At 70.8% G+C, this 57,671-nt stretch carries 44 protein-coding genes and 1 tRNA gene (2 of these 45 cut by a window edge); 21 read left to right on the top strand and 24 right to left on the bottom strand.

The features are described from left to right. Together IEZ19_RS14980 and IEZ19_RS14975 are read left to right on the top strand one after the other, a co-directional pair. Nucleotides 1–1,136, top strand: the 3' portion of a protein-coding gene (locus IEZ19_RS14980) for a GH1 family beta-glucosidase (RefSeq protein ID WP_189311676.1). It extends 322 nt beyond the left edge of the window; the window shows 1,136 of its 1,458 coding nt (coding positions 323–1,458); its start codon lies off the left edge, out of view; the stop codon is at nucleotides 1,134–1,136. Nucleotides 1,137–1,287: 151 nt separating this feature from the next. Beyond that, entirely contained in the window at nucleotides 1,288–2,337 is a 1,050-nt protein-coding gene (locus IEZ19_RS14975; protein ID WP_189311675.1) for a LacI family DNA-binding transcriptional regulator, read from the top strand. Between the two features lie 398 nt (nucleotides 2,338–2,735). Here IEZ19_RS14975 and IEZ19_RS14970 read toward each other — a convergent pair. The 4 genes from IEZ19_RS14970 to IEZ19_RS14955 all read right to left on the bottom strand — a co-directional run bounded on the left by IEZ19_RS14970 (nucleotide 2,736) and on the right by IEZ19_RS14955 (nucleotide 5,537). Next, nucleotides 2,736–2,808 (bottom strand) — tRNA-His (locus IEZ19_RS14970). A 96-nt stretch (nucleotides 2,809–2,904) separates the two neighbouring features. Then, nucleotides 2,905–3,525, bottom strand: a complete 621-nt coding sequence (gene orn, locus IEZ19_RS14965) for an oligoribonuclease (protein ID WP_189311674.1) — start codon at nucleotides 3,523–3,525, stop codon at nucleotides 2,905–2,907. Nucleotides 3,526–3,666: 141 nt separating this feature from the next. After that, nucleotides 3,667–4,893: a helix-turn-helix domain-containing protein gene (locus IEZ19_RS14960; protein WP_189311673.1), complete on the bottom strand. Its 1,227-nt coding sequence runs from the start codon at nucleotides 4,891–4,893 to the stop codon at nucleotides 3,667–3,669. Between the two features lie 374 nt (nucleotides 4,894–5,267). Next, entirely contained in the window at nucleotides 5,268–5,537 is a 270-nt protein-coding gene (locus tag IEZ19_RS14955) for a hypothetical protein (RefSeq protein ID WP_189311672.1), read from the bottom strand. Between the two features lie 344 nt (nucleotides 5,538–5,881). Between IEZ19_RS14955 and IEZ19_RS14950 the strand changes: the two genes are divergently transcribed. Both IEZ19_RS14950 and IEZ19_RS14945 read left to right on the top strand, forming a co-directional pair. Next, complete coding sequence (locus IEZ19_RS14950; RefSeq protein ID WP_189311671.1) at nucleotides 5,882–6,409, top strand: universal stress protein; 528 nt, start codon at nucleotides 5,882–5,884, stop codon at nucleotides 6,407–6,409. A gap of 152 nt (nucleotides 6,410–6,561) precedes the next feature. Continuing rightward, nucleotides 6,562–7,125, top strand: a complete 564-nt coding sequence (locus IEZ19_RS14945) for a GPR1/FUN34/YaaH family transporter (RefSeq protein ID WP_189311670.1) — start codon at nucleotides 6,562–6,564, stop codon at nucleotides 7,123–7,125. A gap of 180 nt (nucleotides 7,126–7,305) precedes the next feature. Here IEZ19_RS14945 and glmS read toward each other — a convergent pair whose 3' ends face one another. Together glmS and IEZ19_RS14935 are read right to left on the bottom strand one after the other, a co-directional pair. Beyond that, complete coding sequence (gene glmS / locus IEZ19_RS14940) at nucleotides 7,306–9,123, bottom strand: glutamine--fructose-6-phosphate transaminase (isomerizing) (RefSeq protein WP_189311669.1); 1,818 nt, start codon at nucleotides 9,121–9,123, stop codon at nucleotides 7,306–7,308. Nucleotides 9,124–9,136: 13 nt separating this feature from the next. Next, on the bottom strand, nucleotides 9,137–9,394 hold the full coding sequence (locus IEZ19_RS14935) for a hypothetical protein (RefSeq protein ID WP_189311668.1): 258 nt from the start codon (nucleotides 9,392–9,394) through the stop codon (nucleotides 9,137–9,139). A gap of 165 nt (nucleotides 9,395–9,559) precedes the next feature. Here IEZ19_RS14935 and IEZ19_RS14930 point away from each other — a divergent pair, with 165 nt between their 5' ends. Beyond that, entirely contained in the window at nucleotides 9,560–11,125 is a 1,566-nt protein-coding gene (locus IEZ19_RS14930) for a purple acid phosphatase family protein (protein ID WP_189311667.1), read from the top strand. A gap of 19 nt (nucleotides 11,126–11,144) precedes the next feature. Here IEZ19_RS14930 and IEZ19_RS14925 read toward each other — a convergent pair whose 3' ends face one another. The 11 genes from IEZ19_RS14925 to IEZ19_RS14875 form a co-directional block, all read right to left on the bottom strand. Then, complete coding sequence (locus IEZ19_RS14925) at nucleotides 11,145–12,026, bottom strand: DUF4429 domain-containing protein (protein ID WP_189311666.1); 882 nt, start codon at nucleotides 12,024–12,026, stop codon at nucleotides 11,145–11,147. 92 nt (nucleotides 12,027–12,118) lie between these two features. Next, complete coding sequence (locus tag IEZ19_RS14920; RefSeq protein ID WP_189311665.1) at nucleotides 12,119–13,888, bottom strand: IucA/IucC family protein; 1,770 nt, start codon at nucleotides 13,886–13,888, stop codon at nucleotides 12,119–12,121. After that, entirely contained in the window at nucleotides 13,885–14,409 is a 525-nt protein-coding gene (locus IEZ19_RS14915) for a GNAT family N-acetyltransferase (protein ID WP_189311664.1), read from the bottom strand. The genes IEZ19_RS14920 and IEZ19_RS14915 overlap by 4 nt, the downstream gene beginning before the upstream one ends. Then, the gene (locus IEZ19_RS14910) at nucleotides 14,406–15,683 is read right to left on the bottom strand and encodes a lysine N(6)-hydroxylase/L-ornithine N(5)-oxygenase family protein (protein WP_189311663.1); all 1,278 of its coding nucleotides are present in this window, start codon (nucleotides 15,681–15,683) and stop codon (nucleotides 14,406–14,408) included. Before IEZ19_RS14910 ends, IEZ19_RS14915 begins: the two co-directional genes overlap by 4 nt. Next, nucleotides 15,667–17,109 carry a lysine decarboxylase DesA gene (gene desA, locus IEZ19_RS14905; protein ID WP_189311662.1) on the bottom strand — a complete coding sequence of 481 codons (1,443 nt, stop codon included), beginning with the start codon at nucleotides 17,107–17,109 and terminating at the stop codon, nucleotides 15,667–15,669. The genes IEZ19_RS14910 and desA overlap by 17 nt, the downstream gene beginning before the upstream one ends. Before the next feature lie 88 nt (nucleotides 17,110–17,197). Next, nucleotides 17,198–18,019, bottom strand: a complete 822-nt coding sequence (locus IEZ19_RS14900) for a siderophore-interacting protein (protein ID WP_189311661.1) — start codon at nucleotides 18,017–18,019, stop codon at nucleotides 17,198–17,200. Nucleotides 18,020–18,033: 14 nt separating this feature from the next. Beyond that, nucleotides 18,034–19,083 (bottom strand): ABC transporter substrate-binding protein, encoded by a 1,050-nt coding sequence (locus IEZ19_RS14895; RefSeq protein WP_189311660.1) that lies wholly within the window; start codon nucleotides 19,081–19,083, stop codon nucleotides 18,034–18,036. Nucleotides 19,084–19,898: 815 nt separating this feature from the next. Then, the gene (locus IEZ19_RS14890) at nucleotides 19,899–21,059 is read right to left on the bottom strand and encodes an acyl-CoA dehydrogenase family protein (RefSeq protein ID WP_189311659.1); all 1,161 of its coding nucleotides are present in this window, start codon (nucleotides 21,057–21,059) and stop codon (nucleotides 19,899–19,901) included. A 5-nt stretch (nucleotides 21,060–21,064) separates the two neighbouring features. Continuing rightward, nucleotides 21,065–22,009: a hydroxymethylglutaryl-CoA lyase gene (locus IEZ19_RS14885; RefSeq protein WP_189311658.1), complete on the bottom strand. Its 945-nt coding sequence runs from the start codon at nucleotides 22,007–22,009 to the stop codon at nucleotides 21,065–21,067. Next, complete coding sequence (locus IEZ19_RS14880; RefSeq protein WP_189311657.1) at nucleotides 22,006–23,937, bottom strand: acetyl/propionyl/methylcrotonyl-CoA carboxylase subunit alpha; 1,932 nt, start codon at nucleotides 23,935–23,937, stop codon at nucleotides 22,006–22,008. The genes IEZ19_RS14885 and IEZ19_RS14880 overlap by 4 nt, the downstream gene beginning before the upstream one ends. Before the next feature lie 11 nt (nucleotides 23,938–23,948). Continuing rightward, the gene (locus tag IEZ19_RS14875) at nucleotides 23,949–25,580 is read right to left on the bottom strand and encodes a carboxyl transferase domain-containing protein (protein ID WP_189311656.1); all 1,632 of its coding nucleotides are present in this window, start codon (nucleotides 25,578–25,580) and stop codon (nucleotides 23,949–23,951) included. A 96-nt stretch (nucleotides 25,581–25,676) separates the two neighbouring features. Here IEZ19_RS14875 and IEZ19_RS14870 point away from each other — a divergent pair, with 96 nt between their 5' ends. The 4 genes from IEZ19_RS14870 (at nucleotide 25,677) to IEZ19_RS14855 (ending at nucleotide 29,157) form a co-directional block, all read left to right on the top strand. Continuing rightward, the gene (locus IEZ19_RS14870) at nucleotides 25,677–26,276 is read left to right on the top strand and encodes an SACE_7040 family transcriptional regulator (RefSeq protein ID WP_189311655.1); all 600 of its coding nucleotides are present in this window, start codon (nucleotides 25,677–25,679) and stop codon (nucleotides 26,274–26,276) included. A 152-nt stretch (nucleotides 26,277–26,428) separates the two neighbouring features. Further along, nucleotides 26,429–27,586: an acyl-CoA dehydrogenase family protein gene (locus IEZ19_RS14865; protein ID WP_189311654.1), complete on the top strand. Its 1,158-nt coding sequence runs from the start codon at nucleotides 26,429–26,431 to the stop codon at nucleotides 27,584–27,586. 36 nt (nucleotides 27,587–27,622) lie between these two features. Then, a complete protein-coding gene (locus tag IEZ19_RS14860; RefSeq protein ID WP_189311653.1) occupies nucleotides 27,623–28,489 on the top strand; it encodes an acyl-CoA thioesterase in 867 nt (288 codons plus the stop codon). 404 nt (nucleotides 28,490–28,893) lie between these two features. Beyond that, complete coding sequence (locus IEZ19_RS14855) at nucleotides 28,894–29,157, top strand: hypothetical protein (protein ID WP_189311652.1); 264 nt, start codon at nucleotides 28,894–28,896, stop codon at nucleotides 29,155–29,157. 70 nt (nucleotides 29,158–29,227) lie between these two features. On the opposite strand, the gene IEZ19_RS14850 is transcribed toward IEZ19_RS14855, so the two are convergent. Both IEZ19_RS14850 and IEZ19_RS14845 read right to left on the bottom strand, forming a co-directional pair. Further along, on the bottom strand, nucleotides 29,228–30,016 hold the full coding sequence (locus IEZ19_RS14850) for a phosphatase (RefSeq protein WP_189311651.1): 789 nt from the start codon (nucleotides 30,014–30,016) through the stop codon (nucleotides 29,228–29,230). A 66-nt stretch (nucleotides 30,017–30,082) separates the two neighbouring features. Next, a complete protein-coding gene (locus tag IEZ19_RS14845; RefSeq protein ID WP_189311650.1) occupies nucleotides 30,083–31,684 on the bottom strand; it encodes a PucR family transcriptional regulator in 1,602 nt (533 codons plus the stop codon). A 248-nt stretch (nucleotides 31,685–31,932) separates the two neighbouring features. Here IEZ19_RS14845 and speB point away from each other — a divergent pair, with 248 nt between their 5' ends. The 9 genes from speB to IEZ19_RS14800 all read left to right on the top strand — a co-directional run bounded on the left by speB (nucleotide 31,933) and on the right by IEZ19_RS14800 (nucleotide 45,968). Beyond that, nucleotides 31,933–32,901: an agmatinase gene (speB, locus tag IEZ19_RS14840; protein ID WP_189311649.1), complete on the top strand. Its 969-nt coding sequence runs from the start codon at nucleotides 31,933–31,935 to the stop codon at nucleotides 32,899–32,901. Further along, nucleotides 32,898–34,583 carry a thiamine pyrophosphate-binding protein gene (locus IEZ19_RS14835; RefSeq protein ID WP_189311647.1) on the top strand — a complete coding sequence of 562 codons (1,686 nt, stop codon included), beginning with the start codon at nucleotides 32,898–32,900 and terminating at the stop codon, nucleotides 34,581–34,583. Before speB ends, IEZ19_RS14835 begins: the two co-directional genes overlap by 4 nt. 123 nt (nucleotides 34,584–34,706) lie before the next feature. Then, entirely contained in the window at nucleotides 34,707–35,069 is a 363-nt protein-coding gene (locus IEZ19_RS14830) for an effector-associated constant component EACC1 (protein ID WP_229840345.1), read from the top strand. A gap of 4 nt (nucleotides 35,070–35,073) precedes the next feature. Continuing rightward, nucleotides 35,074–37,635, top strand: coding sequence for a caspase family protein (locus tag IEZ19_RS14825; RefSeq protein WP_189311645.1), 2,562 nt, complete (start codon nucleotides 35,074–35,076; stop codon nucleotides 37,633–37,635). Nucleotides 37,636–37,733: 98 nt separating this feature from the next. Next, on the top strand, nucleotides 37,734–39,101 hold the full coding sequence (locus IEZ19_RS14820) for an extracellular solute-binding protein (RefSeq protein WP_189311864.1): 1,368 nt from the start codon (nucleotides 37,734–37,736) through the stop codon (nucleotides 39,099–39,101). 88 nt (nucleotides 39,102–39,189) lie between these two features. Continuing rightward, complete coding sequence (locus tag IEZ19_RS14815) at nucleotides 39,190–40,047, top strand: serine hydrolase (protein ID WP_189311644.1); 858 nt, start codon at nucleotides 39,190–39,192, stop codon at nucleotides 40,045–40,047. 189 nt (nucleotides 40,048–40,236) lie between these two features. Next, entirely contained in the window at nucleotides 40,237–43,956 is a 3,720-nt protein-coding gene (locus tag IEZ19_RS14810) for an ABC transporter ATP-binding protein (protein ID WP_189311643.1), read from the top strand. Nucleotides 43,957–44,044: 88 nt separating this feature from the next. Then, nucleotides 44,045–44,437, top strand: a complete 393-nt coding sequence (locus IEZ19_RS14805) for a hypothetical protein (RefSeq protein ID WP_189311642.1) — start codon at nucleotides 44,045–44,047, stop codon at nucleotides 44,435–44,437. Nucleotides 44,438–44,531: 94 nt separating this feature from the next. Further along, nucleotides 44,532–45,968 (top strand): S28 family serine protease, encoded by a 1,437-nt coding sequence (locus IEZ19_RS14800; protein ID WP_189311641.1) that lies wholly within the window; start codon nucleotides 44,532–44,534, stop codon nucleotides 45,966–45,968. A 507-nt stretch (nucleotides 45,969–46,475) separates the two neighbouring features. Here the strand turns inward: IEZ19_RS14800 and IEZ19_RS14795 are convergent. The 4 genes from IEZ19_RS14795 to IEZ19_RS14780 all read right to left on the bottom strand — a co-directional run bounded on the left by IEZ19_RS14795 (nucleotide 46,476) and on the right by IEZ19_RS14780 (nucleotide 51,697). Further along, nucleotides 46,476–48,341, bottom strand: a complete 1,866-nt coding sequence (locus IEZ19_RS14795; protein WP_189311640.1) for a glycoside hydrolase family 3 protein — start codon at nucleotides 48,339–48,341, stop codon at nucleotides 46,476–46,478. 324 nt (nucleotides 48,342–48,665) lie between these two features. Continuing rightward, nucleotides 48,666–49,466, bottom strand: coding sequence for a sugar phosphate isomerase/epimerase family protein (locus IEZ19_RS14790; RefSeq protein WP_189311639.1), 801 nt, complete (start codon nucleotides 49,464–49,466; stop codon nucleotides 48,666–48,668). Nucleotides 49,467–49,484: 18 nt separating this feature from the next. Then, nucleotides 49,485–50,417, bottom strand: a complete 933-nt coding sequence (locus IEZ19_RS14785; RefSeq protein WP_189311638.1) for a bifunctional helix-turn-helix transcriptional regulator/GNAT family N-acetyltransferase — start codon at nucleotides 50,415–50,417, stop codon at nucleotides 49,485–49,487. Between the two features lie 233 nt (nucleotides 50,418–50,650). Beyond that, on the bottom strand, nucleotides 50,651–51,697 hold the full coding sequence (locus IEZ19_RS14780; protein ID WP_189311637.1) for a LacI family DNA-binding transcriptional regulator: 1,047 nt from the start codon (nucleotides 51,695–51,697) through the stop codon (nucleotides 50,651–50,653). A 247-nt stretch (nucleotides 51,698–51,944) separates the two neighbouring features. On the opposite strand from IEZ19_RS14780, the gene IEZ19_RS14775 reads away from it, so the two are divergent. The 3 genes from IEZ19_RS14775 to IEZ19_RS14765 are packed head-to-tail and all read left to right on the top strand — an operon-like array spanning nucleotide 51,945 to nucleotide 55,092. Further along, on the top strand, nucleotides 51,945–53,096 hold the full coding sequence (locus tag IEZ19_RS14775; protein WP_189311636.1) for a Gfo/Idh/MocA family protein: 1,152 nt from the start codon (nucleotides 51,945–51,947) through the stop codon (nucleotides 53,094–53,096). Then, a complete protein-coding gene (locus tag IEZ19_RS14770; protein ID WP_189311635.1) occupies nucleotides 53,093–54,262 on the top strand; it encodes a dihydrodipicolinate synthase family protein in 1,170 nt (389 codons plus the stop codon). The genes IEZ19_RS14775 and IEZ19_RS14770 overlap by 4 nt, the downstream gene beginning before the upstream one ends. Beyond that, on the top strand, nucleotides 54,259–55,092 hold the full coding sequence (locus IEZ19_RS14765) for a sugar phosphate isomerase/epimerase family protein (RefSeq protein WP_189311634.1): 834 nt from the start codon (nucleotides 54,259–54,261) through the stop codon (nucleotides 55,090–55,092). The genes IEZ19_RS14770 and IEZ19_RS14765 overlap by 4 nt, the downstream gene beginning before the upstream one ends. Before the next feature lie 34 nt (nucleotides 55,093–55,126). Here the strand turns inward: IEZ19_RS14765 and IEZ19_RS14760 are convergent, their stop codons facing one another. Continuing rightward, a protein-coding gene (locus tag IEZ19_RS14760; protein WP_189311633.1) for an SAV_2336 N-terminal domain-related protein crosses the window boundary here: on the bottom strand, nucleotides 55,127–57,671 show its 3' portion. 749 nt of this gene lie beyond the right edge of the window; the window shows 2,545 of its 3,294 coding nt (coding positions 750–3,294); the start codon falls outside the window, past its right edge; the stop codon is at nucleotides 55,127–55,129.

Raw genomic sequence — 57,671 nt, 5'->3', positions numbered from 1 at the left:
GGGGGCTGGACTTCTACCGCCGGCTCACCGATGAACTGCTGGAGGCGGGCATCACTCCCGTCGCCACCCTCTACCACTGGGACCTGCCCCAGGAGCTGGAGGACGCCGGCGGCTGGCCGCACCGCGACACCGCGCACCGCTTCGCCGAGTACGCCGAGCTCACGGCCCGGGCCCTCGGTGACCGGGTCGGCATGTGGACCACCCTCAACGAGCCGTGGTGCTCGGCCTTCCTCGGCTACGGTTCCGGCGTGCACGCGCCGGGCCGCACCGACCCGGCTGCCACCCTGCGCGCCGCCCACCACCTCAACCTGGCCCACGGGCAGGCGATCGGGGCGCTGCGTTCGGTCGTCCCGGCGTCCGCCCAGACCTCCATCACCCTCAACCTGCACCAGGTGCGCCCGCTCACGGACAGCGCCGACGACGTCGATGCCGCCCGTCGCATCGACGCAGTCGGCAACCGGGTCTTCACCGGCCCCATCCTGGACGGCGCCTACCCGGAGGACCTGCTCGCGGACACCGCTCACCTCGTCGACTGGGAAGAGCTGGTCCACGACGGCGACCTGGCGGAGATCTCCCGTCCCATCGATGTGCTCGGCGTGAACTACTACTCGCCGACCGTCGTCTCCCAGTCACGCGGCGGAAGCGACGCCACCAAGAACGACGGCCACGGTGCGAGCGACCACTCCCCGTGGACCGGAGCCGACAAGGTTGCCTTCCACCTCGCGAACGACCAGCTCACCGCGATGAACTGGGCCATCGACCCCAGTGGGCTGCACACCCTGCTGACCGGTCTGGCGGCCTCGCACCCCGAGTTGCCCCTGATGGTCACCGAGAACGGCGCTGCCTTCGACGACTACGTCTCGCCCGAGGGCAAGGTGAACGACCCGCAGCGGATCGCCTACCTCCACGCTCACCTGGATGCCGTCCGGCAGGCCATCGCCGACGGAGCCGACGTGCGCGGCTACTTCCTGTGGTCTCTGCTGGACAACTTCGAGTGGTCCTATGGCTACTCGAAGCGTTTCGGCACCGTCTACGTCGACTACGCGACCCAGCGCCGCATCCCGAAGGAGAGCGCGCACTGGTACGCCGGAGTGATCCGGGCAAACGGCCTGCCGACGGCCGACCAGCAGGACTGAGGGCCGGCCTTCCGGTCCGGGAGGGGCGCTGCCGACAATGGCGGCGCCCCTCCCCGTTCCCTGACGCCGGGACAGCTGTACAAGCGGCTCACCATCCGAAGCCTCCGGTGTTACATTCCTGCCGCAGCGGCTGCGAACGGAGGCGGCGACCATGGTGGTCAGCGGGGGGCGGAGCGGCCGGCGGCCGACGCTGGAAGAGGTCGCCGCCCGGGCCGGTGTGGGCCGCGGCACGGTCTCACGCGTGATCAACGGCTCGCCCCGGGTCAGCGACGCGACCCGCGCGGCCGTCGAGGCGGCGGTCGCGGAACTCGGCTACGTCCCCAACACCGCGGCCCGCGCCCTGGCGGCCAACCGCACGGACGCCATCGCCGTCGTCGTCCCCGAGCCGGAGACCCGATTCTTCGCGGAACCGTACTTCTCGGACATCCTGCGCGGCGTCGGCGCGGAGCTCTCCGACACCGAGATGCAGTTGCTGCTGATCTTCGCGGGCAGCGACCGCGAGCGGCAGCGGCTGGCCCAGTACCTGGCGGCCCACCGGGTCGACGGGGTGCTCCTCGTCTCGGTGCACGCGGACGACCCACTGCCCGATCTGCTGGCCCAGCTCGAGATTCCGGCGGTGATCAGCGGCCCGCGCTCGGCGGCGGAGACGCTGACCTCGGTCGACTCGGACAACTACGGCGGGGGCCGCTCGGCCGTCGAGCACCTGCTCGCCCACGGCCGCCGCACGATCGCGCACATCACCGGCCGCCTCGACGTGTACGGCGCCCAGCAGCGCGTCGCCGGCTATCGCGACGCCCTGAGCGAGGCGGGCCGGCCGGTGGACGAACAGCTCATCGAGGCGGGCGACTTCACCGAGGAGGGGGGCCGCCGCGCGATGACACGCCTGCTGGAGCGCAGTCCGGACCTGGACGCGGTCTTCGCCGGCTCGGACGTCACCGCGGCCGGCGCCCGCCAGGTGCTGCGCGAGGCGGGCCGCCGTATCCCGGACGACGTGGCCTTGGTCGGGTACGACGACTCGGTGATAGCCCGGCACATGGACCCGCCGCTGACCAGTGTGCGCCAGCCGATCGAGGGGATGGGCCGCGCGATGCTCGGCCTGCTCCTGGAGGAGATCGCCGACCGCCGCCCGACCGCGTCCCGGAGGTTGGAGCGACGGCATGTGGTGCTGCCTACGGAGCTGGTCGGGCGGGAGTCTTCGTGACGCGTCGCACCCTTCTGCCGGACGTGCGACCGAATCGGCCGCGGTGAGCGGGGCTCGGACATCCCCGGCGCGCTGTGGGGCGTGAGCGCCCGCGATCAACATGCCTTCACATACCGAGGAAGCGGCGCCGGAGCGTTCGCCTGCCGAAGAGGCCGCAGCCGGCCGCAGCACACCGAAGGCGACGCGCACTGTGCCGGCGGACCACTCCTCGGCGGGCGGTTCCGGCGCTCCGTCCGTCGTGGTGCCGTCACGGGGCCCGTGCACTGCCCACCGAGGCGGCCAACGGCCGGTCCCGCCTCTCACCGACGGGTGCGTGCGTTGAAGCCCGAGCTGTTCCGGTGATGACGGGAAACACCAAGGGCTGACCCGCTTCCACAGGTCAGCCCTTGATCATTCAGGGTGAGTGACGGGACTCGAACCCGCGACATCCTGGACCACAACCAGGTGCTCTACCAGCTGAGCTACACCCACCACGACCGGTGGTTGACTTTGTGGTGTCCCCACCGGCCGAGAAAAAGTGTACAGGGTCCGAAGGGGTGCTCGCGCACGGCTTTTACGCCGCCCTGATCAGGCCCTCGCCGGCGGCTGCTGCGCAGGCAGGACGTGCTTGGCGGCGATCGTCCTCGCGGTCTCCGAGTCGGGGCCGGGCTGGGGGACGAAGATGGCCTCGCGGTAGTAGCGCAGCTCCGCGATCGACTCGCGGATGTCGGCGAGGGCGCGGTGGTTGCCGTTCTTCTCCGGGCTGTTGAAGTAGGCGCGCGGGTACCAGCGGCGGGCCAGCTCCTTGATCGAGGACACGTCGACGATCCGGTAGTGGAGGTAGTCCTCCAGGGTCGGCATGTCGCGCAGCAGGAAGCCGCGGTCGGTGCTGACGGAGTTGCCGCACAGTGGCGCCTTGCCGGGCTCCTTCACGTGCTCCCGCACGTACGCCAGGACCTGCGCCTCCGCGTCGGCCAGCGTCGTGCCGCCGGGCAGCTCCTCGAGCAGCCCGGACACGGTGTGCATCTGGCGCACCACCTCCGGCATCGTCTCCAGGGCCGAGTCGGGCGGACGGATGACGATGTCCACCCCCTCGCCGAGTACGTTCAGCTCGGAGTCGGTGACCAGCGCTGCCACCTCGATGAGCGCGTCGTCGGACAGCGAGAGGCCAGTCATCTCGCAGTCGATCCACACCATGCGATCGTTCATATGCCTAACCTTACGGCGCGTTGCCGTGGGCTGAGCCGACCGTGCGGTGACCTTGTCACCGGGGTCGCTTCCGCTCCTGCGTCGCCGTGGCGTACCGGCCGGGGTCCGCAGCGTCTGTCTCGGACCCCGGTCCGGTTCTCGTCACGTGCCCGTTCGCGGGCCCGGCAGCGTCGCTCTCGACGTCACGTACTGGTCCGGTGACAGGCTCATCGCCGCTGCCGTGCGGCGGGTCTGCATCGGCACCGCCGATTCCGGTTGCAGTACGGGCGTGGCGCCGACCGAGCCCGGCAGGGCGGCGGCCGGGCCGGCCGGTGGTGCCGTCGGGTCGCCGTCGCCGGGCTTCTCGCCCTGCGGGCGGCGTGCGCGGTACGCGGCACGGTACGCCGCCGGCGACGAGCCGAGCTGGCGGCGGAAGTGGCCGCGCAGGGCCACCGGCGAGCGGAAGCCGCAGCGGCCCGCGACCTCGTCCACCGAGTAGTCCGACGTCTCCAGCAGACGCTGCGCCTGGAGCACGCGCTGTGTGATCAGCCACTGCAGCGGCGCGCTTCCGGTCAGCGAGCGGAAGCGGCGGTCGAACGTACGGCGGCTCATGTACGCGCGCGCGGCCAGCGTCTCCACGTCGAACTGCTCGTGGAGGTGCTCCAGTGCCCAGGCGACGACCTCGGCGAGCGGGTCGGCGCCGATCTCCTCCGGTAAAGACCTGTCGAGGTAGCGCTCCTGACCGCCCGAGCGGCGCGGCGGGACCACCAGGCGCCGGGCGAGCGCGCCGGCCGCCTCGTTGCCGTGGTCCGTGCGCACGATGTGGAGGCAGAGGTCGATTCCGGCCGCCGTGCCCGCCGACGTCAGGACGTCGCCGTCGTCGACGAAGAGTTCGCGCGGGTCGACGTGCACCGACGGGTAGCGCTTGGCCAGCGTCGGCGCGTACATCCAGTGGGTCGTCGCCGGGCGGCCGTCCAGCAGCCCGGCCGCCGCCAGCACGAAGGCGCCGGTGCACAGGCCTACGATGCGTGCGCCCTCCTCGTGCGCCCGGCGCAGCGCGTCGAGCGCCTCCTCCGGTGGCGGCGAGGTGATCGAGCGCCAGGCCGGCACGACGACCGTGCCCGCGCGCGAGATCGCTTCGAGTCCGTGCGGCGCGGTGAGTTCGAGTCCCCCTGTGGTCCGCAGCGGGCCTTCCTCACCGGCGGCCACCAGCAGCCGGTAGCGCGGTACTCCGGCGTCCTGGCGGTCGATCCCGAACACCGAAAGCGGTATGGAACTCTCGAAGATGGGGCCGCCGCTGAACAGCAGCACCGCGACGATCTCCTTGCGGCGTCGCCCGGAAAGCTTCCGGGCCGCGGCTTCCGGCGCGGCGGTGGAGTCGTGGCTCATACTGCTAAGCCCCCCTCGGTGGTCGCGGCTCCTCGGTTGTGTCGCTCCTGCACGTTTCCCCTTGGTCCTGCACGAGTCCCCCGCCGTAAGACAAGATCGAATCTACTGGTTCCCGCGGGCCCGCGGAGACCAGATCGAGACGCGGCACATTGTCGACATGACAACTTGGCGTGAAGCATTCGATCACGAAGCGTTGCACTCGCGGGCCGTGCAGGGAAGTGCGCCTCGTCGCAGTGGCCAAACCGCGTAGGGTGCACGGGCTGTTCGGGGCCCTTTCTCTGCAGGTGGAACGGGGGTTGGGGGGTGGTTGGACCATGTCTCGGGCGGGATCCGGAAGTTGGCTGAAAAGCAGCGGGCGTGAGTGCGGAAACCGGTCAGTCGACCGGTGTCCGTCCCCTGATCCGTTCCCTGGTGTGACGTCCGCCTCTTTCGGTGCGTCCGCGCTCGGAACGGCGCAGGAGGCAGCGGCACGCGCCGGTGACGGCGGCCGGCCCGAGGGCCGTGCCCGTGGCGCCGGCCAGCGAGGCGCCGTACCAGAGCAGGACCACCGGGACGAGGGCGCAGCTGAAGGCGGCCCAGCGGACGAGGTCGGTGACGCTGTCCGGAGCGGGACGCGGTTCGGTGGTGGGTCGCGGTCCGGACATGTCGTCACTCCCTGTCGCGGCTCCCGGGGGCGGTGGCTCTACGTGATCAACGCCCGTTCGAGGACCCGGTCACTGTACGGATCCGGCCGGATGCGCATACCTGATGGAATCCTGTGCAAACAGCCTGTACGGGGCAGCAACCATTGCGTTACGAGCGCGGCTCGTGCATGCTCCGGTGAACCCCGACGGGCGCCCCGGGACCCCCTCGCGGAGCGTGCGCGGGGTCTGGGCTAAGGAGGCGTGCCGCCGTACCCTTGGGGTATGGGGTTGGGAAGATGTTTCCCGGACACAGCTCCGCCGCACACTGTCGTCCCACCCACGAGGATCACAACGCCGAGACACCCATGGCCGGTCACGAATTCTTCGAACCCGCGGACCGCAAGCGGCCGGTCGCCGACCCCACGGCGGCCGATCCCCTGGCGGCGGAAGAGTCACGCCATTCCTGCGACCCCGCCTTCAAGCACGGAGTGGTCGTCGGTTTCGACGGCTCCACGTCCAGTGAGCGTGCCCTCGCCTACGCGATCGGCATGGCCCACCGCTCCGACTCGGGCCTGATCATCGTCCACGTCGCCAACCGGCTGCCCACGACCGTGTGGGCGGGGTGCGAGCCACCCGTCTTCGTCGACGTACCGGACCACCGCACCGAGGTGCTCGGACTCGAACTCGCCTGTGCCGACTATCTGGCCGAGGTGTCCTGGATCCTCGTCGAGCGCGGCGGCGACATCTGCCACGAACTCGAAGAGGTGGGGCGGGAGTACGAGGCCGACGCGATCGTCGTCGGGTCCACGCACGGCATTGTCGGCCGGATCTTCGGCTCGGTCGCCGGACGGCTCGCGAAGCGGGCGCAGCGCCCCGTGGTCGTTATTCCTTAACTCGCCGTTGGCCCAGGTGACATGGCTCCCTGGCGGCGTGCGTACGCCCTTGCGCGCGGCTCAAATCTACTGACGCGTAGGGGTGTTTGTGCCCTTGTGAAGGGCATATATCGGTCACCGCACAGCCGCACATTGCATGAAGGGAGCCCGCCGTGGACAACGACGTCTCTGCGGGAAGCACCACCACGGTCGTCGGCCGACTCGCCCTGGGCATCACCCTGTTGGCGTTCGGTTTCGGTCTGACCGACGTCATCGACGGCGTGGGGGCATCCGACGCCGTGTCACTGGCCCACTACGTAGGCGGCGTCGCACTGTTCGTCGCCGGTCTGTTCGCCTTCCGCGACCGCGACACGGCAACAGGTACGTCCTACTCGGCGCTCGGCGCCCTGTGGTTCACCTGGGCCGTCTCGGCCGGGGGCAACGCGTCCGCCAACGCGGCGGGACTGTTCCTGCTCCTGTTCGCCCTGGTGACCCTCACGCTGACCCTCGCGGGCGGCGACCAGCTCACCCAGGGCACCTACGGGCTGTTCTTCGTCTCCCTCGTGCTCCTCGCCATCGGGCAGTTCGCGACGAGCGACAGCCTCACGAAGGTGGGTGGCTGGTTCGCCGTGGCGGCGGGGGCGGTGGCCTGGTACGCCGCGACGGCCGCGCTCGCGCACTGGCCGACGGTGCTGCCGCGACGGGCTGCGGGCCGGGGGGTGACGGCCGCCGGCTAGATCGCAGCCGACGCCGGGGAGTCGTTCTTTCCCGGTGACTATGAGCGGACCCCCCGTGCTCGGTGGCTACACGTGGGGGTCCGTTCACCCCCTTTGCGCCTGAACCGGCGCCGCTCTCGCGGAGGTGGTTGCTCGCCGTGGGGGTTGCTCGATCATCGCTTCGGCCGTCGTGGGGACTTCCTACTCCACCGTTACCGACTTGGCGAGGTTCCGCGGCTTGTCGATGTCCCTGCCCAGGGCCAATGCCGTGTGGTAGGCGAGGAGTTGGAGCGGGATGCCCATCAGGATGGGGTCCAACTCGTCCTCGTTCTTCGGGACCACGATCGTCTGGTCGGCCTTCTCCTGGTCCTGGTGGGCCACCGCGAGGATCTTGCCGCTGCGGGCCTTGATCTCCTCCATGGCCGCGCGGTTCTTCTCCAGCAGGTCGTCGTCGGGGACGATCGCGACCGTGGGGAGGGCCGGCTCGATCAGGGCCAGCGGGCCGTGCTTCAGCTCGGAAGCGGGGTAGGCCTCGGCGTGGATGTAGGAGACCTCCTTGAGCTTCAGGGAGGCCTCGCGCGCCACCGGGTAACCCCGGACGCGGCCGATGAAGAGCATCGAGCGGGCCGCGGCGTACTCCTCGGCCAGCGCCTTGATCTCCTCCTCCTGCTTGAGGATCTCGGTGATCTGCTCGGGCAGCCTGCGCAGGCCCTCGATGATCCGCTTGCCGTCGCGGACCGAGAGGTCGCGGGTGCGGCCGAGGTGCAGGGCGAGGAGGGCGAAGGCGACCGTGGTGTTGGTGAAGCACTTCGTCGAGACCACGCAGACCTCCGGGCCCGCGTGCACGTAGACGCCGCCGTCCGCCTCGCGGGCGATCGCCGAGCCCACCACGTTGACGACGCCGAGCACCCGAGCGCCCTTGCGCTTCAGCTCCTGGACGGCGGCCAGGACGTCGTAGGTCTCGCCGGACTGGGAGACCGCGACGTAGAGGGTGTCGGGGTCGACGACCGCATTGCGGTAGCGGAACTCGGAGGCCGGCTCGGCGTCCGCGGGGATGCGGGCCAGCTCCTCGATCATCTGGGCGCCGATCATGCCCGCGTGGTACGAGGTGCCGCAGCCGAGGATCTTCACGCGGCGGATCTGCCGGGCCTCCCGGGCGTCCAGGTTGAGGCCGCCGAGGTGCACGGTGGAGAAGCGGTCGTCGATACGGCCGCGCAGCACCCGGTCCACGGCGTCGGCCTGCTCGTGGATCTCCTTGTGCATGTAGGTGTCGTGGCCGCCCATGTCGTACGACGCGGCCTCCCACTCGACGGTGGTCGGTTCCGCCGTCGTACGGGTGCCCTCGGTGGTGTAGGTGCGGAAGTCGTCGGCCTTGAGGGTGGCCATCTCGCCGTCGTCGAGCGTGACTATCTGGCGGGTGTGGGTGACCAGCGCGGCGATGTCCGAGGCGACGAACATCTCCTTCTCGCCGATGCCGAGGACGACCGGGGAGCCGTTGCGGGCCACCACGATGCGGTCGGGGAAGTCGGCGTGCAGGACGGCGATGCCGTACGTGCCCTCGATCAGGCGCAGCGTCTCGCGGACCCTGTCCTCCAGCTTCTCGGCCTGGGAACGGGCGATGAGATGGGTGAGGACCTCGGTGTCGGTCTCGGAGAGGAACTCGACGCCGTCCGCCTCCAGCTTGCGGCGCAGGTCTGCGGCGTTGTCGATGATGCCGTTGTGGACGACGGCGACCTTGCCGGAGGCGTCCATGTGCGGGTGGGCGTTCACGTCGGACGGGGCGCCGTGGGTGGCCCAGCGGGTGTGGGCGATGCCTGTGGTGCCCTTGAAGCGCGCCGGGACCTTGGCCTCCAGGTCGCGCACCCGGCCCTTGGCCTTGACCATCCTCAGGCCGGCCGTCTTCGGTGAGGTGACGACGATGCCCGCGGAGTCGTAGCCGCGGTACTCCAGACGCTGGAGGCCCTCCAGGAGGAGAGGAGCTACGTCACGCTTCCCGATGTATCCGACAATTCCGCACATATAAAGATATTCCTCAGCCGTAGACCATGCGGCGCAACTGCCGGAGCGTCAGCTCCGGGGGTGCCACCGCCCGGTATTTCAGGTCCGCCTCGATCCGCTCGAAGATCGTCGCGTTCACCAGGCCCTGGGCCTGGAGCTCGCGGTGGCGGCGACGGACGTAGTCCTCGGTCGTCTCGTCGAAGTAGGCGAGCACGTCCTGGATCACACGCAGCGCCTCGCCCCGGTCGAGGGTCGTGGACCGCGTCAGATGATCAACGAGTTCGTCGTGCACCCGGTAGATCCTGGGGTACCGGCGGCAGTTTCGCAAGAATCCTGCCCGATTTCGGGCAACTGTGTGTTGAAACTTTCATGGGGGGCTGTTTGCAAACTGTCCACCTTGTGTCTTGCGTCTCGTTGACGACGTGGACGAGTTTCAGACGCCATGGACATTCCTCGCATGGGAGTACCCGACAAGCTCGCCGAGCGCATGAGCATGGCCGAGCAGCACGAGTACCTGCGCGCCAGATTCTCGCGGCGCACGATGATCAGAGGCGGCGCCGTCACGCTGGGCGCCGTCACGGGTGGCGCGTTCGTGGCGGGCGGCACCGCCCAGGCCGCCGTACCGACGCAGCGCACCGCCCCGGCCACTGAGGCCGTCGACGGCGCCTACGTCGCCCCGTTCGGCCGCCACCTCGCCTACGGCAACGACCCGCGCACCGAGATCACCGTCTCGTGGCAGGTCCCGGTCGCCGTGAAGAAGCCCTTCATCCGCATCGGCGCCCACCCCACGGCCCTGTCCCGCAAGATCGACGCCGAGGTCCGCGCGCTCCACACCCCGGCCGGCGTCGGTGCGAGCGGCGACCACACGCAGTACTACGTGCACGCCAAGCTCACGCATCTGCGCCCCGGCCAGACGTACTACTACGGTGTCGGCCACCAGGGCTTCGACCCCGCCGAACCGCACCTCCTGGGCACCCTGGGCACCTTCACCACCGCCCCCGCCCACAAGACGCCGTTCACCTTCACGGCCTTCGGCGACCAGGGCGTCAGCTACCACGCGCTGGCCAACGACAGCCTGATCCTCGGCCAGAACCCGGCCTTCCACCTGCACGCCGGTGACATCGCGTACGGCGACCCGGCCGGCCAGGGCAAGGCCGAGGACACCGGCTTCGACTCGCGCACCTGGGACCAGTTCCTGGCGCAGACCGAGTCGGTCGCCAAGCAGATCCCGTGGATGGTCTCGTACGGCAACCACGACATGGAGGCCTGGTACTCGCCGAACGGTTACGGCGGCGAGGAGGCCCGCTGGAACCTCCCGGACAACGGCCCGGACAAGGCCAACCTGCCCGGCGTCTACTCCTTCGTCTACGGCAACACGGCGATCATCTCGCTGGACCCGAACGACGTCTCCTTCGAGATCCCGGCGAACCTGGGCATATCAGGAGGAACTCAGACCAAGTGGTTCGAGGCGCAGCTGAAGAAGTTCCGCGCCACGAAGGACATCGACTTCGTCATCGTGTTCTTCCACCACTGCGCGTACTGCACGTCCACGGCGCACGCCTCGGAGGGGGGCGTGCGTCAGGAGTGGGTGCCGCTGTTCGAGAAGTACCAGGTCGACCTCGTCATCAACGGTCACAACCACCAGTACGAGCGCACGGACGTCATCAAGGGCAACGAGGTCACCAAGAAGCTGCCGATCGGCGGCACGGCCTACTCCGAGACCGAGGGTGTCGTCTACGTCACGGCGGGCGCGGCCGGCCGCAGCCTGTACGCGTTCAGCGCCCCCGACTCCTACGAGGGGCACGAGAACGAGGTCGACTCCGTGGCCTCCTTCATCAACCTCAAGGACGGCAAGCAGAACGAGACCGTCACCTGGTCGCGCGTGCGCTACCTCAACTACTCGTTCCTGCGCGTCGACGTCCAGCCGGCCGCCCAGGGCCACTACGCCACGCTGAAGGTCCAGGGCATCGCCGAGACCGGTGACCGGATCGACCACTTCACGGTGGCGCGCCGCGCCAAGTAGCGCACCGGGCGGGCGGTCCTCACATCCGCTTGAGGACCGCCTGCTTGGCCAGGCTGAACTCGTCGTCGGTCAGTACGCCCGTGCGGTGCAGCTCGCCCAGCTCCCGCAGCCGCCGCAGCAGCGCGTCGTGGTCGTCCTCGGCGGACGGCTCGGCCCGCTGCCGGGGCACCTCCGCGATCGGCCGTACGTCCGCAGTGACCGCCGCCGGATGCGGCAGCCGGACCTGTACGGCCGCCGCCACCAGCGCCATCAGCGGGTCCTTCTTGAAGCCCCACAGCTCCACGGAGTTGGGGTCGTACTTCGGCGGCGCCTTCGTCGGCGCGCCCCGCACGGTGACGCGCAGATGGCCGTTCTCCAGCCCAGCCGCGGGCTGCCACTCCACAGCGACGACGTCCGCGACCGCGATCGTGCGCGGCCCCGCGGCGGACTTGGCTTCCTCCGTCTTCCAGTTCCACTCCAGCTGGAGCTGCTCCCCGTCGAAGCTCGCCGTGCCGTCCCCGGCGGACACCGACAGCGGGACGGCCGGGCCGGGCAGCAGATACTCCGTCGCCGGACCGGATGGCACTTCATCCAGCAGCAGGGCGGTGCGGACCTCGTCCACGAAGTACTCGGCGACCCCGTACCGGTCGGATTCCACGGTCAGTCGATACGGGTCGTGGGGCTCGGCGAGACGCCCGCCGGTCGCGTGCAGCAGGGGGTCGGCGCCGTCGCGCAGCCGAAGTCTCAGCCGCCCCGACTTCCTCCCCTGCTCGAACGAGACACCGGCCAACGCGCCCAGGGGTACGACGAGTTCACCCAGGGAGCGGCGCAGCAGGCTGACGTTCCGGTCCCGTCCCGGGGTGAGCCGCACAACGTCGCCGTCGAAGGCCCAAGTGCCGTCCCTCTGGATGATTTCCGCCATGGAGGGATTGTTTCACCGGATCTGCGGGACAGACGTTTGCTTGACGGGCGCCCCGGAGGACCGTACTCCGGGATGCCCGCCCGTACATGGGGTCAGAGCCCGGCGATCGGGTTCTTCAGGGTGCCGACGAGCTGCAGCGCGCCGGAGGGGTCCGCCAGGTCCACCATCTGGCGGTTGTCGCGGAGTTGGAGGCGGTTGAGGCAGGACAGGGCGAACTCGGGGGCGAACATGTCGTACTGCCTGAACTTGTCGGCGAGTTCGGGCGCCGACCTCTGGTAGGCGCGGGTGACCTCCGCGACCGTGCGCCAGAAGTCGTCCTCCGTGAGGATCCCCTCGGTGGCGAGGTTCGCGGCGAGGAAGCGGAAGAAGCAGTCGAAGACGTCCGTGAAGACCGACAGCAGCTTCGTGTCCTCGGGGACCTCCACGCGGATCCGCTGCACCTCGGGCGGCAGCACCGCGTCCGGGTCCATCACTGCGATCTCCTCGGCGATGTCCTTGTAGATCGCGCGCCGCACGGTCCCGTCCCTCAGCACCAGGATGGTGTTCTCGCCGTGCGGCATGAAGGCCAGGTCGTAGGCGTAGAAGGAGTGCAGCAGCGGGACGTAGTACGCCCGGAGGTACCCGCGCAGCCACTCCACCGGTGTCAGCCCCGACCGCTCGATCAGCGCGCCCGCGAACGACGCCCCCTCGTGGTCGACATGGAGCAGGGACGCCATGGTGGCGAGGGACTCGCCGTCCTCGAGCGACGGCACCGGGCTCTCCCGCCACAGTGCGGCCAGCATCTTGCGGTACGGCGAGTAGCGGTCCGTCGCCGCCTCGTACTCCAGGTGCCGGTACCCGACGGCGGCCCGCTCCCGGATGATCGCGAGGCCCGTGGACTTGAGCACCGGATCGCCCTCGATCAGCTGCGCCAGCCAGTCGTTGATCGCCGGGGTCGCCTCCATGTAGGCGGCCGAAAGCCCTCGCATGAAGCCCATGTTGAGGACGGAGAGGGCCGTCTTCACATAGTGCTTCCCGGGGTGCGACCGGTTGAAGAAGGTGCGTATCGACTGCTGGGCCAGATACTCGTCGTAGCCCTCGCCGAGGCAGACGAGATGCTGCCGGGCGACCTCGGCGGCGAAGGTCACCGTGAGCTTGTTCCACCACTGCCAGGGGTGCACGGGGATGAGCAGGTAGTCGGCGGGGTCGAGACCTCGGTCGCGCAGGATGCTGTCGAACCGCTCGACCGTCTTCGCGCCCAACTCCTGCCGCACGAAGGACTCGTAGTCGATGCCCACCCCCGCCGTGAACGCCGCCCGCGAGCGGTGCGCGGCCAGCCACACCAGACGGACCGGGCTCGCGGTCTCGGGCGCGTACGACAGGTACTCGTGGATGCCGAAGCCGAGCCGCCCGTTGTTGGCGACGAAACAGGGGTGGCCCTCGGTCATCCCGGTCTCGATCTCCTGGAACCCGCTCCTCGCGAGCTCGGCGGAGGTGACCCGCGGCTTGGTGAGCTTGAAGCAGGTGCCGGAGAGGGTGGAAGAGATCTCCTCCAGATAGACCGGCAGGATCTCGTCGCCGAGGCCCAGCGCCTGCCGCAGTTCGACGAAGAAGTCCAGTGCGGCGAGCGGGAGTTCGGCGCCGTCGCGATGCCGGGTGATCGAGTCCGCCGCCACCTGCCAGTGGTCGAGGGCGCGGCGGGTGGCGGTGAAGCGGTAGCGGGTCAGGCCGTCGTCGCTGCGGACGGTGTACGCCTCCCCGTCCGGCTCGGGTGTGATCAGCCGCTCGTGCGCGAACTCGGCGAGCGCCTTGCGGATCAGGAGACGGTTCGCGGTCTCCCAGCGTTCGGGGGAGAGGTGGGCCACGGCGTCGGCGAGACTCATGCGGACACCGCCTTCTCGAACTGCTCCCGGGTGCAGAAGCTGAGCAGCGCCTTCTTCTCCGGCTTCTGGATCTCCCGCTCGGGCACGAACCCGACGGCGGCGTTCAGCGCGTGCACCGCCGTGTTGCGCACGTCCGGCTCGACGACGACCCGCCGGGTCGCCGGGTCCTCGAAGAGGTGCGCCAGCACGGCGGTGATGACGGCCTTGGTGAACCCGTGCACGGGGGTGTCCGTCGGCGCGACCAGGAAGTGCATGCCGACGTCACCGGGCCGCGGCTCGTACAGCCCGACAAGCTCGCGATGGGCGGGGTCGTACTGTTCCATGAGGAAGACCGGCTCGCCGCCGTGCAGCCCGAGCAGGGCATGATGGTGCTCGTCGGCCGCGATCTCCATGTACGCGCGCTCGACGTCCTCGAGCCCGGCGTCCTGCATCATCCAGAAGGCCGCCTTGGGATGCGTGACCCAGCTGTGCAGCAGCTCGGCGTCCTTGAGGGGGTCGAGGGGGCGGAGGGTGAAGGTCATACAGCGAACTCCTGGAATGCGATGGTCTTCTCGACCGGGTAGTACTCCGTGCCGAGCAGCTCGCGGATGATGGTCGAGTTGCGGTAGGCGCCCATGCCCAGGTCGGGGCTGGTGATGCTGTGCGTGTGCACGCCCGCGTTCTGCAGGAAGACCCCGCGGCCCGTCACGTCGATGGCGTAGTTGCGGGCGACGTCGAAGCGGCCGTGGCGGTCGAAGCGCAGACGGTCCTGGAGCGGGGCGAGGAAGGCCGGCGGCTCATAGTGGTAGCCGGTGGCCAGGACCAGGCCCTCGGTGCGGATCTCGAAGTCCTTGCCCTGCTCGTCCTGGTGGAAGCCGAGGGTGTACGTCCCGTCGGCGTGACGGGCGCTCGTCAGCGAGGAGTTGGTGAGCAGACGGCTGGGAACGGGACCGCCGAGGTTCTTCTGGTACAGCAGATCGAAGATGTCATCGATCAGATCCGAGTTGATGCCCTTGAACAGGCCCTTCTGCTGCTTCTCCAGGCGGTAGCGGGTCTCCTCGGGCAGCGCGCGGAAGTAGTCGATGTAGTCCGGGGACGTCATCTCCAGGGTCAGCTTGGTGTACTCCAGCGGGAAGAACCGCGGAGAGCGGGTGACCCAGTTGAGCTGGTAGCCGTGGACGTCGATCTCGGAGAGCAGTTCGTGGTAGATCTCGGCGGCGCTCTGGCCGCTGCCGACGATCGTGATCGACTTCTTCGCCTGCAGCTCCGACTTGCGGTGCATGTACTGCGCCGTGTGGATGATGTCGCCGCCGAGATTCCGGCAGGCCTCGGGGACGAAGGGGACCGTGCCCGTGCCGAGGACCAGGCGGCGGGCGCGGTACGTCTCGCCGGCCGCCGTCCGGACGACGTACAGCTCGTCGTCGTACGACACCTCGGTGACCGTGGTGTCGAAACGGACGCTGCTCAGCTTGCCGGCCGCCCAGCGGCAGTAGTCGTCGTACTCGACGCGGAGCGGGTAGAAGTTCTCGCGGATGTAGAAGGGGTACAGCCGTCCCTTCTCCTTCAGGTAGTTGAGGAAGGAGTACGGCGACGTCGGGTCCGCCAGGGTGACCAGGTCCGACATGAACGGGGTCTGGAGGTGGGCGCCGTCGAGGAACATTCCGGCGTGCCACTCGAAGTCGGGCTTGGAATCCAGGAAGACGCCGTCGAGTTCGGCGATCGGCTCCGTGAGACAGGCGAGGCCGAGATTGAAGGGGCCGAGCCCGATCCCCACGAAGTCGTAGGTGCGGTGCGGGGCTTCAGGACGCGCGGTCAAGGGACTCTCCCAGGTACTGCTCGGCGTGGCCAGCGATGAGGTCGAGGACGGCGGCGATGTCGGCCGGTGTCGTCTCGGGATTCAGCAGGGTGAACTTCAGGTAGTGACGCCCGCCGACCTTGGTGCCCGCGACGACGGCGTCGCCGGAAGCGAACAGGGCCTTGCGGGCGTAGAGGTTGGCGCGGTCGATCTCGGCCGGGTCGGTGACGGCGGCCGGAATGTGGCGGAAGACGAGGGTGGACAGCGACGGCTCGACGACCACGTCGAATCGGGGATCGGCGGCGAGCAGCCGCCACCCCTCGGCGGCCAGGTCGCAGACCTCGTCGAAGAGTTCACCGATGCCGTCGGCGCCCATGGTGCGCAGGGTCATCCACAGCTTGAGGGCGTCGAAGCGGCGGGTGGTCTGCAGGGACTTGTCGACCTGGTTGGGGATGCGCTCCTGCACCATGCGGCGCGGATTGAGGTACTCCGCGTGATAGGTGGCGTGCCGCAGCGTCGACGCTTCACGGACCAGAACGGCGGACGAACTCACCGGCTGGAAGAAGGACTTGTGGTAGTCGACGGTGACGGAGTCGGCGCGGTCGATGCCGGCGATCCGGTCGCGGTACTTGAGCGAGGCGAGCAGTCCGCAGCCGTAGGCGGCGTCCACGTGCAGCCACACCCCGTGGCGGCCGCACAGCTCGGCGATCTCGGGCAGCGGGTCGATGGAGCCGAAGTCGGTGGTGCCGGCGGTGGCGACGACCGCCATCGGGATCAGACCGTCCCGCCTGGAGCGCTCCAGCTCGTGGGCGAGGGCGACGGTCTGCATGCGCTTGTCGTGGTCGACGGGGATCGAGACCACGGAGTCGGGGGACAGGCCGAGCAGTTTCGCGGACTTCTTGACGCTGAAGTGGCTGACCTCTGAGGCGAAGATCCGCAGTTTGGCGAGGGAGTCGGTCTTGACCTCCTCTCGCGCGAGGAGCAGCGCCTGAAGGTTGGACTGCGTGCCGCCCGAGGTGAACACGCCGTCGGCGGCGGGGCCGAGGCCGATGCGGGCGGCCGTCCAGTCGATCAGTTTGCGCTCGATGAGGGTGCCGCCGGCCGACTGGTCCCACGTGTCGAGGGAGGAGTTGACCGCGGAGAGCACGGCCTCGCCGAGCACGGCCGGGATGACGACCGGACAGTTGAGGTGGGCGAGGTAGCGGGGATGGTGGAAGTAGATCGCGTCGCGTAGGTAGACGTCCTCCAGCTCGTCCAGCACCGCGGTGGTGTCGTGCAGGGGCTGGTCGAGGTCGATCCGTTCGATGCCGGGGGCGAGGGCGTCGACCGTGACGCCGGTGAACGGCCGGTCGGTGGTGGCGAGTTTGGCCGCCACCCGCTCGACTCCTTCGGTCACGGAGCGGCGGTAGTGCTCCGCGGTGAGGTCATTGAGCAGGTGCGAGCGCATGGGGGGTCCTCCGGTGGGGAGTCATTAACTTAGGTAAGCCTAACCTAAGTTCCTCTGAGGGGTGGGTCCGCCTCTCCCATGACAGCGATCACGCGTGCTCGCGCAGCTGTTCCTCGGTGAGGCCGTGGCGCCAATAGCCGACGAAGGTGACGCTCCGTTTGTCGGTCCCGCGCTCGCCGACGAGATGCCGGCGCAGCTCCTTGACGCGCCCGGACTCGCCCGCGATCCAGACGTAGGGCCGTGTGGCGGGCGGGAGTTGGGCAGCTCGCAGCGCGTCCACGGCCATGGGGGAGCCGTGGGCGCGCACGAGCCAGGTGATGTCCGCGTCCGCGGAGGTGTCGAGGTCCTGGATGTCGCCAACGTGCGGCACCTCCAGCCAGGCGACGGCACGCAGACCGGCCGGCAGGGACTCGAGGATGGCGGAGACGGCGGGTACGGCGGTCTCGTCGCCCCAGATGACGACGAGATCGGTGTCCTCGGGCGGCCGGAACCGGATCGCCCGGTTGTCCGCGACGGCCGGTCCGAGCAGCAGGACGCGGTCACCGGCGGTGGCTCGGGAGGCCCAGGTGGAGGCGGGCCCGGCCGGGGTGTGCAGAACGAAGTCGATGTCGATCTCGTCGGGTTCGCGACGCAGGGCGCGGAGGGTGTACGAGCGCATGACGGCCCGTACGTGGTCGGGGAGTTCACGCCACCCCTGCCACCATCCAGCACCGAGATCGATGGGCACGGCAGGCTCGCTCTGCCCCGGATGCGGCAGGAAGAGCGACAGCGACTGGTCGAGGCCGTGGGAGTGGAAGTCGTGCAGTTCGGGCCCGGCGAAGGTGACCCGGACGAGAGACGGGCCGAGCCGCCTCGTCCGTACGATCTGGAGGGAGAAGAAACGGAACGGGGCGGCCACGGCCGTCGTCATGGTGAAGCGACCTCTCAGCTGACCTTCTTGGCCTTCTCGATGGCCGACGCGAGGTCCTCGAGGAGCGGGGCGCACTTGTCGTACGACAGGATCGGCTCGGGGTTGCGGGCGATGACCTGGCCGGCCTTGACCGCGGGGAGCTTCTTCCAGGTGCCCTCGGTGATGTCGGCGGGCTGGATGGCCGAGGTGCGGTTGTCCATCATGATGATGTCCGCGTCGTACTTGTCGACGTTCTCCCAGCTCAGCGACTCGTACCAGCCGCCGCCCTCGGCCTTCGCCTTCTCCGGGGGCTCGACGAAGTTCACGCCGAGGGCCTTGAAGTACTCCAGGTCGATCGAGAGGTTGGAGCCGGAGACGTAGAACAGGTCCTGGCTCGCGGAACCGGCCATGACCTTGATGCCGGGCTTGGCCTTGGCGGCGGCGCGCAGCCGGGCGGCCGCGTCCTCGAAGCGCTTCTTGGCCTCGGTGACCTTGGCCGAAGTGGTGTCCGCGCCCAGGGACTTGGCGAGTGCCAGCATGCGCTGGAGCGGTTCGGTGAGCTGGCGGTCGTAGACGGAGATGCCGACGCTCGGAGCGCCGACGGCCGCGATCTTCTTCTTCGACTCCTCCGGGACGTACCAGAGGGTGCCGACGTTGTCGAACATCGTGGAGACGAGAAGGTCGGGCGCGAGGGAGGCGTACTTCTCGATGTTGAACTGGCCCCACTCGTTGCCGAGGACGGTCACCTTGCTGACGTCCATGTCGCCGGCCTGGACGTCGGCCTTGCCGTCCTTGGTCGTCGTGGGGCCGAAGACGCCCTTGGCCTGGATGCCGTAGTCGTACAGCGCGGCGGCGACTCCGACGAAGGCGACGATGCCGGACGGGACCTTGTCGGCCTTGGCGGTCTGGCCGCGGTCGTCCTTGAAGGACCAGGGGCCGCTCTTGGCCGCCGCCGTCTCCCTCCCGGAGTCCGTGCTTTTCCCGTTGTCGTCGCCGCAGGCCGCGAGCGCGGCACCGAGACCGAGGGCACCGCCGGCGGCGAGGATGCCGCGGCGGGCGAGATGGGTGGCACGGGCATTGGGCATGGGTGTGACTGCTTTCGAACGGGGCGAAGCGCCCGCCGGACAAGTTCGAAGGTAGGTTAGCCTAACCTCACTTAATGTCCAGAGGGTGGGTCGCACCGGCATCCGCGATCAGAATGAATCGGTGCCGCGTTCCGGCGGAGTTCCTGGGGTCGTTGATGTCGCCGGCGGCGCACGGCGGGTCGGGGGCGCCTTCCGTGTACGGCGGTGCCTTGCGGCGCGCCCTGTGCGAACCCGTCGCCGATGCCACGTGGTGCAACGTGGGGGCAGGAGGCGCTGCCGCCCGCAGTCGGGGCGCCCGGTGGACGCCGGGCGGCGCCGTTGCGTCCGTCGAGGCGAGGGCGCATGCAGCGCCTGCCCGGACCGCGTGCCCGGCCGTCGTACGTCTGGTCGTCCGATCTCGTCGAACTTCCTCTTGGCGAACTGGACTTGAGCTGCTCCTCAGTCACCGGCACCGCCCCGAAGCCGGAGACAGGCGCAGCGGCGGGGAGTCCGCCCACGAGATCCGGCCGACCGCCGCCACCGTCCCCGACGAACGGCTCGGCTTTCGCTGGGACTTGCAGGGCTTCACACTCGGCGCGATGATCCTGCGTCGTCACGTCGTCACGGCCTGCCGCCTCAGTGAACCGGACGGCGTCGCCTGCTACGCGAGCGGTGACCGCGCCGCTGGGCCGCCTTCACCGCCCGTCCGGACCGGGCCGTCACCGACCCCGGCAGCCAGACCCGCGTCCTCGGCGCCGCCGAACGCCCCTACCGGCACACCGCCGTCGCCGAGGAACCGTCCGTGGCTCTCCCGCGGACTCAGAGGCAGGGAGCCGTCAGCTGACCAGTCCCAACTCCCTTGCGATCAGCATCCGCTGGACCTCGCTCGTGCCCTCGCCGATCTCCAGGATCTTGGAGTCGCGCCACATGCGGGCCACCGGGTACTCGTTCATGAAGCCGTACCCGCCGTGCACCTGCGTGGCGTCGCGGGCGTTGTCGACGGCGACCGTCGAGGAGTAGAGCTTCGCCAGCGCTGCCTCCTTCTTGAACGGTTCGCCGGCGACCAGCCGCGAGGCCGCGTCACGCCAGGCCAGGCGGGCCGTGTGCGCCTTCATCTCCATGTCGGCGATCTTGAACTGGATGGCCTGGTTGGCGCCGATGGGGCGGCCGAAGGCGTGCCGCTCCTTCGCGTACTTCACCGACTCGTCCACACAGCCCTGCGCCAGGCCGGTGGCGAGTGCCGCGATCGCGATGCGGCCCTCGTCCAGGATGCGGAGGAACTGAGCGTAGCCCCGGCCCTCCTCGCCCAGCAGGTTCGCCGCGGGGACGCGGACGTCCTGGAACGACAGCTCACGGGTGTCGGACGCGTTCCAGCCCACCTTCGAGTACGGCGCGGCCACCGTGAAGCCCGGCGTGCCCGAGGGCACGATGATCGCCGAGATCCGCGGCCTGCCGTCCGGCTTGCGGCCGGTCACCGCCGTGACCGTCACCAGCCCCGTGATGTCCGTACCCGAGTTGGTGATGAAGCACTTCGTGCCGTTGATCACCCATTCGTTCGTCGACTCGTCGAGGCGGGCCGTCGTACGCGTCGCCCCGGCGTCGCTGCCGCCGTCCGGCTCCGTCAGACCGAACGCGCCCAGGATCTCGCCCGTGCACAGGCGCGGCAGCCACTCGCGCTTCTGCTCCTCCGTGCCGAAGAGGTGGATCGGCATGGCGCCGAGCGACACCCCCGCCTCCAGCGTGATCGCCACGGACGAGTCGACCCGGGCCAGCTCCTCCAGGGCGATGCCCAGCGCGAGGTAGTCGCCGCCCATGCCGCCGTACTCCTCCGGGAACGGCAGTCCGAACAGGCCCATGCGGCCCATCTCGCGCACGATCTCGTACGGGAACTCGTGCCGTTCGTAGAAGTCGCCGATCTTGGGCGCCACGACGTCGTGTGCGAACTCCTCGACCGTACGACGGAGTTCTTCCAGTTCGGGGCTGAGACGGTGGTCCATGCTGATCACTGGTCCTTGTGGGAGAGAGCGCGGACGGTACGGGACGGGCTGGGCCGGCCCAGCTGTTCGGCCATCCACACGCTCGTGGCGGTCAGACGGCCGAGGTCGACCCCTGTCTCGATGCCGAGGCCCTGCAGCATCCACACGAGGTCTTCGGTGGCGAGGTTTCCGGTGGCGGACTTGGCGAACGGGCAGCCGCCCAGGCCTCCGGCGGAGGCGTCGATCGTCGTCACGCCGTGCTCCAGCGCCGCGTAGGTGTTCGCGAGCGCCTGGCCGTACGTGTCGTGGAAGTGCACGCCGAGCATGTTCGTCGGCACGCCCTCCTCGTTGAGCAGCGCGAGCAGTTCGAGGACATGGCCCGGGGTGGCCACGCCGATGGTGTCGCCCAGGCTCAGCTCGTCGCAGCCCATGTCCCTGAGCGCCGTGCAGACGCGGACCACCTGGTGGAGGGGGACCGGGCCCTCCCAGGGGTCGCCGAAGCACATCGACACATAGCCGCGTACGTGCACGCCCGCGTCCTTCGCGTGCCGCACGACCGGGTCGAACACGGCCAGCGACTCGTCGAGCGTGCGGTTGAGGTTGGCCTTGGCGAAGGACTCGGTCGCGCTGGCGAAGACGGCCACCCGGCGCGCGCCGAGCACCAGCGCGCGGTCCAGGCCGCGCCGGTTGGGCACGAGCACCGGGAGGGCCACCTCCCGGAGACCACCGAGTTTCGGGAACAGGTCCTCCGCGTCGGCCAGTTGGGGCACCCACTTGGGGTGGACGAAGCTGGTCGCCTCGATGGTCGTCAGCCCCGCGTCGGCCAGCCGGTGGATGAACTCGGCCTTGACCTCCGTAGGCACGGTCGACTTCTCGTTCTGCAGCCCGTCGCGCGCGCCGACCTCGTGGATACGGACCCGCTCGGGCAGATCCTGGGCCGGTACGGTCATGGGCAGTCCCAGCGCTGTCATGCTTCGCCCTCCTCGTGCGGTGTGACGACGGCCAGCACCTGGTCCATGGCGACCGTCGTGCCGGGTGTCACGTCCAGTTCGGCGACCGTGCCGGCGTGCGGGGCGGAGACGACGTGCTCCATCTTCATCGCCTCCACCACCAGCAGGCTCTGGCCTGCGGTCACTTCGTCCCCGACGGCCACCTTCACGACGGTGACCGTGCCGGGCATGGGCGCGGTGAGGGAGTCGGCGCCCGTGTGCGCGGCCCGGGTGAGGGACGCGGCCACCGGGTCGTGGTCGCGCACGTGCCAGGCGTCGCCGTCGCGGCCGATCCAGTCACCGGCCCGGTGGAAGGCGTGCCGGACGCCGTCGAGGGTGACGGAGACCCGGTCCTCGGTGACGGTGTGGGTGCCGCGCGGGGTGTATGTGACCGGATCGGCCACGCGCAGGTCGAAGGCGGGCTGTTTCGGAGTCCCGCCCAGGCGCCAGCCGCTCGGCACCGAGAAGGGGTCCACCCAGTCCTGGGCGCGCGGCCGCAGCGCCTCCAGCCGTACGGCCGCCGCCGCCTCGTACACCTCGTCCGGCACGTCGGTGGAGACCAGCTCGTCCACCACCCGTTCCACCAGCCCGGTGTCCAACTCGCCCGCCATCACCGCCGGATGCGCCAGCAGCCGCCGCAGGAACCCCGCGTTCGTCTGCACGCCCAGCGTGACGGTCTCGGCGAGGGCGGCCCGGAGTCTGCGCAGCGCCGTTTCGCGGTCGGGGCCGTACGCGATGACCTTGGACAGCATCGGGTCGTACAGGCTGCCCACCTCGGTGCCCGCGCTGAGCCCGGAGTCGGTGCGGATGCCGTCGCCCTGGGGCTCGTTCAGCAGGAGCACCGTGCCGCCGGACGGGAGGAACCCGCGCGCGGGGTCTTCGGCGCAGATCCGGGCCTCGACGGCGTGCCCGGTCAGCCGTACGTCCTCTTGTCCGAAGCCCAGCCGCTCCCCGGCCGCCACCCGCAGCTGCCACTCCACCAGGTCGATCCCGGTGATCAGTTCCGTGACGGGGTGCTCCACCTGGAGACGGGTGTTCATCTCCATGAAGTAGTACGAGTTCGGATCCTCACCGGGGACGATGAACTCCACCGTGCCCGCGCCCCGGTACCCGCAGGAGCGGGCTGCCTGCACGGCCGCCTCGCCCATCGACGCGCGCGTGGCCTCGTTCAGGAGCACGCTCGGCGCCTCCTCGACGACCTTCTGATGCCGGCGCTGCAACGAGCACTCGCGCTCGCCGAGGTGGACGACGTTCCCGTGCCCGTCGGCCAGCACCTGGATCTCGATGTGCCGGGGCCGGTCGATCCACCGCTCGACGAGCAGTGTGTCGTCGCCGAAGGAGCCGCGGGCCTCGCGGCGGGCGGCGGCGATCTCGTCGTCCAGCGCGGACAGCTCCCGCACCAGCCGCATGCCCTTGCCGCCACCGCCGGCCGACGGCTTGAGCAGTACGGGTACGCCGATCTCGCGTGCCGCGTCGGCGAGCCGGTCGTCACTCAGCCCGCTGCCGCTGGAGCCGGGGACGACCGGCACCCCGGCCTCCTTCACCGTCTCCTTGGCGCGGATCTTGTCTCCCATCAGGGAGATCGCCTCCGCCGGAGGCCCGATGAAGACGAGCCCGGCCTCGGCGCACGCGCGCGCGAAGGCGGCGTTCTCGGCCAGGAAGCCGTACCCGGGGTGGACGGCCTGTGCGCCGGTGCGGGCGGCGGCCTCCAGGAGCCGTTCCACCGACAGATAGCTCTCGGCCGCCGACGCCGGACCGATCCGTACCGCCGTGTCGGCCTCCCGCACATGCCGCGCGTCCGCGTCGGCGTCGGAGAAGACCGCCACCGAGCGCACGCCGAGCGAGCGCAGCGTACGGATCACGCGTACGGCGATCTCGCCCCGGTTGGCCACCAGCACTGTGTCGAACACGGTTCCCCTCCTCACATCCGGAAGACGCCGAACTGGGGCGCCGTGTAGTCCTTTTGGGAAAGCGGCGCGTTGGCGCAGGCGGTCAGGGCCAGACCCAGTACCTGCCGGGTCTCCAGCGGGTCGATCACGCCGTCGTCCCACAGGCGGGCGGTCGCGTAGTAGGCGTTGCCCTGACGCTCGTACTGCGCTCGGATCGGCGCCTTGAAGATCTCCTCGTCCTCGGCGGACCAGGACTCCCCCCGGCCCTCCAGCTGGTCCCGCTTGACGGTCGCGAGGACGGACGCGGCCTGCTCGCCGCCCATGACGGAGATCTTGGCGTTGGGCCACATCCACAGGAAGCGGGGGGAGTAGGCCCGGCCGCACATCGAGTAGTTGCCGGCGCCGTACGACCCGCCGACGACGACCGTGAGCTTCGGCACGCGCGTGCAGGCGACCGCCGTCACCATCTTGGCGCCGTGCTTGGCGATGCCGCCGGCCTCGTAGTCCTTGCCCACCATGAAGCCGGAGATGTTCTGCAGGAACACCAGCGGGATGCCGCGCTGGTCGCACAGCTCGATGAAGTGGGCGCCCTTCTGGGCGGACTCGGAGAACAGGATGCCGTTGTTGGCGACGATCCCGACCGGGTGGCCGTGGATCCGGGCGAAGCCGGTGACCAGGGTCTGCCCGAACTCGGCCTTGAACTCGGCGAAGCGGGAGCCGTCGACCACGCGCGCGATGATCTCGCGGACGTCGTAGGGGGTGCGGGAGTCGACGGGGACCGCGCCGTAGAGGCCGTACGGGTCCGCCTTCGGCTCCGCGACCGGTGCGACCTCCCAGGGCAGGGACTGCCGGGCGGGAAGCGTGGCGACGATGTTCCGTACGATCCGCAGCGCGTGGGCGTCGTCCTCGGCGAGGTGGTCGGTGACACCGGAGATCCGGGAGTGCACCTCGCCGCCGCCCAGCTCCTCGGCGGTGACGACCTCGCCGGTGGCGGCCTTCACCAGCGGGGGACCGCCGAGGAAGATCGTGCCCTGGCCCCGGACGATGACGGCCTCGTCGCTCATCGCCGGGACGTACGCCCCGCCGGCGGTGCAGGAGCCGAGGACGGCCGCGATCTGCGGGATGCCGGCGCCGGACATCCGGGCCTGGTTGTAGAAGATCCGGCCGAAGTGCTCGCGGTCGGGGAAGACCTCGTCCTGCATGGGCAGGAAGGCACCGCCGGAGTCCACGAGATACAGGCACGGCAGCCGGTTCTCCAGGGCCACCTCCTGCGCGCGCAGGTGCTTCTTCACCGTCATCGGGTAGTACGTGCCGCCCTTGACGGTGGCGTCGTTGGCGACGATCACGCAGTCGCGGCCGCTGACCCGGCCGATCCCGGCGATGACACCCGCGGCCGGCGCCTGTCCGTCGTACATCCCGTCGGCCGCGAGCGGGGCCAGCTCCAGGAAGGGCGACCCGGGGTCGAGGAGGGCGTCCACGCGGTCGCGTGGCAGCAGCTTGCCGCGCGCGGTGTGGCGGGCGCGCGCCTTCTCGCCGCCGCCGAGGGCCGCCGCGGCCAGCTTGGCGCGCAGCTCCTCGACGAGTGCGAGGTGGGCCTGTTCGTTGGCCTGCCAGGCCGCCGACGCGGGGTCGGCCGCGCTGGTCAGCTCCGGTGCCTCTTGCATTCTTGCGGTCCCCTCACCCAGCGGTCGACTGTTAATGAGCGTTAACCATCTCCTTCAGGTTAACGACCGCTAACCTCCCTGTCTAGAATTGCTTCCATGGTCACCAGAACCGACGCCCCCACCCGCCGTGAGCAGATCCTCAAGGAGGCCGCCCGGCTGTTCGCCGAGCGCGGCTTCCACGGCGTCGGGGTCGACGAGATAGGAGCCGCGGTCGGGATCAGCGGTCCCGGTCTGTACCGGCACTTCGCGGGCAAGGACGCGATGCTGGCGGAGCTGCTCGTCGGCATCAGTGGTCAGCTGCTGACCGGGGCGAAGCGGCGCCTGCAGGAGGCCGACGGGGTGGCCGGGCCCGAGGCGGTCCTCGACTCGCTGATCGAGGGGCACATCGACTTCGCGCTCGACGACCGTCCCCTGATCACCCTGCACGACCGCGAGCTGGACCGCCTCCGGGACACGGACCGCAAGCTGGTGCGCCAGCTGCAGCGGCAGTACGTCGAGTTGTGGGTGGAGGTGGTCCGCTCGGTGTACCCGGCCCTCGCCGAACCGACGGCCCGCTCGGCGGTCCACTCGGTCTTCGGCCTCCTGAACTCGACCCCTCACCTGGCCCGTCCGGGCGCCCTGCCGGGCCGCACGGTCACGGCGGAACTGCTGCACCGGATGGCCCGGGGAGCGTTCGCGGCGGCCGGGACGGAGTGAGCGCCCGGCCGTCCCCGCCGAGGGCGCACGTGACGAGCGTTACGGCCGGGATCCCCTGGACGGGTGTCCGTACTCGCCGGTAAGGTTGTCTGAGCAAGCGCTTAGGCAGCTGCACGTCTGTGCATGAAGGACCCCCGGTGGAGGTGGCGGCGATGCGCCGTACGGTGTTCAACGAGGATCACGAGGCGTTCCGGGAGACTCTTCGCGCCTTCATCGAGGCCGAGGTCGTCCCGGTGTACGACGAGTGGTTCGCGGCCGGCCAGGCGCCGCGCGACTTCTACTACAAGCTCGCCGAGCTGGGCGTCTTCGGTATTCGCGTCGACGAGGAGTACGGCGGCGCGGGCATCGACTCGTACAAGTTCGAGGCCGTCCTCTACGAGGAGACGGCCCGCGCGGGTGTCTCCTTCGGCGGCTCGGGTGTGCACGTGCTGCTCGGCCTGCCGTACATCAAGCTGCTCGCCACCGACGAGCAGAAGAAGCGCTACCTGCCGAAGTTCGTCTCCGGCGAGGAGATGTGGGCCATCGCGATGACCGAGCCGGGCACCGGCTCCGACCTCGCGGGCATGAAGACCACCGCCAAGCTCTCCGGGGACGGCACGCACTACGTCCTCAACGGCGCCAAGACGTTCATCACCGGCGGCGTGCACGCGGACCGCATGATCGTCTGTGCCCGCACCGCCGCGCCCACCGCCGAGGACCGCCGCCACGGCATCTCCCTCTTCGTCGTGGACACCAAGGCCGAGGGCTACTCCGTCGGCCGCAAGCTCGACAAGCTGGGCCTGAAGACCTCCGACACCGCCGAGCTGGCGTTCGTCGATGTCAAGGTGCCTGTCGAGGACCTCCTCGGCGAGGAGAACAAGGGCTTCTACTACCTCGGCCACAACCTCGCCTCCGAGCGCTGGGGCATCGCGTTCGGCGCGTACGCGCAGGCCAAGGCCGCCGTCCGGTTCGCCAAGGAGTACGTGCAGCAGCGCACCGTCTTCGGGCAGCCCGTCGCCGCCTTCCAGAACACCAAGTTCGAGCTGGCCGCCTGTCAGGCGGAGGTGGACGCCGCCCAGGCCGTCGCCGACCGTGCCACGGAGGCCCTGGACGCCGGCGAGCTGACCCCCGCCGAGGCCGCCAGCGCCAAGCTGTTCTGCACCGAGGTCGCCCACCGCGTCATCGACCGCTGCCTCCAGCTGCACGGCGGCTACGGCTTCATGAACGAGTACCCGATCGCCCGCCTCTACGCGGACAACCGGGTGAACCGCATCTACGGTGGGACCAGCGAGATCATGAAGACGATCATCGCGAAGGACATGGGCCTGTAAGGTCCGCGAATCGACCGGCGGGTACAACTGACTCCCATGAGCCAGGCACTTCAGGATCTCCTCGATCTGCTCGACCTGGAGCAGATCGAGGAGAACATCTTCCGCGGCCGGTCCCGGTCCGCCGTCATCCCGCGCGTCTTCGGCGGACAGGTCGCGGCCCAGGCGCTCGTCGCCGCCGGGCGCACGGTCCCCGCGGACCGGCAACCCCACTCCCTGCACGCGTACTTCCTGCGCCCCGGTGACCCCGGTGCGCCCATCGTCTACACCGTCGAGCGCATCCGCGACGGCCGCTCCTTCACCACCCGCCGCGCCATCGGCGTCCAGCACGGCCGGCCGATCTTCGCCCTGTCGGCGTCCTTCCAGGTGCACGAGGACGGCCTCGACCACCAGACCCCGATGCCGCCCGCGCCCGACCCGGCCACGCTGCCCACCGCCGAGGAGCGGCTGCGCGACTACGGTCACCTCGACCCGCGGGTCGTCGAGAAGTTCATCGAGGCCCGCGAGGCGATCGACCTGCGCTACGTCGACGAGCCGCCGTTCGGGAAGTTCGGAGAGCCGCGCGAGCCGCACAGCCAGGTCTGGTTCCGCACCAACGGCAAGCTCGCCGACGAACCCCTGCTGCACGTCGTCCTCGCGACCTACGTCTCCGACATGACGCTGCTCGACTCCGTGTTGCTCGCACACGGCCGCGGTGGCTGGGCCGTCGGTGACGTCGTCGGGGCCTCGCTGGACCACGCGATGTGGTTCCACCGTCCCTTCCGCGCCGACGAGTGGCTGCTCTACGACCAAGAGTCCCCGTCCGCGTACGGCGGCCGCGGACTGGGCCAGGCCCGCATATACACCCGGGACGGAAGCCTTGCCATTTCCGTGATCCAGGAGGGTGTGGTCCGCGTCCCCCGGTAACCCCTGTGGGCCCTGGGATTCCCGAGGTGCCGGGTTGCTTGCATAGGACTAGGCTCTATGAGTGAAAGCCGCATGCACGGCATATCTGGCCGGACAGGTCACGACACCGTCGGCCGCGCCCGTGCTTTTCAGATGAATATGCGGTGACACCTCAGACCGAGCCGCACCTCTTGCTCCATGCGGCTGCGGCCATCCACTCTCGTACGCCTCCCCACGGGCGCGAGAGACGATGGAACGAAAGGTATCTCTCATGCGAGCACAACGCGCCAGGCGCCTTCTCGCGGTGTCTGCCGCCGGGCTGATGATGGCCGGTGGCATCGCGATAGGGACAGCGGGCACCGCTTCGGCGTCCGACCACTCCTACGACCACGGCAGTTACAGTCGTCTCGACGACGGTGGCGGCCATGGCGGCGGTCACGGTGGCGGTCACGGTGGCGGCCATGGCGGCGGTCACGGTGGCGGCCATGGCGGCGGTCACGGTGGCGGCCATGGCGGCGGTCACGGTGGCGGTCACGGTGGCGGCCATGGCGGCGGTCACGGTGGCGGCCATGGCGGCGGTCACGGTGGCGGCCATGGCGGCGGTCACGGTGGCGGCCATGGCGGCGGTCACGGTGGTGGCGGTCACGGTGGCGGCGGCCACGGTGGTGGCGGTCGCTGACCCGACATGAAGACGCGCTGCGCGGTTCCCCAAGGGGGGCCGCGCATCGCGCGTTTCACGGCGCTGGAGCGTGAACTCCCTTACGCCAGGCCCGCCTCCGACAGCAGATACGCCGTCATCGGGTCGTAGTGGCGCGGGCTGAGCACGTGGTCGTCCAGCGGCACGGCCACCTGCAGCGTGCCCTCCGACTCGGCGAGGAACAGGGCCGGGTCGTTGCAGTCGGCGTACCCGACCGCGTCGACACCCTGCTGCGCGGCGAACCCGGCCCACCCGTGGTCTGCGACGACCAGGTCCGGCGCCGCCGCACCTTCGCGCTCAAGTCCCGTGAGAATGGCGCGCATCGGCTCGCCCGAGTGGGTGTGCCACAGCGTCGCGCCGTGCTCCAGGACGGCCACGTCCGCGAACTGCATGACGTACCCCTCGTCCGTCTGCAGCCCGTCCGGGATCACCACGATGTCGCAGCCCGCGGCGCGCAGCGCGGCGGCCGTCGCCCGGTGCACGTCGAGCAGGCCGCCCGGATGCCCCGTCGCGAACAGCACCCGCTGCCGCCCCTCGGCCGCCTTGCGCAGCCGGGCCGCCATCCGGTCCAGGGCGTCGACCGTCAACTCCGGGTCGATGGTGTCCTGTCCATGCCGGTACTCGGCGTCGTCGTCGACTCCGACCCGCTCCGCCATCACCGCGAGCACGTCCTGCTCGTCGGTCCAGCGGTCCCCGAGCTCGAGGCCGAGCCAGAAGTTGCGGTCGCCGTTGGCCAGCTTGCGGTAGTGGGAGAGGTTGTTCTCGCGGGGCGTGGCGACGTCGCCCGCGATACGGGTCGTCACCAGGTGGTCGATGAGCTCGGCGCGGCTGGGTGTCCCTGGTATCGGCATGCCTCCCATTGTGGGGCAGGGCGGGGGGCGATTCCCCGGCGTATCGCACGCTGGGACGCGGGTCACTCACATCTGTTTGAGCGCGAACCACAGCTCCATGCGCACGTCGGGATCGTCGAGGTCCGTGCCGAGCAGCGTGCCGCACCGGGCGATCCGCTGCCGCACGGTGTTGCGGTGCACGGCCAGGGCGACCGCGGTCCGGTCCCAACTCCCGTGCAGGGACAGCCAGGTGCGCAGAGTCTCGGCGAGCGCCGGGTGCGGGGCGAGCGGCGCGAGCACCGTGCGGGCGTATCCCTCCGCCTCCTCGGGCGCGACCAACTGCGCGAGCCTCGGGCGGCTGCAGTGCCGGACCAGCGTGGTGCGGGTGGCGTGGGCGCGAGCCAGGGCGCGGGCCGCCTGGGTGTCGGCGGCCGGCCAGTCGTGCGGGGCGACGGCGGCGCTGACACCGAGGGTCCAGCCGGGCTGCGGGGCGGGTTCGCGGTCGGCGGGCACGAGGATCCGTACCACGTCACGGGCGAGGTCGACCAGCGCCGAGCCCAGCGCCGCGCCCAGCGCGGAGGCGGCGACGGCGTCCGGCGCCTGGCCCTCCGGCCGGGCGTGCACCACGACCCACCGGTCGGGACCGAGCAGGGCCGCGACATCCTCCGGCGGCGCGCCCAGCAGCAGCCGGACGAGCGCCGAGGATCGGGCCGCCCCCGCCCCGCTCTGGTGCTCGCCCGTGAGCAGGGAGAGCAGCACGGCCGCGACGGAGGCGATGGTGTGATCCCCCGCCTCCCGCCGGGGCACGGCCACCCCGAGCACGAACCCCTGCCCGGCACCGAGGGCGTAGGCGGCGAGATGGGCGGCCTCGAGGGTGTCGGTGGCGGAGGAGGGGGTGGGGAGTCCTGACCCGGTGGCCGGGGCGCCGCTCGTGCGGGGCGGGGCGTCCGCGGGGCGCGGCACACGGTCTCCGGGCGGCGGCGAACCGCTCGCGGTCTGCGTGCCGTGCGGTGGCCGGACCACGTCGGTCAGGAGCGTCAGTGCGCGGCGTGTCTCGGCCGCCGGACGGCGGCCCGCGTCCGCGATCCCGGTGCCGTCCGGGCCGTACAACACCGCCCAGCCGCCCAGCCGCTGCGCCAGCCGGCGCAGCACCGAGGGCACCGGGTGGGGGCGGGACGCGGCGGCCGCGAGGCTCTGCTGGGCCTCCGTGACGCGGCGCAGTTCCGCGAGGCGGGCCTCGGCCATCAGCTGCCACACGGCGCGGGCCACACCGGAGAACGTCGTGCGGGGCGGCACCTCCAGGAGCGGCAGCTCGTACGCCTCGCACGCCGCGACCAGCGCGCGCGGCACCGTGTCGTGGACCGGGGCGAGACCGAACCCGAGGGCCGTGCCGCCCGCCGCCACGATGCGGGCGACGTAGTCGTCGAAGTACCCCCCCGGTCTCGGATCCGCTCGGTGGGAGGCGCCCCCATCCGAACCGGCCGCCTCCGGGATGTGCACCCCCGCCGTCAGCAGCAGCTCGCCGCCCAGCAGATACGGGTACGGATCGGCCATCTCCGAGGTGTGCGCCCAGTGGATCACGATGCCGGGACCGGAAGGGCCCGCGATCTGGCGCAGGCCCAGGTCCTCGCGGGCCAGGAGCGCCGCCAGCGGCACCGGTGGCGTGGGCGGAACGGAGAGTTCGAGCATGATGTGCGTTTCCTTCACTCCCAGCGGCCCGAGTGGATGAAACGTACACTTCCAGGGCTCTTTTCGGCCACCTAGGGTCAACCCCCGAAGCGCAGCACCGTCAACCGAGGGGTGGGTTCTCTCGCCGGACGGTCCCCTGAAAGCTTGTCCGAGCCGGTCCCGGCTCACCAGTAGAGTCGTACGACAAGCAGCACAAGAAGAACAAGCGGTACGTGCGCGACGAAGCGCCGGAAAGAAGGCAATTCCCGATGAGTGGCAACGAGACGCCCCGCGGCCCCGTCGACTCCTCCCGCATCCCGCGGTACGCCGGTCCCGCGACCTTCGCCCGGCTGCCCCGGCTCGACGAGGTCGGCGCCGCCGACGTCGCCGTGGTGGGCGTTCCGTTCGACTCCGGTGTCTCGTACCGGCCGGGTGCCCGCTTCGGCGGCAACGCCATCCGCGAGGCGTCCCGGCTGCTGCGCCCCTACAACCCGGCGCAGGACGCGTCCCCCTTCGCGCTCGCCCAGGTCGCGGACGGCGGCGACATCGCCGTGAACCCGTTCGACATCAACGAGGCCGTGGAGACCATCGAGGCGGCGGCGGACGACCTGCTCGGCACCGGCGCCCGGCTGATGACCCTGGGCGGCGACCACACCATCGCGCTCCCGCTGCTGCGCTCGGTCGCCAGGAAGCACGGCCCGGTCGCCCTGCTCCACTTCGACGCGCACCTCGACACCTGGGACACCTACTTCGGCGCCGAGTACACGCACGGCACGCCATTCCGCCGGGCGGTCGAGGAGGGCATCCTCGACACGTCGGCGCTGTCCCACGTCGGCACCCGCGGTCCGCTCTACGGCAAGCAGGACCTCACCGACGACGAGAAGATGGGCTTCGGCATCGTCACCTCCGCCGACATCTACCGGCGCGGCGCCGACGAGGTCGCCGACCAGCTGCGGCAGCGCATCGGTGACCGGCCCCTCTACATCTCCATCGACATCGACTGCCTCGACCCGGCCCACGCGCCCGGCACCGGCACGCCCGAGGCCGGCGGCATGACCTCCCGCGAACTCCTCGAGATCCTGCGCGGGCTGGCATCCTGCAACCTGGTCTCGGCGGACGTCGTCGAGGTGGCCCCCGCCTACGACCACGCGGAGATCACGTCGGTCGCGGCCTCCCACACCGCGTACGAACTGACCACGATCATGACCCGGCAGATTGCGGAGGCTCGCGCGAAGTGACGCACGACCACGACCTGGTGCTCCGTCCCACGCAGGCGCAGACCGCCGCCGCCCTGAACCCTCCCCCCGGGCGCAACGGCGGTGACCTGGTCGTGGAGACGCTGGCCGGGCTCGGCGCGACGACCGTCTTCGGGCTGCCCGGCCAGCACGCGCTGGGCATGTTCGACGCGCTGCGCCGCTCCGGCCTCCGGTACATCGGCCTGCGGGTGGAGAACAACGCCGGGTTCGCGGCGGACGCGTACGGCCGGATCACGGGCGAGGCCGCGCCGCTGCTGCTGTCGACCGGCCCGGGCGCGCTGACGTCGCTCGCGGCGCTGCAGGAGGCGGCTGCCGCTTCGGCGCCCGTGCTGGCGGTCAGCAGCCAGGTCCCCACCCCGGGACTGGGTGGCGGCCGACACGGCTATCTGCACGAACTCCCGGACCAGGCCGCCTCGTTCCGGGGCGTGGTGAAGTCGGTCCACACCGTCCGCACCCAGTCGCAGATCCCCTCCGCCCTCGCCGCGGCCTGGAAGTCGGCGCTGACCGCCCCGCACGGCCCGGTGTGGGTGGAGATCCCGCAGGACGTGCTCCTCGCCGAGACCTCGCTCCCGGTCGTGACGGCGCTGGACGCGACCCCGGACGAGCTGCCGCCGCGCCCCGAACTCACCGCGGTGGCCGCCGACTTGCTCTCACGCGCCGAGCGTCCGGCGATCATCGCGGGCGGCGGGGTCGTACGCGCGGACGCGTCGGGCAAGCTGAGGCAGCTGGCGGAGACGCTCGACGCCCCGGTGGTGACCACGTTCGGCGGCAAGGGCGCGTTCCCCTGGACCCACCCGCTCTCCCTGCAGTCCTGGCTGGAGGACCGGCACACCACCGACTTCCTGGAGGACGCCGACGTCCTGCTGGTGGTCGGATCGGGCCTCGGTGAACTCTCCTCCAACTACCACACGTTCAAGCCCAGGGGCCGGGTCGTCCAGATCGAGGCCGACCTCGGCAAGCTGGAGTCCAACCACCCGGCACTGGGCATCCACGCGGACGCGCGCCTGGCGTTGCAGGCGCTGCTGGAGACGGTGACCCCGCGCACGGACCCGACGGCCCCCGAGCGGGTGCGCGGCCTGCTCTCCCGGGTGGCCGAGCGGATCGCGTCGCAGGAACTCACCCTGGAACAGGATGTGTTGAGGTCGGTCCGGGCGGCGCTGCCCGCCGGCTGCCCGTCCTTCTGGGACATGACGATCCTGGCGTACTGGGCCTGGTCGGCCTTCGACCCGCGCGGCACCAACACCATGCACTCGGCTCAGGGCGCCGGCGGCCTCGGCTACGGCTTCCCGGCGGCGCTCGGCGCGGCGGCAGCCGACCCGACCCGACCGGTGCTCGCGGTGTCGGGCGACGGCGGCGCGCTCTACTCGATCGCCGAGCTGGCGACGGCCCGCCAGTACCGGCTGAACGTCACCTGGCTGATCGTGGACGACGGCGGCTACGGCATCCTGCGCGAGTACATGACGGACGCGTTCGATGAGGCGACGGCGACGGACCTCACGCGCCCCGACTACGTGGCCCTCGCCGAGTCCTTCGGCGTCCCCGGCATCCGCACGACGCCCGAGACCCTGGAGACCGACCTGGCGAAGGCGCTCACGACCCCGGGCCCCTCCGTGGTCGTACTCCCGGCGCTGCTGCGGATGTTCGCGCCCACGCACCTGGACTGAGCCGGCGCACCCGGGCCGAACCGTGTGTGTTCTGCAGGGGTTGCGGGGGTGTCGCGCAACCGCTTTCGCCAGGTCGGTCACAGGTCTCCCTGAGCCGCGGCACCCGGTGTCATGATGTGGACCATGGCGGAGGGGGATGCAGTGCCTGAATTAGGCGTACGGGTCCGGTTGGACGGGAGAGCGAGCGGCAGCGACGTCACCGCGCTGAAGACGTGGCTGGAGCGGGAGAAGCCGCTGGAGGAGCGGATGAGCGAGGACACCCTCCGCATCCAGGAGCGGCCTCGCACCGATCAGCCCCAGGGGCACATGGGCTTCGGTACGGAGATCGTGCTCGTCCTGGCCGGCTCCGCCACCTCGGCCGCGGTCACCGAACTGGTGCGGTACGTCGAGCGGGCGGTGAAGGCCTGGCTGGAGAACCGGCGCCGGGTGGAGAGCGGAGAGGAACCCCGGGCGAGCGTCTCGTCGCTGGACTCCGACGAGAGGTAGCGCGGTGAGCCGCTACGACCCGCGCGGTAGGACGAACCGCGCCCTGCTGGTCGGCGTGTCCGAGTACGACTACACCTTGGCGGAGACACCGGACGGCGTGCCCGGACAGCTGCCGTCCGTCCGCCACAACCGCAACCGGCTCAAGAGCGTGCTGCGCAGGTCCGGTGTGTTCGGTGAGGGTGAGGTGGTCGTCAGCGCGTCCCCGTCCCACGACGTCTTCGACGATGCTCTGCACCGTGCCGCCCAGGAGGCGGAAGGGCTGCTGCTGTTCTACTTCGCCGGGCACGGCATCGTCTCCAGCTCGGGCGCCGATCTGTTCCTGCAGATGCGCAACGCGCGCGTCCTGGCGGGCAAGCACGACGTGTTCCCCAACGCGGCATGGTTCCTCCACGTCCTGGCCGAGCTGGCCGGCAGCAACGCCCAGCGCGTCGTGGTGATCCTCGACTGCTGCTACGCGGGCAACGCGGCCGGGATCTGGCAGAGCTTCGAGGGACCCGGCCGCGAGAAGATCCTGCTGCTCATGAGCGTGCAGTCCAACCGTCTCGTCGACGGGGGCGACGGCAGCGGGGCGACGCCCTTCACCGCGGAACTCGTCCGGCTCCTCGACGAACACCACGACGACGCCGAGTTGGGTCTCTTCGACCTCTACGCCCAGCTGAAGGACCGGATGCTCCGGACCGGGCACCCGACCACGTTCGGCGACGTCCAGGAACCACAGGCGGCCTGGGAGCCGGGCGAGGACGTGCTGCTGCGCGCCGAGCCGAAAACCGCGGTGCATGTCTCGGTGCCCGAACCCCAGTCGCTCCCGCCCCTCCCGCCCTTATCGGAGCGCGTCCGCACGGTCCTGCGCACCCGTCTGAAGCGCACCGTCGCATGGCTTAGGCGGCACCTGCGCGCGGTCGCCGTGCTGCTCCTCGCTCTCCTCGTGACGGCTCTCGGCGGGTACGGCATCGCCACCCTGGCCGCCGGCCACGGCGCCTGCTCGCCGCCGCTGGAGTTGCGGGTGATGACCGACCCCGACCTGGAGTCCACGGTCCGCGCCGCGGCAGCCGACTATCTGACCTCCGGGGCGAACACCACCGGCGCGGGCTGTCGTCGTACCGGCATCACCGTCTACGGCGCGGGTGCCGCCGACGCCGTGACCGCGCTGCGTGAGCGGACCGACGCCTGGCAGCAGCCGGGGGAGGACGACGACCCGCAGCGCGACGTCGGACCGCAGCCGGACGTGTGGATCCCGGCCGCCCGCGCGGATGTCGGCCGGGTCACCACCGGGCAGGAGGGCCGCGTCTACGCGCACCTGTCGGGGGGCGAGGAGCCGTTCGCCTACTCGCCGATCGTGCTCGCCGTGCCCGAGGGGCTCGCGGGCGGCACCGCGGCCGACCGCTCCGGCCGCACGCTGGCCGAGATGGTCGACGACCTGAAGAAGGCCGACCCGAAGGCGGACGTGCGCCGCAGCGACCCGGAGTACACCGACGCCGCGCTGCTGGCCACGATGGGTCTGTACGGGGGCTCCGCCGACGCCCGTGCCGGCGAGCAGCGGCTCGTGCGGTCCGGACCGCCCTCGCCGACATCCGCCGACCTGCTGTGCACGCTGCCCGACGTCGAAGCCGTGGACAACAGCACCGCGGCCCTGGTGCCGGAGTTCCTGATGAAGAGCGGCGTCGGCTGCGACGGGGCGACCCGCGTCGCGCGGACGGCGGACTACCCGGGGGACGTGCCCGGCCTCGAGCCGACGTTCGTGCACGTGAGCTGGCAGGACGCCGACCGTGACAAGGACGCGCGCCGGGACGCGGTGGACCGGTTCCGGAGCTGGTTGACGGGCAAGGAGGGGCTGGCGGTGTTCGGCAGGGCCGGCTTCCGCAGCGCGTCCGGCTCGCACCCGCCGCTGGAGTCGAAGCTCGGCGCCGGAGTGCGGCTGGACCCCGGAAAGCTCCTGGAGTCGGCGGGGCGGACGGAGATGGACACGGCGCTGGAGAAGTACCGCAGCGCCAACGGGCCCGGCCGGGTCCTGTTCCTCCTCGACAGCTCCGGTTCCATGGCGGGACGGTGGGACGGACCCAGCGGCGGCCCCGGCATCCTGAAGCAGTCGCTGGGCGGGCTGGGCCCGCAGGACGAGTACGGCGTGTGGGCGGTGTACGGCAGCGGCCACACCGTTCTGCTGCCCTTCGATCGGCACAGGAACGGCGAGGCCGAGCGCGTCCTAGCCGACCGGAACAAGACGCGGGTGCGCGACGCCGAGGCCGACCCGCATGCCGCCCTGCTCGCCGCGCTCGACGACATGGCGGGGCGCGGCAAGGACGACGACCATCCGCAGCTGATCGTCTACCTCACCGACGACGAGGACGACAACCGGCTGAAGGGCGAGAACCTCACCCAGGTGCTGGACAAGGCCCACCAGGCCGGCGTGCCGGTGGCCATGGTGTCGCTGACCAGCGGCGGCTGCGACCGGGGCCGCCCCGACGCGCTGGTCTCCGAGACGAGCGGCGGACGCTGCCTGGACGCGGGCGACGACCTCGGCGCGGGCCTGCACGACGAGGTCGCCCGCACGGGAACGGGGGAGAGCTGATGGGTCTGCGAGGGATGCCGGGGGCTGCCCGGGAGCGGGCGCGGACGGCCCGGCGCCGTCGTTCCGTCCGGTCGCGGACGTGTTACGCCCGCTGCCGGATGCTCATCTCCCTGCTGCTGCCGCTCACGCTCACGCTCGCCGCGTGCACGGGCGGGACGGGCGGCGGCGGGGACGCGAAGTCCGCCGACGAGTCGCCCGGCGAGATCGTGGTCGCCAGCGGGCGCGACGTCACCGGGAAGAACGGCATACGGCAGCAGCTCATCGACGCCTGGAACCGACGCGAGGGCGACTCCGGTTACCACGCCCGCCTCGTCGAACTGCCCGGCTCCGCCGACGAACAGCGCAGCCAGCTGCTCGGCGCCCTGCAGTCGGGCAGTGCCCACTACGACGTGGTCAACCTCGATGTGACCTGGGTGCCGGAGTTCGCCGAGGCGAAACTGATCCGCGAGCTGTCCGACAAGGCCGTGGAGGAGCCCGACGACCTCGTGCGGACGGTGGCCGCGACCGGCGACTGGAAGGGCGAGCGGTACTCGGTGCCGTTCAACAGCGACGTCGGGCTCCTCTATTACCGGCGCGACTATCTGGGCGCGGCCGGTGCCCGGCGGACCGATCTGAGCAAGGGGGTCACCTGGGAGGAGCTGCAGCAGCTGATCAAGGCCGTCGACGGCAAGCGCCCCGAGGGCTATGACGCGGGCTGGACCACGCAACTCGGCGGCTACGAGGGCCGTACCGTCAACGCGATCGAGGCGTTCGCCTCCGTCGCGACGCACTTCGAACTCACCGACGACGACGGCCACTACACCGCCTCCGAGCAGGAGCTGTCCGAGGGTGTGGCCGAACTGCGTCAGCGCACGGACCCGGCGTACACCCTCGACGACGCCGTCGACTCCGACGAGCCCGCCACGCTCAGCGACTTCGCGGACGGCCGCACCGCCTTCCTGCGCCAGTGGCCGTACGCCTACCCCGCCCTCTACCAGACGTTCACCGACAAACAGCTCGGCGTGGCCCCGCTGCCCGGCAAGGCGGTGCTCGGCGGCCAGAACCTCGCGGTGACCAGTTCGTCGGAGCGGTCGGCCAAGGCGGCCGAGCTGATCCGGTTCCTCACCGACCGGGACAGCGAACGCTGCCTGCTGAACGCCGGGTTCGCCGCGACCCGCACCTCCGCCTACCTGGACGACGGAGTGACCTGCTCGCACGCCCGTACCTCCGCCGCGCCCTCGGCGACGCCGACCGGCGAGAACACCGACCACATGCCGCGCGACGCCTTCGGCCGCCCGAAGTACGCCGGCGACATCCTGCTCCCGGCCCTGCGGAAGGCGGTCCAGCGCCCACGCACCCCGCTGTACGGGGCGTTCACCCAGACCTTCACCACCGAACTCGGCGCGCTGTTCGACCACCACCCGCCGACCAACACACAACTGGCGCAGCGCCTGGACACGGCACTGCGCAAGGCACTCCCGGACTGAATCCGCCCAACTCGGCCCGGATCCATCTCAACACCCTCAAAGTGCCCGGTCGTACAACCTTTGCCTCGAACTCGTGCGTCAACAGGGCATGACTCTCCGGACACCCAGACGTGCCAGAGTGCTGGCCGCCGCCGTCGGCGGCGCCGTGCTCATACCGGGCATCGTCGCCGCCGCGCCCGCCGCGGCGGCGACGCCCACGGTCAGCTGTACGTCCGCCAAGGCGGGCCTCGCCACCAAGCTGCAGAAGGACATCACGGCCGCCCTCGCCACCCGCAAGGGCACGATCGCCGTGGGCCTCTACGACCGCTCCACCAGGACGACCTGCACCCTGCGGTCCTCCACCGCCTACGACTCGGCCAGCGTCGTCAAGGTGACCGTCCTCGCCACGCTGCTGTGGGACGCGAAGAAGCACAACCGCTATCTGACCGCACGGGAGGTCACCCTCACCAAGGCCATGATCACCAAGTCGGACAACACCGCTACCAGCACCCTGTGGAAGCAGCTGGGCCTGACGAAGATCAAGGGTTTCCTGAGCGCCGCCGGGATGACCCGGACCAAGCCGGGCGCGAACGGCTACTGGGGACTGACCCAGATCACGGTGACCGACGAGCAGAAACTGCTGAAGCTGATCACCGCCAAGAACACGGTCCTGAGCGACAACTCCCGCGCCTACATCCTCAAACTGATGGGTCAAGTCATCTCGTCGCAGCGCTGGGGCACCCCGTACGGCCGTCCCTCCGGAGTGTCGTGGCACGTCAAGAACGGCTGGCTCCAGCGCTCCACGCACGGCTGGCGGGTGCACAGCGTCGGCACCTTCAAGGGCGGCGGCCACGACTACATGATCACCGTGCTGACCCACGGCAACAGCACCATGAACTACGGCATCACCACGATCCAAGGCGTCGCCAAGGTGATCCACAAAGACCTTGCCGCCGCCGGGAGCTGAGCCTGCACTGCGCGGGCGGCGCGGGGCCGTATCGACATGCGGCTCCGCCACGTGCGCGCGACCAGTCACAACGAACCCGCGCTGTGACGACGGCTGAACCCAGCGGAGCGTTTTGTTGCGGAAGGATGAAATCCGGCCCGGTGTGCGTTGGTGTCTTCTGGAAGATCAGGACGAACGGGAGGCACCGGCGTGACACCGCAACGGGGATGGGCGAGAAGGCTGGCCGGATACGCCTGGCGCCACCCCAAGGACGTCGTCCTGGCCCTCGGCTCCTCCCTTGCCGGCATGGCCGTCCTGGCGCTCGTCCCGCTGGTCACCAAGGTGATCATCGACGATGTGATCGGCGACCACAGCCGCGCCATGGCCCCCTGGGCCGGGGCCCTGATCGGTGCCGCCGCCCTCGTCTACGCCCTCACCTTCGTCCGCCGCTACTACGGCGGACGGCTCGCCCTCGACGTGCAGCACGACCTGCGCACGGAGATGTACGACTCGATCACCCGGCTCGACGGACGGCGCCAGGACGAGCTGTCCACCGGCCAGGTCGTCGGCCGCGCCACCAGCGACCTCCAGCTGATCCAGGGCCTCCTCTTCATGCTGCCGATGACCATCGGCAACCTCCTGCTCTTCCTGATCTCCCTGGTGATCATGGCGTGGCTGTCGCTGCCGCTGACCCTCGTCGCCCTCGCCGTCGCCCCCGCGCTGGGCTGGATCGCCCGCCGCAGCCGCACGCGGCTGCACCCCGCCACCTGGTACGCCCAGGCCCAGGCCGCCGCCGTCGCGGGCGTCGTCGACGGCGCCATCAGCGGCGTCCGCGTGGTCAAGGGCTTCGGGCAGGAGGAGCAGGAGACCGGCAAACTGCGCGAGGTCGGTCGCCGACTGTTCGCGGGGCGCCTGCGCACCATCCGGCTGAACGCCTGGTTCACCCCGGCCCTCCAGTCGGTCCCCGCGCTCGGCCAGGTCGCCATGCTCGCGCTGGGCGGCTGGCTCGCCGTAGGCGGTCACATCACCCTCGGCACCTTCGTCGCGTTCTCCACCTACCTCGCCCAGCTGGTCGGCCCGGTCCGGATGCTCGCCGTCGTCCTCACGGTCGGCCAGCAGGCGCGCGCCGGCACCGAGCGGGTCCTGCAGCTGGTCGACACCGAGCCGACGCTCAAGGACGGCACCAAGGAGCTGCCCGCCGACGCGCCGGCCACGGTCGAGTTCGACGACGTGCGGTTCGGCTACGACCACGAGCGGCCCGTGCTCGACGGGCTGAGCTTCGAGATCCGCCCCGGGGAGACCCTCGCCGTCGTCGGCTCCTCCGGCTCCGGCAAGTCCACGGTCTCCCTGCTCCTGCCGCGCTTCTACGACGTCACCCACGGCGCGGTCCTGGTCGGCGGCCACGACGTCCGCGAGCTGACCCTCGACTCGCTGCGGGCCGCCATCGGCCTGGTCCCCGAGGACTCCTTCCTGTTCTCGGACACCGTGCGGGGCAACATCGCGTACGGCCGCCCGGACGCGACCCAGGAGGAGATCGAGAAGGCGGCCCGGGCCGCGCAGGCCCACCGGTTCATCGCCGAGCTGCCCGACGGCTACGACACCAAGGTCGGCGAGCAGGGCCTGACCCTCTCCGGCGGCCAGCGCCAGCGCGTCGCGCTCGCCCGCGCCATCCTCACCGACCCCAGGCTGCTGGTCCTGGACGACGCCACGTCCGCCGTGGACGCCCGGGTCGAGCACGAGATCCACGAGGCCCTCAAGCAGGTCATGCAGGGTCGTACCACCCTCCTCATCGCCCACCGGCGCTCCACCCTGAACCTCGCCGACCGCATCGCCGTCCTCGACGGCGGCCGGCTCGCCGCGATCGGCACCCACGAGGAACTCCAGGAGCGCTCCGCCCTCTACCGCCGACTGCTCACCGACCCGGACGAGCTGGGCGGCGTCTCCCCGGGCCACGCGCTGCCCGCGGCCGCCGTGGAGGACACCACCGTCCGCGACGAGCTGGACGCCGAGTTCGACGCCGAACGCGGGGTCACCCCGCGCCTGTGGACCGGCGACCGCGAGCCCAAGGACACCGCCCTCGAGGGCAGCCCGGCCACCCCCGAACTCCTCGCCCAGGTCGAGGCGCTGCCCCCGGCGACCGACACCCCCGGCATCGACGAGGCACAGGCGGTGCGGCCCGAGGAGTCGTACGGCCTCAGGCGCCTTCTGTGCGGCTTCGGTCTCCCGCTCCTCGTCAGCCTGCTGCTCGTCGCCACCGACGCGGGCATGGGCCTGCTGCTGCCGGTCCTGATCCGGCACGGCATCGACCAGGGCGTCACGCGGCTCGCCCTCGGCGCCGTGTGGGCGGCGTCGCTGCTCGGCCTTGCCGCCGTTCTCGTGCAGTGGGCCGCGCAGATCGGTGAGACGCGGATGACCGGCCGCACCGGCGAGCGCGTGCTGTACTCGTTGCGCCTGAAGATCTTCGCCCAGCTCCAGCGGCTCGGACTCGACTACTACGAGCGCGAGTTGACCGGCCGCATCATGACCAGGATGACGACGGACGTCGACGCCCTGTCGACCTTCCTGCAGACGGGTCTGGTCACCGCGTTCGTCTCCGTGGTCACCTTCTTCGGGATCATGGTCGTCCTGCTGGTGATCGACGTGCAGCTGGCCCTGGTCGTGTTCGCCACGCTGCCGCCGCTGATCGTCGCCACCGTCTTCTTCCGGCGGGCGAGCGTGAAGGCGTACGAACTCGCCCGTGAGCGGGTGTCGGTGGTCAACGCCGACCTCCAGGAGTCGGTCGCCGGGCTGCGCATCGTGCAGGCGTTCCGGCGCGAGCGGGACGGCGGACGGCGGTTCGCCGAGCGCAGCGCCAGCTACCGCGCCGCGCGCATCCGGGGCCAGTGGCTGATCTCCGTCTACTTCCCGTTCGTCCAGCTCCTGTCCTCGGTCGCGGCCGCCGCCGTACTGATCGCGGGCGCGGGCCGGGTGGAGGCGGCCACGCTGACCACCGGCGCGCTGGTGGCCTACCTGCTCTACATCGACCTGTTCTTCGCCCCGGTCCAGCAGCTCTCCCAGGTCTTCGACGGCTACCAGCAGGCCACCGTCTCCCTGGGCCGGATCCAGGAACTGCTTCGGGAGCCGACGTCCACCAAGTCGGCCGACGAACCGCTCGAGGTCCCCTCCCTGCGCGGCGACATCGCCTTCGAGGACGTGCACTTCGCGTACGGCGCCGACGAGGAGGCGCTGACCGGCATCGACTTGACGATCCCCGCCGGCCAGACCGTCGCCTTCGTCGGCGAGACCGGCGCGGGCAAGTCGACCCTCGTCAAGCTGGTGGCGCGGTTCTACGACCCGACGGGCGGCCGGGTCACGGTCGACGGCACGGACCTGCGGGCGCTGGACCTCGCGTCGTACCGTCACCGCCTCGGCGTCGTCCCGCAGGAGGCGTACCTCTTCCAGGGCACCGTCCGCGACGCCATCGCCTACGGCCGCCCCGACGCCACCGACGCGGAGGTCGAGGCGGCGGCCCGGGCGGTCGGCGCGCACGACATGATCGCCACGCTCGACGGCGGCTATCTGCACGAGGTCGCCGAGCGCGGCCGCAACCTCTCGGCGGGCCAGCGCCAGCTGATCGCCCTCGCCCGCGCCGAACTCGTCGACCCCGACGTGCTGTTGCTCGACGAGGCCACGGCCGCCCTCGACCTCGCCACCGAGGCACAGGTCAACCGTGCCACGGACCGGCTGGCGGGACGCCGTACGACGCTGGTCGTCGCCCACCGCCTGACCACCGCGGCCCGCGCCGACCGGGTCGTGGTGATGGACCACGGCCGGGTCGCGGAGGACGGCACCCATGAGGAGCTGCTGGCCAGGGACGGCCGGTACGCGGCGCTCTGGCGCACCTTCGTGGGCGAGGCCGAGCCGGAAGAGCCGGTGGGCGCGTCCCGCTGACGGGCGTGCAACCATCCGGCATACGTCCTGCGTCCGTACATCAGTACGTCCATGGCAGGTGTGGTGCCGCGGTACGGGAGGGACGACAGTGGACAGTGGTGCGATTCGCCGACGGCTGACGCTGGGCACGGTCGTGCTGGCCGCGGCCGGAACGCTCGCGCTCGTGGCACCCGCGAGCGCCCAGGCGGCGGCGAACGGGAGCTGCGCCGGCCGTCTGGTGAAGACCCTGCCCTTCTCCACCGGCACCGTGCACGTCTACAAGCGCAACGGTTACGTCTGCGCGATCACCCTGCCCAAGAAGCCCGGCACCAAGCGCATGATGTCGGTCAGCGTGCAGGCACGCGGCAACCGCCCGGTCGTGGACAAGGGCAAGTACGCGCACCTGGCAGGCCCGGTCACGGTCCACGCCGGACACCGATGCGTCTGGATCAGGGGCTCGGTGGGCCGGGGCTCGGTCAGCTCGGGCTGGACCCTCTGCTGACGGTGCGTCTGCACCGACGTAACGCAAATCCCCCTGGTGTGAAGGCAGTTGCTCCGATAGCTTCCGGCGCACATCTGTCTCACAGGGAGGGTGCATGCGCAAGGCGCTCAGATGGCTGCTCGCGCTCACGGTGCTCATAGGCACGCTGAGCACGGCGGGGGCGGCAACAGCGGCCCAGCCGGCGGCCACGACCGGCACCACCGACATCAAGGAGCAGCTCCTCGCGATACCGGGCATGAGCCTGATCGAGGAGAAGCCCTACACCGGCTACCGTTTCTTCGTCCTCAACTACACCCAGCCGGTCGACCACCGGCACCCGTCCGAGGGCACGTTCCAGCAGCGGATCACCGTGCTGCACAAGGACGTGAGCCGCCCGACGGTCTTCTACACCGGCGGCTACAACGTCTCGACGACGCCCGGCCGCCGCGAGCCGACCCAGATCGTGGACGGCAACCAGGTCTCCATGGAGTACCGCTTCTTCACCCCGTCCCGCCCCGCCCCGGCCGACTGGTCCAAGCTGGACATCTGGCAGGCGGCGAGCGACCAGCACCGTATCTTCACGGCCCTCAAGGGCATCTACTCCGGCAACTGGATCGCGACGGGCGGCTCCAAGGGCGGCATGACCGCCACCTACTACGAGCGCTTCTACCCGCGCGACATGGACGGCGTCGTCGCGTACGTCGCCCCCAACGACGTCGTCAACAACGAGGACTCGGCGTACGACCGCTTCTTCACACAGGTCGGCACCAAGGAGTGCCGGGACCGGCTGAACGCGGTCCAGCGGGAGGCGCTGGTGCGCCGTGCGCCACTGGAGAAGAAGTACGCGGCGTACGCGGCCAACAACGGCTACACCTTCACCACCGTCGGCAGCCTGGACCGCGCGTACGAGGCCGTCGTCCTCGACTACGTCTGGGGCTTCTGGCAGTACAGCCTGCTGTCCGACTGCGACTCGATCCCGGCGGACGCGAAGAACGCGACCGACGACGAGATCTGGAACTCCGTCGACACGATCTCCGGCTTTTCCTTCTACACCGACCAGGGCCTGGAGCCGTACACGCCGTACTACTACCAGGCGGGCACGCAGCTGGGCGCGCCGACGATCCACTTCCCGTACATCGAGAAGCAGTACGTCAAGTACGGCTACCAGCCGCCGCGGAACTTCGTGCCGCGCTCCATCCCGATGAAGTTCGGGCCGAGCGCGATGCGTGACGTGGACGAGTGGGTACGGCACAACGCCCACCACATGCTCTACGTCTACGGCCAGAACGACCCGTGGGGCGCCGAGCGGTTCCGCCTCGGGCACGGTGCGAAGGACTCGTACGTCTTCACCGCGCCCGGCATGAACCACGGCGCGAACGTCGCGGGCCTGGTCGCCGACGAGAGGGCTCTCGCCACGGCCCGGATCCTCGAGTGGGCCGGTGTCGCGTCTCCGGCGGTGCAGTCGGACCCGTCCACGGCGAAGCCGCTGGCGCGGTTCGACGCGAAGCTGGATGCGGCGACCGTGGAGCGTGAGCCGGCGCTGCGTCCGTAACGCCGCTCCTCGGAAAGGTGGTTGTCCGGGGCTGTGCCCGCCCGCGTCTCACAGGCGCTGGGCACAGCCCACCGGGGTCTTGCCGCCCAGTTGGCCGTAAAGAGCCGTCGACGCAGGGCACTTGGTGCGGGAGGCGACCGCCTTGGTGACCCTGTACTGCGGTCTGCGTTCGCCCGAGCCGTCGCACTCCGTGTCTCGCGGAGCTGCACTCGTCCACGGCGAGGAACCGGCGCCGTGACCCGAGATCCGGCCGGGCGTCGGCCGTGCGCCGGAACCGGTCCTCCCCCCGGCCCCCGGAAGACCGCTGACGGCCCGCCGGCAGCGCGCCGGCCAGCGCCGGCAGCGGCGCAGCACACCACCCACCCCCACGGAACCTCTCCCGCGCATCGGCATCCCGCCAGACCCCGGTCCGGCGTGGCCCGCGTCGCGGGCCACGCCGGACATGCGGGCGGTTCTCCGCCCGTTGGGGGTGGTGCACCCGGTGCGGGGCATACACCCGGCGTACGACTAGTACGTCAGGCCGTGTCCGATCGGATACAGCACCTGCGCCGGATCATCGGCCCGCGGCACGGCCACCGGCAGCTTGCCGCGCGGCTCCACCTGCCCGGCGATGACTCGCGCGGCGGCGCGCACTTCGACGTCGGTCCAGGAGTAGATCGCCAAGTGGGCTTTTGCGGTTGGCAGTTGGGCAACGTCGTACGGGTTGCGGACGGCGACCGCGACGACCGGCTTCCCCGTGGCGACGAGCCGTTCGACGAGCGTCTTCTGGCTGTTGCCCGCCGTGACGTTGTACGTCGCCACGACCACCGCGTCCACGCCCTGCGCGGCACTGACGGCGTTGTTGACGGTGGTGGCGGACGGAGCCGTGCCGGTCGACAGGGCGGAGGCGCTGAACCCCAGCTCAGTGAGCGCGGCGGCCAGCACGCCGGTGGGCGGGCCGGTCGTACCCGACGGGGAGGCCGGGTCGGCGCCCACGACCAGCACCTTCTTGTGGATACGGCGGGACAGCGGGAGCAGGCCGCCCTCGTTGACCAGCAGGGTCGTGGTCCGCTCGGCGATCTTGTCGGCGGCGGCCAGATGTACGGCCGTACCCACGACATGGTCGATGTGGGAGTCGCTGATGTACGGATCGTCGAACAGCCCGAGCTTGTCCTTGAGCCGCAGCACCCGGAGGATCGATTCGTCGAGGCGGGCCTCGGTCAACTCGCCCCCGCGTACGGCGTCGAGGACGGCGTTCCAGGCCGTGTTCAGGTCCGGCGGGTTGAGGAGCTGGTCCACACCCGCCTTCAGGGCGAGCACCGGCACCCGGGCGTCGCCGTACTTGGTGCGTACACCCTCCATGCCGAGCGAGTCGGTCACCACGCACCCGTCGTAACCGAGTTCCTCGCGCAGGATGCCGGTGAGGATCGGGTGGGAGAGGGTGGCCGGGTCACCGGAGTCGTCGAGGGCCGGGAACTGGATGTGCGCGGTCATGATCGAGTCGATGCCGGCCCCGATCGCGGCGCGGAACGGGACGGCGTCGAGCGACTCCCACTGCTCCCGGCTGTGCGTGATGATCGGGAAGCCGTAGTGGCTGTCGACGGCGGTGTCCCCGTGCCCGGGGAAGTGCTTGGCGGTCGCGGCCACCCGCGACCCCTGATACCCCTTGACCTCGGCGGCCACGAGCCCGGCGACGGCGTTCGGGTCGGCGCCGAAGGAGCGGACGCCGATGACCGGGTTGGCCGGGTTGACGTTCACGTCGGCGTCGGGGGAGTAGTCCTGGTTGATGCCGATGGCGCGCAACTCGGCGCCGGAGATACGGCCGAGGGCGCGGGCGTCGCTGCGCGAGCCGCCCGCGCCGATGGCCATTGCGCCCGGGAAGAGCGTGGCGGGCTTGCCGACCCGGCAGACGATGCCGTGCTCCTGGTCGGTGGCGACGAGGAGGGGCAGCCCGCGGGGCTGGGCGAGCGAGACCCGCTGGATGCCGTTGGACAGATCGCCGATCTGGTGCGGATCGCGGGTGTTGTGGGCCCAGGCGAAGTAGATGATGCCGCCCACGCGGTACTTGGCGATCAGCTCGGCGGCCGTCCGCACGCCGATCTCGCTGAGGTTGGCGTCGATGTCGGCCTGGTCGGGGTCGGTGGCGGAGTGGCCGTAGACCCGCATCACGAAGAGCTGGCCGACCTTCTCCTCCAGGGTCATGCCGGAGATGAGGGCGCGTAGGCGGGTGTCGCGGTCGGTGGTGCCGGTGGTGTCCGTGGCTGTGCCGGCGTGAGCGGTGCCGCTGAGGGCGACGCTCGCGGTGAGGCCGGCTGTGGCGGCGAGGACGGTACGTCTGGAGGGGCGTGCGGTGTTTCCTGTGCTTCGAGTGCTTCCCGTGCTGGTGTCGGGCACGTGCGCTCCTTCCGGAGGAGATCCACTGAAGGAAACTTCCGAGGAGCCACCAATATCCGGGAAGTTTCTGCCAGTCAAGGGAGCGCGCAGCATGCGGACGGGCACGGCCGGGGGTGGCGGGGAGGGGCCTGAGGGGCCGTCATCGGCGCGGTTGGAGGGCGGCGCGCCGATGACGGAGCTGCCGGCCGCGGTGCGGCGGAGAGGGTGTCCTGCGATCGCAGGACACCCTGACAAGGCTGCGGCAGTGTGCCAGGCCGAGCTCAGGTGCCCGGAGCCCTCGACCCCCGCTCACCGCCCGCCAGGCGGCGTAGTTCCATCGTGCCGCTACGCGGCCTCGTTCAGCAGGCGTACGAGGTGGTCACGGCCCGCGCCGAGCAGTTCCGGAAGGAGTGGGGCCGTCTCGTACCAGCGCTTCTCGTACTCCCAGCACAGCCAGCCGTCCCAGCCGTGGCGGCAGAGGACGTCGACGCACTCGGTGAGGGGGAGCACCCCTTCGCCGAGCGGCAGCGGGGTCGTGTCGTCGGCCGAGGCGATGTCCTTGACCTGGACGTATCCGAGGTAGGGGGACAGTGCCGCGTACGTCTCCTGCGGCTGCTCGCCGCCCAGCCAGGTGTGCATGACGTCCCACAGCGCGCCGACCTGGCGGTGGCCGACCGGACCCACGACGCGGATCACGTCGGCGCCGGTGCGGTGCGAGTCGTGGGTCTCCAGGAGGATGCGGACACCGAGGGCGGAGGCGTCCTCGGCGGCGGTGCCCAGCCGCCGGGCGGCCGTCGCGTCGGACTCCTCTCGCGGCACGTCCGGGTCGGCGCCCGGGAAGACACGGATGAAGGGAGCGCCCACGTCATGGGCGAGTTCGAGGAGTTGGCGGATCTCGGCGAGGACGGGGCCGTCGTCGCCGGGCGCCGCGACCTGAACGTAGCCCGCGAGCCCCAGCACCTCCACACCGGTCGCCTTGAACGCGGCGGCCACGTCGGCGCGGTCGGCCGGGCCGATGCCGGGGTGGACCGGCTCCTCAGGGTGAGCGCGCAGCTCCACGCCGTGGTAGCCGTGGGCGGTCGCGAGCGCCAGTACCTCAGGCACGGGCAGACCGGGTACGCCGAGGGTGGAGAAGGCAAGCTTCATATACAAAGACCCTACTCGTCACTCGCCCGATCCGCGCAGATGCAGGTGCCAGTCCTGGCCCACCAGATCCTTGCCGAACGAGCGGTGCGGCTTCTCGGCGACGAGGACGAACCCGTGCCGCTGGTAGATGCGGCGGGCGGCGCCGAGCACGTCGTTGGTCCACAGGACCAGCTCCCGGTAGCCGACCCCGCGCGCGAAGTCGATCACGGCCTCCACCAGCCGGTCTCCGAGGCCGAGCCCCCGTGCCTCGGGCTCGACGAGCAGGAGCCGCAGCCGGGCGGTGGCGGGAGTGTCGTCCCGTACGCACATCACACAGCCCACGGGCCGCTGGTTCAGTTCGGCGATCCACACCCGCTCCAGATGTGGATCGTGGTCCTGCGCGAAGTCGGCGACGATCCGCGCGACCAGGCCCTCGTAGTCGGTGTTCCACCCGTACTCGGCGGCGTACAGCGCGGCATTGCGCTGCACGATCCAGCCGAGGTCACCGGGCCCGGGCTCGCGCAGCACGACCTCTCCGGCACCCGGCGCATGCCCGTCCCCCAGGATGTCGCGGATGGACCGCATCGCATCCGCCAGCCGGGCCCTGTCGCCCGGGGCCACGCTCCCCAGCAGCGAGCCGACCGTCTCCCGCGCCCGCTCGTCGAGCAGGTCGGCGGCGTCCCGGCCGCGCGGCGTCAGACTGATGCGCCGCCGTCGGGGATCCTTCTCCGACGGCGCACGCTCGACCAGCCCGTCCTGCTCGAACTTGTTCAGGATCCGGCTCAAATATCCCGCGTCGAGGGAGAGTTCGGCGCGGAGATCGGCCGCGTCGGTGCGCGGGGCGTGGGCCAGTTCGTACAGCACGCGCGACTCGGTGAGGGTGTACGGCGCGTAGAGGTGACGGCCGTAGTCGAGGGCGCCGATCACATTGGTGTAGAAGCGGTTGAAGGCACGGATGTCCTGGACGGTCATGGTGCGGCCTCGATCGATGGTCCGGTCCGATACTTGACTCAGTCAGAGATACCCCGAGTCCTAGATCAGGTCACCTGCAAGCACCGGCGCGATCCCCGGCAAGCACCGGCCGGGCAGATTCAGCCCGTCCGGCGTTCGAGGACGAGGCCGTTGAGGCCGAAGCGGGGCCTGGGGCGGCAGCCCCCGGCAACGCCCGCACCAACACCGGTCACCGACACACCGCGCCGGCACGATCAACTCCGCGGCACCCCGGAGGACCCCCGCACCATCAGCTCCCCCCGCACCGTGGCGATCCCACCCGGCGGCGGCTCCTCCCGCCCCATCACGATCCGCCCCGCCCGCGCCCCCGCCTCCGCCAGCGGCAACCGCACGGTCGTCAGCGAAGGCACCGCGTCGATGCTGAACGGCAGGTCGTCGAAGCCTGCCACCGACACGTCCTCCGGGATGCGCAGGCCGGACTCGCGCAGCGCGGCGCAGGCTCCCAGCGCGACGGAGTCGTTCGCGGCGACCACCGCCGTCAACGACGTGTCCCTGCGCAGCAGTTCGAGCGTCGCCTCGTATCCGGACCGCCGGTCGTAGCGGCCGTGGACGGTCAAGGCCGGGTCCCCCTCGATCCCGGCCGCGGCCAGTGCCGCGCGATGCCCCTCCAGCCGGTGCCGTGTCGTCGTGCGTTCCTCGGGCCCGGCGATGTAGCCGAGCCGCCGGTGGCCCAGACCAATGAGGTGTTCGGTCAGCTCGCGCGCGCCCCCGTGGTTGTCGAAGGCCAGGGCGACGGTGTCGGTCCCGTCGGCCGGCGGCCGTCCGCACAGCACCACGCGAGTGCCCGCCTCCGTCAGTTTGCGCAGCTTGGCGGCCATCGCAGCCGCGTGCGGCGCGTTCTCGACGGCCCCGCCGGTCAGCACGACCGCGGCGGCCCGCTGCCGCTGGAGCAGGGTCAGATACGTCAGTTCCCGCTCGGGCGAACCCCCGGTGTTGCAGACCACGGCCAGCCGTTCGCCGCCCGCGCGCCCGCCGGGCCCGCCGATCTCCGACTGGATCGCGCTCGCCATGATCCCGAAGAAGGGGTCCGCGATGTCGTTGACCAGGATGCCGACGAGGTCGGAGGTGGCCGCGGCGAGGGCGCTCGCGGGACCGTTGAGGACGTAGTCCAGCTCGTCCACGGCCCGCAGCACACGCTCCCGAGTGGAGGTGGCCACGGGGTAGTTGCCGTTCAGCACGCGCGACACCGTCGCGGGCGAGACCTGGGCGCGGGCCGCCACGTCCGCCAGGGTCACCGTCATCTCGTCGTCCTCCGGTCGCGCATCAAGTCACGTCGTGCAGACCATAAGGCCACCGGCCTGAGTTGTTCGCCCCCTCGAACGACTCGACATCGTCACGGTCTTGTAGAGACCACTGGTGAGAGGCTAGCTTCTCTGCGTGTAGAAAGCGCTTGCTGCATGCCGGCCGGACCGGCTTCGGCGGTACGGCGCTCGCTGCAACGGCCGCGGCAGCGGCGGCGGCCGGCTCCTGGCGGACGAAGGGAACGATGTGACACGCAAGACGGTGCGTATCGCCATGAACGGCGTGACCGGACGCATGGGCCACCGACAGCACCTCGTCCGGTCCATCCTCGCCCTGCGCGAGCAGGGCGGCCTCGACCTCGGCGACGGCACCGTGCTGTGGCCCGAACCGGTCCTGGTCGGCCGCCGCGAGCACGCCGTACGGGCGCTGGCCGAGCAGCACCGCCTCGAACACTGGTCGACGGACCTGGACGCGGTCCTGGCCGACCCGTCCGTCGCCATCTACTTCGACGCCCAGGTCACCTCGGCCCGCGAGGAGTCGATCAAGAAGGCGATAGCGGCCGGCAAGCACGTCTACACGGAGAAGCCCACGGCCACCGGCCTGGCCGGGGCCCTCGAGCTGGCCCGCCTGGCCCAGGAGAAGGGAATCAAGCACGGCGTGGTCCAGGACAAGATCTTCCTCCCGGGCCTGCTGAAGCTGAAGCGCCTGGTCGACGGCGGCTTCTTCGGCCGGGTCCTGTCCGTGCGGGGCGAGTTCGGCTACTGGGTCTTCGAGGGCGACTGGCAGCCCGCCCAGCGGCCCTCCTGGAACTACCGCGCCGAGGACGGCGGCGGCATCGTCGTCGACATGTTCCCGCACTGGGAGTACGTCCTCCATGAACTCTTCGGCCGCGTCACCTCCGTCCAGGCCCTGGCCACCACCCATGTCCCGCAACGCTGGGACGAGCAGGGCAAGCCGTACGACGCCACGGCGGACGACGCGGCGTACGGCATCTTCGAGCTGGAGGGCGGTGTGGTCGCCCAGATCAACTCCTCCTGGGCGGTCCGGGTCAACCGTGACGAGCTGGTCGAGTTCCAGGTGGACGGTACGGAGGGCTCGGCGGTGGCGGGCCTGCGCAAGTGCCGTGTCCAGCACCGCTCGACGACCCCCAAACCGGTCTGGAACCCGGACCTCCCCACCCCCGAGGCCTTCCGCGCCCAGTGGCAGGAGATCCCGGACAACCAGGACTTCGCCAACGGCTTCAAGGCCCAGTGGGAGCTGTTCCTCAGGCACGTCTACGCCGACGCCCCGTACCACTGGGACCTCCTTGCCGGCGCCCGCGGCGTCCAACTGGCCGAGCTGGGCCTGAAGTCCTCGGCCGAAGGCCGCCGTATCGAGGTACCGGAGGTCACGCTGTGAGCATCCGAATCCCGGACGAGGAAGGCCGGTTGCGGACCTATGAGCCCCGCACCGAGCCGCTGGACCTGACCCCGGGCACCCGCTTCTCCTCTCGTACGGTCTTCGCGGCGGCGCACGTCGTGGCCGACCCCTTCGCCGACGTGTCCCCGGGCACACCCGCCGCCGTCGACTGGGACGCCACCCTCGCCTTCCGCCGCCATCTGTGGTCCCACGGACTGGGGGTCGCCGAGGCGATGGACACGGCCCAGCGCGGGATGGGGCTGGACTGGGCGGGCGCGGCGGAGCTGATCCGGCGCAGCGCCGCCGAGGCGCGGGCGGCCGGCGGCAGGATCGTCTGCGGCGTCGGCACCGACCAGCTGCCGGCCACCGAGTTCGGCTACCCGTACACGCTCGGGCAGATCCGAGCCGCCTACGAGGAGCAACTGGCGCTCGTGGAGGAAGCAGGCGCCCAGGCGGTCCTGATGGCCTCCCGCGCACTGGCCGCGGTCGCCAAGGACCGCGGCGACTACCTGGAGGTCTACGGCCACCTGCTCCGCCAGAGCTCCGAACCGGTGGTCCTGCACTGGCTGGGCCCGATGTTCGACCCTGCGCTGGAGGGCTACTGGGGCTCGACGAACCTGGACGCGGCCGCCCACACCTTCCTGGAGGTGATCGCCGCCCACCCCGAGAAGGTGGACGGCATCAAGGTGTCGCTGCTGGACGCCCGACGCGAGATCGACCTGCGCCGCAAGTTGCCGGACGGTGTGCGCTGTTACACGGGGGACGACTTCAACTACCCCGAACTGATCGCGGGCGACGAGGAGGGCTTCAGCCACGCGCTGCTCGGAATCTTCGACCCGCTGGCCGCACTGGCGGCGCAGGCGGTGCGTCGGCTGGACACGGGTGACGCGGCGGGCTTCCGCACCCTCCTGGACCCCACGGTCGAGTTGTCCCGCCACCTCTTCCGACCCCCCACCCGTTTCTACAAGACGGGCGTGGTTCTCCTGGCCTGGCTGTCCGGCCACCAGTCCCACTTCGCGATGCTCGGCGGCCTCCAGTCGGTCCGCTCCCTTCCACACCTCGCCCGAGCCTACGAACTGGCCGACGGCCTGGGCCTGTTCCCCGACCCGGCCCTGGCCGAGAACCGCATGAAGACCCTCCTGGCCCTGTACGGGGTGACCCAATGAGCGACCTGGCCCGCTTCTCCATCAACCAGATGACGGTCAAACAGCTATCCATGCCGGAACTGGTGGATGCATGCGTCGAGTTGGGAGTGCCAGGGGTCGGCCTCTGGCGCGAACCGGTCCAGTCGTACGGTCTCGAGGAGACGGCGAAACTGATCATGGACACGGGTCTGACGGTGACGACCCTGTGCCGAGGCGGCTTCTTCACGGCGATCGACCCGCAGGAGCGGTCCCGGGCCCTGACCGACAACCGCCGGGCGATCGAGGAGGCGGCAAGGCTGGGCACGGACACCCTGGTCCTGGTCTCGGGCGGCCTGCCGCCGGGCTCGAAGGACCTGCACGGCGCGCGGGAGCGGATCGCGGACGCACTGGGGGAGTTGGGCCCGTACGCGGAGCGGCACGGCGTGCGCCTGGCCATCGAGCCGCTGCACCCCATGTACGCCGCCGACCGCTGTGTGGTCTCGACCCTGTCCCAGGCCCTGGACCTCGCGGAACGCTTCCCCGCCGAGCAGGTGGGCGTCGCGGTGGACACGTACCACATCTGGTGGGACGACACGGCGCCGGCGCAGATCGCACGAGCGGGTGCGACCGGCCGCATCCACACCTTCCAACTCGCCGACTGGACCACACCACTGCCGAAGGGCGTCCTCGACGGCCGCGGTCAGATCGGGAACGGCGCGATCGACATGCGGGAGTGGAAGGGCCACGTCGAGGCGGCGGGCTACACCGGCCCCATCGAGGTCGAACTCTTCAACGAGGAACTGTGGGCACGCGACGGCCGCGAGGTGCTCGCGGAGACGACGGCGCGGTTCGTGGAGCACGTGATCCGGTGAGCGGCTCGGGGCGAGAAGCGCACGACCGCTGTGATCAGCCGGCGGTTTCCGGGTCCGTCATCACCAGTGCGGCGAGGTCCAGGAAGGCGTTCGCGGTGCGGGACCTGAGGCGGGTCAGGTCCAGTGCGCGGGGCTCGGAGAGGTGCGGGTCGTAGGGGATCACGACGGTGTCGCGATGCCGGTCGATCAGGCCCGTCCTGATCCCCGCCGTGGACTCATTGGCCCCCGTGAGGGTCACGGCGATCACGGCACCGCCGGCGAGCCGTCGCCAGCCCCGTTCGCGCAGCTGGTCGAGGAGTCGGCCGGTGAGGTCGACGGCGTGCGCGGGCGTGCAGCAGACGATCAACTGGTCCGTCTGTTCCAGCACCACGTCGGCGGAGGCGTCGAGCCGGAGCGCCGCCCAGTCGTTGATGACGACCGGGTAGTGCCGGGTCACCAGGGCCATGATGTGGCGGTACTCCTCGGCGTGGGCGGGGCTCGGCGTGGCGCGGAGGGCGCGGTGCGCCAGCACCTCCAGGCCCGAGGGCAGCAGGCTCGTGTGGCGCCGGATTTCCTCGTAGGACGCGTCCGGTGCCAGCCCGGTCAGCCTGCGTGGGGTCGAGGTCGCGTCCGGCGGGAGGTGGATGTGCAGATCACCGGCGGTGGGCGCGCCGTCGAGCGCCAGGGCCACCTGGGCGCGCAGCGCGACGAACAGCGAGCCGAGGACGACGGTCGTCGTGACCCGGCCGGAGTGCGGCTGGACCCCCACCACCGTGATGCGTCGGCTGCGGGTGAGGGGGTGGCGCACGAGGGCGAGTTTGTGGGTGCGGCCCGCACCGCCGAACAGACCGAAGGACGGCGGTCGCGGTGCCGGGCGTGCACCGGCCGACGGGTCGTGGTCCGTGCTCAGGTACCGGTTCCTGGCTTCGGGCGCGAGCGGACGCTCCGCGGCAGGCTCGCGCTCCCGGTCGGGCTCTCCTGGGCCGGCCGCCGCCGTCCCGCCCCTCATCGCCGCCGCGATGGCCACGTACTGCGCCAGCTTGTCGGCCACCTCACCGGCCGAGGGCCGCACCGACGGATCGGGATCGAGACATCTGAAAACGAGGTCCCGAAGCGGTTGCCAGGTGTCGCCGGACCAGCGCTGCATGCCCTCGGGCACACCGGGCAGCGGGGCGCGCGGGCGGCTGCTGACCAGCCGGAGCAACTCGCCCAGGTCCCGGATGTTGCCCTCCTTGGTGGGCGGGGCCCCGGAGCCCTGGAACTCGCCGTCGACCGCGCAGTCCGACAGCCCTGTCAGCAGCACGGTCCGCTCGAGGACCACAACGGAGTCGGGAGAGAGGTCGGCGGGCACGAGTTCGTTGAGGTGGCAGATGCTCAGGGCCGAGGCCAGGTGCCAGCTGAGCTGGAGGCTGGTGAGCAGGTCGAAAGCCCCGGCCTGGTCCGGGCCGACGTAGGCCAGCAGGTCGCTCAGCCGCGGCGGCTGGGCATTGGCGCCCCCGGCCGACGGGAACAGCCGTACAGCGATCCACCGGGTCCGGCCGTCCTGTCCGCTGTCGAGCAGTTCCGGCGCGTACCGGCCGTTCATCCGGCGCAGCGCCTCCGCCTCGGTTTCCAGCAAGCGAGCGGTGGACGGCGGGAGTTCGGGGCGTACGGTGCGCAGCGCGACCTCACCGTGGTACGGGGCGTAGCCGAGGTAGACGACGGTGCGCCGTCCGGGACGGCGGCCGCGCAACGCATAGGGTCCGAGCACGGTCGGATCCTGCGACGTCAGCGCGTTCCACACCGGTGGGCGCACCACCCGGGGCGGGGGCTCGGGCGCCGCCAGGGGCGACGGCACGCTCACCCCGAACCGGGCCATCAGCCGCCGTTCGACAGCAGTGAAGGAGGAAGACGCGCTGGGGAGCCGTTCGGCACCCTCGGGGTGGGCGAGCCAGGCCGGGAAGTCCGGTGAACGACCGGCCAGTTGTTCCAGACGGCGGCCGATACGGCGGCTGGTGCGCAGGAGTTCGCCGCTCGGTACGGCGTCCAGGAGGGCCGTCTTGCAGTCCTCGGTGAAGTCGAACACCCGGTGCTTGGCGGGCAGCGGACCCGGAACCGGTGCCGGATACGGGTGGATGAGGCCACCCAGGAACACCTCCGCGAGATGGGTGGTACGGGCCTCCCAGGGCACCGCCGACTGCACCAATCGCATCACCGGGACCGAGACCGGTGAGACCGCAGCGAGATGGGCCGCGAGCCGGTACGCCTCCGGTGAGGCCGCGTCCCGGAAGTGCTGAAGGCTGCCCACCTCGGGGGAGGCGACCGGCGCGAGCCGCCGCGGTCGGGCCAGCATCGGGAGTTCGACGGTGGTTCCGGGCGAGGTCAGCAGGCCGGCCCAGGTGCGCAGGGAGGCGCCCGTCGGCTGCAGGACCGGGATGGGCACGCCGGTGAACTCGACCAGCTCTCTGGGCAGCACACGGTCGGTGATCTCCCAGGACGTGTTGGCGCCTCCGGGCCTGCGGGTGGTGGCCTGCCAGCGGTCGGCCTGGATGCCGGAGCCGTCCCACAGGGCCGGTGGCAGGGTGTGCAGGACGGCGACGGGGCCCTGGTCGGCCCACTGC

The sequence above is a fragment of the Streptomyces brasiliensis genome (assembly GCF_014647875.1).
Classification (GTDB): domain Bacteria; phylum Actinomycetota; class Actinomycetes; order Streptomycetales; family Streptomycetaceae; genus Streptomyces; species Streptomyces brasiliensis.
Note: the sequence above shows the minus strand (reverse complement) of the source record. Positions and strands in the feature narration are given on the sequence as shown.

Excerpts from the sequence above, each read along its gene's own strand:
- IEZ19_RS14915 (WP_189311664.1), bottom strand. The coding sequence starts at position 14,409 with ATGACCTTCACCCTCCGCCCCCTCGACCCCCTCAAGGACGCCGAGCTG.
- IEZ19_RS14800 (WP_189311641.1), top strand. The coding sequence starts at position 44,532 with ATGCGCAAGGCGCTCAGATGGCTGCTCGCGCTCACGGTGCTCATAGGC.
- IEZ19_RS14785 (WP_189311638.1), bottom strand. The coding sequence starts at position 50,417 with ATGACCGTCCAGGACATCCGTGCCTTCAACCGCTTCTACACCAATGTG.
- IEZ19_RS14845 (WP_189311650.1), bottom strand. The coding sequence starts at position 31,684 with ATGCTCGAACTCTCCGTTCCGCCCACGCCACCGGTGCCGCTGGCGGCG.
- IEZ19_RS14765 (WP_189311634.1), top strand. The coding sequence starts at position 54,259 with ATGAGCGACCTGGCCCGCTTCTCCATCAACCAGATGACGGTCAAACAG.
- IEZ19_RS14950 (WP_189311671.1), top strand. The coding sequence starts at position 5,882 with ATGGCCGGTCACGAATTCTTCGAACCCGCGGACCGCAAGCGGCCGGTC.
- IEZ19_RS14975 (WP_189311675.1), top strand. The coding sequence starts at position 1,288 with ATGGTGGTCAGCGGGGGGCGGAGCGGCCGGCGGCCGACGCTGGAAGAG.
- IEZ19_RS14855 (WP_189311652.1), top strand. The coding sequence starts at position 28,894 with ATGGCGGCGGTCACGGTGGCGGTCACGGTGGCGGCCATGGCGGCGGTC.
- IEZ19_RS14875 (WP_189311656.1), bottom strand. The coding sequence starts at position 25,580 with ATGCAAGAGGCACCGGAGCTGACCAGCGCGGCCGACCCCGCGTCGGCG.
- IEZ19_RS14960 (WP_189311673.1), bottom strand. The coding sequence starts at position 4,893 with ATGAGCCACGACTCCACCGCCGCGCCGGAAGCCGCGGCCCGGAAGCTT.
- IEZ19_RS14830 (WP_229840345.1), top strand. The coding sequence starts at position 34,707 with ATGGCGGAGGGGGATGCAGTGCCTGAATTAGGCGTACGGGTCCGGTTG.
- IEZ19_RS14850 (WP_189311651.1), bottom strand. The coding sequence starts at position 30,016 with ATGCCGATACCAGGGACACCCAGCCGCGCCGAGCTCATCGACCACCTG.
- IEZ19_RS14780 (WP_189311637.1), bottom strand. The coding sequence starts at position 51,697 with ATGACGGTGACCCTGGCGGACGTGGCGGCCCGCGCCCAGGTCTCGCCC.
- IEZ19_RS14890 (WP_189311659.1), bottom strand. The coding sequence starts at position 21,059 with ATGGACCACCGTCTCAGCCCCGAACTGGAAGAACTCCGTCGTACGGTC.
- IEZ19_RS14870 (WP_189311655.1), top strand. The coding sequence starts at position 25,677 with ATGGTCACCAGAACCGACGCCCCCACCCGCCGTGAGCAGATCCTCAAG.
- orn (WP_189311674.1), bottom strand. The coding sequence starts at position 3,525 with ATGAACGATCGCATGGTGTGGATCGACTGCGAGATGACTGGCCTCTCG.
- IEZ19_RS14900 (WP_189311661.1), bottom strand. The coding sequence starts at position 18,019 with ATGACGACGGCCGTGGCCGCCCCGTTCCGTTTCTTCTCCCTCCAGATC.
- IEZ19_RS14820 (WP_189311864.1), top strand. The coding sequence starts at position 37,734 with ATGCTCATCTCCCTGCTGCTGCCGCTCACGCTCACGCTCGCCGCGTGC.
- glmS (WP_189311669.1), bottom strand. The coding sequence starts at position 9,123 with ATGTGCGGAATTGTCGGATACATCGGGAAGCGTGACGTAGCTCCTCTC.
- IEZ19_RS14895 (WP_189311660.1), bottom strand. The coding sequence starts at position 19,083 with ATGCCCAATGCCCGTGCCACCCATCTCGCCCGCCGCGGCATCCTCGCC.
- IEZ19_RS14885 (WP_189311658.1), bottom strand. The coding sequence starts at position 22,009 with ATGACAGCGCTGGGACTGCCCATGACCGTACCGGCCCAGGATCTGCCC.
- IEZ19_RS14925 (WP_189311666.1), bottom strand. The coding sequence starts at position 12,026 with ATGGCGGAAATCATCCAGAGGGACGGCACTTGGGCCTTCGACGGCGAC.
- IEZ19_RS14955 (WP_189311672.1), bottom strand. The coding sequence starts at position 5,537 with ATGTCCGGACCGCGACCCACCACCGAACCGCGTCCCGCTCCGGACAGC.
- IEZ19_RS14865 (WP_189311654.1), top strand. The coding sequence starts at position 26,429 with ATGCGCCGTACGGTGTTCAACGAGGATCACGAGGCGTTCCGGGAGACT.
- IEZ19_RS14815 (WP_189311644.1), top strand. The coding sequence starts at position 39,190 with ATGACTCTCCGGACACCCAGACGTGCCAGAGTGCTGGCCGCCGCCGTC.
- IEZ19_RS14860 (WP_189311653.1), top strand. The coding sequence starts at position 27,623 with ATGAGCCAGGCACTTCAGGATCTCCTCGATCTGCTCGACCTGGAGCAG.
- IEZ19_RS14790 (WP_189311639.1), bottom strand. The coding sequence starts at position 49,466 with ATGAAGCTTGCCTTCTCCACCCTCGGCGTACCCGGTCTGCCCGTGCCT.
- desA (WP_189311662.1), bottom strand. The coding sequence starts at position 17,109 with ATGCGCTCGCACCTGCTCAATGACCTCACCGCGGAGCACTACCGCCGC.
- IEZ19_RS14930 (WP_189311667.1), top strand. The coding sequence starts at position 9,560 with ATGGGAGTACCCGACAAGCTCGCCGAGCGCATGAGCATGGCCGAGCAG.
- speB (WP_189311649.1), top strand. The coding sequence starts at position 31,933 with ATGAGTGGCAACGAGACGCCCCGCGGCCCCGTCGACTCCTCCCGCATC.
- IEZ19_RS14920 (WP_189311665.1), bottom strand. The coding sequence starts at position 13,888 with ATGAGTCTCGCCGACGCCGTGGCCCACCTCTCCCCCGAACGCTGGGAG.